We start from the raw sequence: 55,249 nt of genomic DNA, 5'->3' as shown, positions 1-55,249 counted from the left end.
CCCGAACACCGACGCAGGCGGTACGACGGAAGTCGGGCCGCTCGCGTTCGCCTCCGGCGGCAACGACCTGTGGGTCGGCGGCGACTTCACCCGCGTCAACGGGGGCATCCAGCAGGGGCTCGCGCGCTTCACCAACGCCGCCGGCGGCTCACGGCCGAACCTGCCTGCCGCGCCGAAGGTGTCCAGCACGGTCAGGAACAAGGCGACGGTCAGCTTCCCGACCGTGGTCGACGCGGACAACATCTCGCTGATCTACTCGCTCTTCCGCGGCACCACCAAGGTCGCGAGCTGGAAGCGCAACTCCTACTCGTGGACGAAGCCGGCCGTGACGACCTTCACCGACACGAAGGTGAAGAGCGGCAAGACGGTCAGCTACCACGTCCAGGTCAGCGACGGGCGCAACCTCAGGACCGGTCGGGCAGCTGCGGTGAAGGTTCGCTAGCCGGCTTCTCGAGGTCGCCGAGGTCGGCGTCCCAGTCATCCTCGTCGTCGACGGCGTTTTCGTCGTTGCGGCGGGCGATCCGGACGAACGCGATGATCAGCAGGATGGGCCCGAGGAACATCGCCATCTCGGGCACACCACCCAGGTGCAAGGCGATCATGAGGCCGTCACCAGCGCGATCCCGCCGGCGGTGAAGGCGACCATCGCCGCCAGCATCGGGTACTGCGCCCGCCGCAGCTGCCGCCGCCGGAACAGGTGGGTCGCGCGATCATGCGCGGACACCACCCCGAGCACGTGTCCGAGCACGATCGCGCCGATCTGGACCGCCGCGATCAGCCCGGTCCCCAGGAACGCATAGTCGATCCGCGTCGTCCCCACGCCCAGCAGGTCCCAGCCCCGGCCGAACGGATCCGTTGCCAGCAGCAAACCTTCCTGCCCCTGGAACATCGCGAACGAGAAGTAATGTGCCACCGCGTATCCGATCGCGATCGGCACCAGCGAGTGCACGAACGCTCCAGGCAAACCCGCATTGCCCCGGCCACCCGGCCTGATCCGAGCCGCCCCCGTCGCGCGCGCCGCCAGCAGGAAGAGCGTCGACACAACGGCGACAGCGGCCAGCAAGCCGAGCGTGTAGACGAGCAGATGTCCGCCATGCCCAAGCTCACCGGTTCGGTTGGTCCAAGCCGACCACCGGCTGATGCCGTCGAAGGCGGTCGAGCCGAGCAGCAGACACAGCAGCGCGACCATCCCCCGCTCCTGCGGGATCGTGGCGAGCCCCGCGAGCGGATTGCGCAGTACGAGCCGGCGCCGATCACCACGCCCCAACGGGCTGAGCTTGGCGAGCACCTCGGCGTACACCTCGAAGCTGTCGCCGATCGCGAACCAGCGCGGACCGTAAACGATGCCTGCGGCAACATTCACCACTGCGTAGCCGGTCACGAAGACGGCGACGACGAGCGGCTCCGAGCCGTCGGGGAAGACCAGCTCGAGCCACAGAAACCCGAACAACCCCGCGACCGCCGGCCAATAGGCAATCCCGCCCGGCATCGATCGGTACGCCGTCCGCGGCACCAGCCCGGCGATCGCGCGCAACGGATTGGCCAGCCGCCAGACCGGTCCGAAGAGCAGCGACACCGGGATGATCCCGACCCAGATCGAGACGTAGAGCCAAGTCGGTGCCGGATTGAGACTCGGTGAATCGCTCCCGAACCACGCCACCCCAACCAGCAGTGCCAGCGCAACCAACCCGATTGCCTTGAGCAACCACCGAAAGACCCGGTTGTCGACCACGCGGGTCAGCCCAGCGAGCGGCGTACCGGCGGTGAGTTCGAAGTGGGGTTTTGACCAGAAGGCGGCTAGGGCGAAGAAGGAGACGGCTACCGCGGCGGCGGCCGAGTAGATGGCGAGCCAGAGCGGTACCGGCAGGTCGCCCCGGCCACCGATGCCGTGCAGCGGGAGCAGCAGCGTCACGGCGCCCTCCGATCGACTCGCTATCTGACCGATCGAATGTAACACGATCGATGTCACATAGCGAGAGATCGCTCAGCGGGTGCTGTACTCCGACGCGTCGAAGTGCCTGGTCAGCTGCCGGAAGCGGAAGGTGAAGGACGGCCAGAGCGTGGTGTTGCGGCCGGCGGAGTCCAGGTACCAGCTCGTGCAGCCGCCGCGGGTCCAGATCGTGTTCCGCATCGACGACCGCACACCGTCGACGAACTCCCGCTGAACCTCCGGCCGGACCTCGACCTCCCGCAGCCCAGTGGCGTCCATCGTGCGCAGCGCATCCAGGATGTAGGCGATCTGCGATTCGATCATGAACACCATCGAGCTGTGCCCGAGCCCGGTGTTGGGCCCGATCAGCAGGAAGAAGTTGGGGAAGCCGGCGATCGCAGTACCGAGATGCGCCTCCATCCCGTCGCTCCACGCCTCGCGCAGCATCTTGCCGTCGCGGCCGTGCAGCATGTCCATCACCGGCAGGTCGGTGACCCGGAATCCGGTGCCGTAGATGATCGTGTCGACCTCGTGCTTCACGCCGTCGTCGGTGACGATCCCGGTCGGGGTGACCTCGGTGATCGCGTCGGTGACGACGTCGACGTTCGGCTGGGCGACGGCCGGGTAGTAGTCGTCGGAGATCAGCACCCGCTTGCAGCCGAGGGTGAAGTCCGGCGTCAGCTTCGCGCGCAACTCGGGGTCGCGGATCTGCTGAGCGAGGTGGCGTTCGGCGATCTTCTGGCCTTGCTTCATCATCGCGGGGAGCTTGGCGAAACCGAGCACGAGCGACTCGCGACTCCAGTAGATCCCGGCCCGGACGGCCTTCTGCACAAGGGGAAACGCGCGGTAGATGCGCTTCTCGGCGGCGGTGATCTTGCGGTCCGGCCGAGGCATCACCCACGGCGGCGTCCGCTGGAACAAATGCAACTCCTCGACGTCCGGCTGGATCGCCGGTACGAACTGGATCGCCGACGCGCCCGTGCCGATCACGGCCACCTTGCGGCCGCTCAGGTCGAGGTCGTGGTTCCACTGCGCGGAGTGGAAGACCTCGCCCTCGAACTGTTCGATCCCAGGCAGCTTGGGGACCGACGGCTCGGCCAGCGGGCCCATCCCGGACAGCAGTACGTCGGCGGTGAAGTCGCCCTGATTCGTGTGAATCAGCCAGTGGTCGCCCTGCCAGTGCGCCGACTCGACCGCATGGCCGAAGCGGATGTGCGGGCGGACCCGGAAGCCGTCGGTCACCTTCTGCAGGTACGCCTCGATCTCGGGCTGCGGCGAGAACGTGCTCGACCAGTCCGGGTTGGGCGCGAAGGAGAAGGAGTACAGGTGCGAGGGGACGTCGCAGCGGCAGCCCGGGTAGGTGTTGTCCCGCCAGGTCCCGCCGACATCGTCGGCCCGCTCCAGTACGACGAAGTCGTGGTAGCCGGCCTGTTTGAGCCCGACCGCCATCCCGATCCCGGCGAACCCGGTGCCGATCACCACGATCCGGTGCTGCTGAGCGGTCATGAGGAACCCTCCAGAAGGCCGACTGACTGAACTTACTCTCAGTAAGTTACTCCGGGTCAGTTAGAGTGTGCAAGTGACCTCGACCACGGACAGCCCAGTACCGGTGAAGCGGCGGCGGGATCGCGCCGCCCGGGAGCGGGAGATCCTCGACGCAGCCGAGCGGATCTTCGGCGAGCGTGGCTACCAGGGCACCTCGATGGACGACATCGCCGCCGCGGTCGGCGTCTCCAAACCGCTCGTCTACCAGTACTACGGCTCGAAGGACGGCCTGTTCCTCGCCTGCCTCTCCCGCCTGCGCGCCCAACTCCTGGACGCCGTCTCCGACGCCGTCCTCGCCGCCGCCGACCCCGAACAGGCCATGTACGCCGGCTTCGTCGCCTGGTTCAGGTTCCTCGACGAGCACCCGCGGGCCTGGTCGGTGATGGTCGACGAAGGCATGCTGGCCGCCGGCCCCGCCGCGCAGGCCGCCGACGAGGTCCGCGCCGAGTTCGTCGCCCTGATCGCGACGATGGTCCGCCTCAACCTGCCCGCGGATCACCAGCACGACGAGGAAGAGATTCAAATCGTCGCCCAATCGGTCTCCGGCGCCACCGAACGCCTCGCCATCTGGCGCACCCGCAACGGCGGCTCCCCCACCCCGGGGAAGCTGGCCACCACCCTCCAGCAACTCCTCTGGCGAGGGCTCGACTCCCTGCGGGGTTAGGGGCCCGCACCGCCACCCCATCAACCACCCCACCCCTCGCCCCGACCGCGCCTGGCCGACCGCGCCTTCCCCGGCATTGATGGGGTGGCGGTCCGCCTCCCCCACCCCCACGTGATCTGATTCGGTTTGTGCGTACATTTCGGGTGCCGCCGACGGCGATGGTGCTGGGTGGCGTGGTGTCCGTGCAGTTCGGTGGCGCGCTGGCGGCCAAGCTGATCCAGCAACTCGGGGCCGCGGGCACCGTTTCGCTGCGACTGGCCCTGGCAGTGCCGATCCTCCTGCTGATCGCCCGGCCGAGCCTCCGCAACCGCACCAAGCGGGACTTCCTCGCAGTTGTTGCCTTCGGCATCGTGCTCGGGCTGATGAACCTGTCGTTCTACCTGTCCCTGGAGCGATTGCCGCTGGGCGTCGCCGTCACCATCGAGTTCATCGGTCCGCTCGGCCTGGCCGCCGCGATGTCGCGCAAACGCCGGGACCTGTTCGCCGTCGCCGGCGCCGCGCTCGGCGTAGTACTGGTGAACGGGCATGAGCTGGGCAAGGTCGACTGGCTCGGCGTGGGATTCGCCGGGCTGGCCGGTGCGTTCTGGGCCGGCTACATCCTGCTCAGCGCGGAGACCGGCCGGCGCTTCGCCCAACTCGACGGCCTTGCCCTCTCCATGATCGTCAGCACCCTCATCACCGCACCCATCGGCCTGATCAGCGCGGGCAGCGAGCTGCTGCACTGGCACTCGCTCGCGATCGGCCTGGCGATCGCCGTCCTCTCGTCGGTACTCCCCTACTCACTCGAGACGCTGGCGCTGCGCCGGATGAAGCCGGTCGTCTTCGGCATCCTGATGAGCATCGAGCCGGCCGTCGGCGCCACCGCCGGTTTCCTGATCCTCGGCCAGCGCCTCGCGGTCATCCAGCTGGCCGGCATGGCTTGTGTCGTAGCGGCCTCGATCAGCATCACCCGCACCTCCCATTCCGAGGCGCCGGACATCTAAACATGGGATCTCAACCGCGAGAATGCGCATTCTGAACCGTCATGACGTCTTGACGGCGGTCAGACATCCGAGCAAACTAACCATGACTTCGGTCAGATCTCTTCTATATTCACCTTCGCAACAGCCGCCCCCGGAAGGTGCTTGAGAAGATGCCACCGCTCGATCGCCTCTGCCCGCGACCGAGCGGCTGTCGTCGATCTGTGTGAGCCATCCGGGTGCGGCGCGAGGGTCCATCCGAAAGGACACCGCCCCCATGAAGTCGTCAAGGATGAAGCTCCGAAGTCGGGTGGCCATCGCGGCCCTCGCGCTCGCGACCGGCACCGCCGGGTTGATAGCAACCTTCGCCCCGGCCCCGAAGGCCGACGCCGCCCCGACCGCTGTCACCGCGAGCAGCGCCACCGCCGCGCTACCCGCCGGCTTCAAGAGCATCGGCTACCTGCCGTCGTGGGCCGGCAGCGTCAGCGCCGTCCAGTTCAGCAAGCTGACCCACATCAACTACGCGTTCGTCCTGCCGAACTCCAACGGCACCCTGCAAGGAGTCCCGGACGGCGGCAAGCTGTCCTCGCTGGTGAGCTCCGCGCACGCCAACGGGGTCAAGGTCTCGCTGTCGATCGGTGGCTGGAACGACGGCAACGACTCCGCGTTCGAGTCGTTCGCGGCCAGCTCCGGCGGCCGGACCACCTTCACCAACGCCGTGATGGGCCTGATCAACCAGTACGGCCTGGACGGCGTCGACATCGACTGGGAGTACCCGGACCCGGGCGCCTCGGGCGACCACTACACCCTGCTGATGCAGCAGCTGAGCAACACGCTGCACGGCCAGGGCAAGCTGCTCACCGCCGCGGTGGTGTCCGAGGGTGGTACCGCCAACGGCGTCCAGCCGGCCGTCTTCGGCTACGTCGACTGGCTGAACATCATGGCCTACGACGGCGGCAGCCCGCACGCCAACTACGACTGGTCGATCGCCTCGGCGAACTTCTGGAAGAACCGTGGCCTGCCGAAGGCCAAGACCGTGCTCGGCGTGCCGTTCTACAGCCGCCCGGGCTACCTGACCTACTCGCAGATCGTCGCGATGAACCCCAACAACGCGAACGTCGACTGCATCCAGGCCAACGGCGCCCAGCAGTGCTACAACGGCATCCCCACGATCAAGCGCAAGACCACGTGGGCGGTGGCCAACGCCGGCGGCATCATGAACTGGGAGCTGTCCCAGGACACGACCGGCAGCACCTCGCTGGTCAGCGCGATCTTCGACGCGGCAGGTGGTACCGGTACTCCGCCGACCGGCGGCAAGACCGGCCCGATCAAGGGCATCGCCGGCAAGTGCGTCGACGTCGCCGGCGGGAACAGCGCGAACGGCACCGCGGTCCAGCTCTGGACCTGCAACAGCAGCACCGCGCAGACCTGGACGGTCGGCACCGACGGCACGATCCGTGCCCTGGGCAAGTGTCTGGACGTCGCCGCAGCCGGTACTGCGAACGGCTCGCTCGTCCAGCTCTACGACTGCAACGGCACCGGAGCCCAGGGGTGGCAGGCCCAGTCGAACGGCAACCTGCTCAACCCCAACTCCGGCAAGTGCCTCGACGCCACCGGCCAGAGCTCGGCCGACGGCACCCGGCTGCAGATCTGGACCTGCGCAGGCAGCGCCAACCAGCTCTGGACCCTCCCAGCCTGACCCAACTGACCGGCCAGCCGCCCCTCGGCTGACCGCCTCCTCTAACCAGCAGCTCCCCGCGCGCAGCGCGGGGAGCTGCTGCAGCTTGGGTGGACCCTGACCCCCAACCCTGAGTTGGCGCTGACGGATGTCATAGGTGGGTCGTGACGGCCGATCCAGGGCCGGGACGCCATGCACCGGCAGCATCCTGGGTATGACGACAACGACTGCGGTCACCCTGAGCGGTGTGACCAAGAGGTACGGCAACGTACAGGCTGTCGCCGGGGTGGACCTGACGATCCGCTCGGGCGAGGTGGTGGCGATGCTGGGCCCGAACGGCGCCGGCAAGTCGACCACGATCGAGATGCTGCTCGGCCTGGTCCGCCCGGACCAGGGCAGCGTCCAGGTCTACGGCACGTCACCGGCCGAGGCGATCGCCGCGAGCCGGATCGGCGTGATGCTGCAGAGCGGCGGCATCATCGAGGACGCGAAGGTCGGCGAGCTGCTGAACCTGGTCGCTGGGTTGCACAAGGACCCGATGCCGGTCGCCGCGGCGCTCGAAGCGGCCGGGATCGCGGACCTGTACGGCCGCAAGATGAAGGGCCTGTCCGGCGGGCAGAAGCAGCGGGTCCGGTTCGCGATGGCGATCATCCCGCAGCCCGACCTGATCGTGCTCGACGAGCCGACCACCGGGATGGATGTCGAGTCCCGGCGTGACTTCTGGGCCTCGATGCACGCCGAGACGGCCCGCGGCCGGACCGTACTGTTCGCCACCCACTACCTGGAAGAGGCCGACGCGTACGCCGACCGCGTGGTGCTGATGCGCAGCGGCCGGGTCGTCGCCGACGGTACCGCCGCGCAGATCAAGGCGAGTGTGTCCGGCCGGACGATCCGCGCGACCGTACCGGGTGCCGACCTCGCCATGCTGGCGTCGCTGCCCGGAGTACGGAATGTGGAGACTCGCGGCGACGTCGTGCTGCTGCAGTGCGGCGACTCCGACGACACGCTGCGCTATCTGCTGACCAACACACCGGCCCATGACATCGAGGTGACCTCGGCCGACCTCGAGGACGCCGTACTGGCACTCAGCGCTGAGCAGGAGACCCTGGCATGAACCTCGACTACCTGAAATTCGACATCCGGCGCACGCTGCGCAACCGGCGGGTGGTGATCTTCGCGATCCTGATGCCGGTGATCCTGTTCGCCATCTTCGGCCTGACCATCCCCAAGGACGCCAGCGAGAGCGGCATCTCGGCGATCGCCTACGTGATGGTGAGCATGGCGATCTTCGGTTCGATGTCGGCCGCGATGAGCAGCGGCGGCATCATCGCCGCCGAGCGCGACGGCGGGTGGAACCGTACCCTGCGGCTCACCCCGCTGAAGCCGCAGGCGTACGTGATCTCCAAGGTGATCCTGTCGCTGCTGCTGGCGATCCCGCCGCTGGTGGTCGTCTTCCTCTTCGGGATGACGGTCGGCGACGTGCACCTGAGCGTCTCCCAGTGGGTCTCCGTGGCGCTGGTCTCCTGGCTCGGCGCGCTGCCGTTCGCGGCGATCGGCCTGGTCATCGGGTACGTCGCCAAGCCGGACAGCGTGCAGCCGATCACCGGTCTGAGCACGATGCTGATCGCGGCCTTCGGCGGACTGTGGCTGCCGGTCGACTCGATGCCGTCGCTGATGAAGCACATCGCCCAGCTGACCCCGGCGTACTGGACCGGGCAGAGCTCCCGCAGCGCCCTGTCGCAGAACGGCCTGGACATGAACGCGGTGCTGGTGGTGCTGGCCTGGACCGTCGTTCTCGGTTTCATCGCACTGCGGCGGTACCGCGCCGACACCGCCCGCGCCTGAGCACCGACCGGTTAGCGTGAACTCGTGAGCACTTCCCAGCAGCCGTCGCCGGTGGACCGGTTCGAGGCCATCGGCGACGGGCTCGACAGCGTCCGCCGCCGGCCCGGCTTCGGCTGGCTGATGGCGGGCGTCTGGCTGTTCTTCCTGAACAAGCCGTTCGAGAACATCGTGAAGCACGACAACATGGCCGAGCGGGTCCTCGGGCTGGCGGCGATCGTCTTGTTCGTCGTCGCCTACATGGGCTTCTTCTGGTACGCCCGGGCCCGGAACATGGCCCGGGTGAAGGCGCCGATCGGGCTCCAGATCGGCTTCGTCGTGGTGCTGCTCGGGCTCGGCGCCCTGATGCTGCCGGCGGCCGGCGAGAGCGCGCTGACCACGCTGGTTTTCGTCGAGGCGATGGGCATGATGATCCTGCCGCTCCGGTTCGGCGTCGCGCTCGGGGTCGGCCTGCTGGCACTCGCCGAGCTGGTGCTGCGAACAGTTCCGGGGTGGAAGGACGATGGCAGCTACAGCCTGGCGATCGTGCTCGGCGGGCTCGCGGTCTTCGCGATGCGCCGGGCGATGCTGCGCAGCGTCGAGCTGGCGGTGGCGCGCAAGGAGTTCGCGGAGCTCGCAGTACAGGAGGAGCGCGGCCGGTTCGCCCGGGATCTGCACGACATCCTCGGGCACTCGCTGACGGTGATCACGGTGAAGGCGGAGCTGGCCGGGCGGCTGATCGAGGGGCATCCGGACCGCGCTGCCGCTGAGGTCGCCGATGTCGAGAGGCTGGCCCGCGCGGCGCTGGCCGACGTACGGGCCGCCGTCGCCGGGTACCGGGAGTTGAGCCTGGCCGGAGAGCTCGTGTCCGCGCGGTCGGCGTTGCAGGCCGCCGAGATCAAGGCCGAGCTGCCGACCGTGATGGACGAGGTGCCGGAGGCGAATCGCGAGTTGTTCGCGTGGGTGGTGCGGGAGGGCGTGACGAACGTGGTCCGGCACTCCGGGGCGAAGAAGTGCACGATCAAGCTGGCCGCGCAGCAGGTCGAAGTACTGGATGACGGCAAGGGGCCGACGCCTGGCGGTGGTGCGTCCGGGCACGGGCTGGTCGGGCTGCGTGAACGGGCCGACGAGGCTGGGGCGAGCGTGCAGATCGGGACCGCGCCGGGTGGCGGCTTCCGGTTGGCTGTCAGAGTTGCCTCGTGACGATACGGCTGCTGATCGCTGACGACCAGGCGCTGGTCCGGGGCGCGCTCGCCGCGCTACTGGATCTCGAACCAGATCTCGAGGTGGTCTCCGAGGTCGGCCGCGGCGACGAGGTGGTCGAGGCGGTCCGGTCGACCAAGCCCGACGTGGCACTGCTCGACGTCGAGATGCCCGGGCTCGACGGGATCGAGGCGGCGGCCGCGTTGCGTCGCGCAGTACCGGAGGTTCGGGTACTGATGGTGACGACGTTCGGCCGGCCGGGGTACCTGCGTCGCGCGATGGAGGCCGGTGCGGCCGGCTTCGTCGTCAAGGACACCCCCGCGGCCCAGCTCGCCGACGCCGTACGCCGGGTCCACCAAGGCCTGCGCGTCGTCGACCCATCCTTGGCCGCCGAGACCCTGGTCGCCGGCACCAGCCCATTGACCGCCCGCGAATCCGACGTACTCCGCGCCGCCCGCGAAGGCGGCACCGTCGCCGACATCGCCCGCGGACTCCATCTGTCCGAAGGCACCGTCCGCAACCACCTCTCCGCCGCGATCGGCAAAACCGGCGCCCGCACCCGCGCCGAGGCCGCCCGGATCGCCATCGACAACGGATGGCTCTGACAACACCTTTGATTTAAGGTGGCATCAGGGGGCTGATATGTCGATCGAGCAGTTCAGTGGCAAAGGGCGGTTGGCGGATACCGGGGAGGGCATCACCGGGGACGAGCTGCAACTGGCGGCCCGGAACCACGGCATGCCGTTGGAGGCGTTGCGGTACGACCTGACGCCGGCCGGGCTGCACTACGTGCTGGTGCACTACGACATTCCGGCGGCCAGCGCGGCCAACTGGCGGCTGACCGTCGATGGTTGCGTCGAGCAACCACTGTCGTTCGGGATGACCGAGTTGCGGGCGATGGGCCGGCAGACCGTCCGGGTGACGTTGGAGTGCGCGGGCAACGGCCGGGCCGGGTTGCATCCGCGGCCGATCAGCCAGCCCTGGTTGATGGAAGCGGTCGGCACGGCGGAGTGGACCGGCGTACCGCTGGCCGGGCTGATCCGGGCGGCCGGGATCCGCAAGGATGCGATCGACGTGGTGTTCACCGGCGCGGACCACGGGTTCGAGCGCGGCATCGAGCAGGACTACCAGCGCGGGCTGACCGTCACCGAGGCGCTCGACTCGGGCGCGATCGTCGCCTGGGAGATGAACGGTGCGCCGCTGCCACCGCAGCACGGGTATCCCCTACGGCTGATCATGCCCGGCTGGTACGGGATGGCGAGCGTGAAGTGGTTGCGCTCGATCGAGCTGATCGACCACGAGTTCACCGGGTACCAGAACGCGGTCGCGTACCGGATCCGGCAGGAGCCGAACGAGGTCGGCGTCGGGATCACCCGGATCGAGCCACGCGCGCTGCTGATCCCACCCGGCCACCCGGACTTCATGAGCCGGCACCGCTTCGTCCCCGCCGGACCGGTCGTCCTGCAGGGCCGCGCCTGGTCCGGCTGGGCACCGATCGAGCGGGTCGAGGTCAGCGTCGACGCCGGTGTCAGCTGGCAGGACGCGAAACTCGATGCCGACAGCAACGACCTGTCCTGGCGCGGCTTCTCCTTCGACTGGGACGCCGTCCCCGGCGAACACGTCCTCACCGTCCGCGCCCACGACGCCAGCGGCCGGGTCCAGCCGATCGAGGCGCCCTGGAACCGGGGCGGCTTCGCCAACAACTCGGCCCAGCGCATCACCGTCCTGGTCCTCTCCCAGCCTGCCGACTGACCCGTTCGAGCCTGCCCGCGTGTCGAGCCGGGGTTTCGGCGACTGCCCGTTTCATGATGGAGACAGGTTTTCGTTGGCTGTTTCTCGACTTCACGGGGATGCGAGCGATGAGCGACCTTGACACAGAGATCCACCTGCACGCACGGGTCTTCCGAGCCGGCTGCGACTGGTACGCCGACATCGGCGAGCACGGCGACCTCCAGCCGGACGAGCCCTACTGGCACGGCTTCTACGCCTCCCAGCGGGCTGCCCTGGACGCCGCCTGCCGCCAACTGTTGTTAAGGGCAACCATCTCCGCCTGATTCCGGCAGCACCTGACGCAGCAGCTCGGCCTCGTGCTCGACGTGATCACCACAGCAGCAGCATGCTGCTGAACCACAAGGCGACGAGGCTGATGACGATCCAGACCAGGTACCAGTACCAGTGCATGACCCAGTCCGCGTCGGCAGCGAGCACGTTCTCGGGGTCGTCCGGGTCGACGTACACGCCGATCTTGTCGCCGGCCGCCGGACGCGGATCGATTTCGTCGGCTCCGTAGATCTCGACGGTCCCACCGTCACCGGGGCGGGCGACCTTGATCGTGAGGTCGCCGCTCTTCGACCACTTGTCCTCCTCGACCGAGACCACCACCGCCTGTTGCAACGGCGCCGATCCGGCGAGGTGCTCGTCGGCGCGACCCGACCTCACGCCGAGCGGAACGATCGCCAGCGACCCCAGCACCAGCACCAGACCGAGAAGCCTCACCAGGAGAGTGCCGACCCGCAACCGTCTCCGCGCGGTGTGCCGCCCCTGGCCCTCGCGCGCTTGCGCGTCGCGCTCCTGCTGCCGGTACTCCCGCTGGAGCTTCCGTTCGCGTTCCGCGGCCCGCTCGCGCCGTGCGACCGTCCACCGGGTCGGCTGCTCGAGCCGCTTCCACCAAGCGAACCGCTCGACCATGAACCGTGCCGGGTAGCAGGCGCCGCCGGCGATCGCGAAGGCGACCAGAGGCCCGTCCCACATCCAGTTGGGCCTCGCCGCCCAGGCGATCAGCAGCAGCAGTCCGGCGGTACCGCCGAAGAACAGCAGTAGTAGTGCGAGCTGTCTTCCGTAGAGGTCGTCGGTACCGTCGTCGTCGCTCATCTCGTCCAGTAGACGACACGAGTCGGCCTGGGGTTCCTCAGGTGAGCTTCTTGGTGACGACCCAGGCGTGTTTGCCGATCTGGCGGGTGCGGGTGAAGCCTTCGCGTTCGAACATGGCGAGGGTGCCGTTGTGGAGGAACGAGCCGGAGGTCTTGCGGTCGGTGGTGTCTTCCGGATAGCTCTCGACCGTACCGCCGCCTGCCTGCTCGATCTGCTGCAGAGCACCGGCCAGGGCTGCCGCCGCGATGCCCTGCCGCCGGCGCTTGTTGGCGACGAAGAAGCAGGTGATGCGCCAGTCCGGCAGCACGGTCAGTTCCTTCTCGTACACCTTGCGATGCTTGATCTGGGTCAGCTCGGCCGTCGGCCCGTACTGGCACCACCCCACGCAGTCGTCGCCGTCGAAGACCAGCGCCGCATGCGTCTGCCCGGTCTTCACCCGCTCTTCCTTCTCCGCGCGGTTCTGCTCGGCGTTCTTGCCCTTGAGCCCGTCGGGATGGAAGCCCATGCACCAGCACCCACCCCAGACTCCCCGGTGGTCCTCGACCAGCCGGGCGAAGTCGGGCCAGGTGCTCGGGTCGAGCGGCCTGCTGGTCAACTCAGCCATGATCCGGAACTATAGAACGATCCATTTCCATCGATCAATAGGTCACTCAGGCTTGTTGTGGCTGGTGCCACCCACCCGGTACGGCGTACTGACGCCCTCGTAGGCCAGATGCGTCATCAACCCCTCCGACGCGTGCGGCAGGTTGTGACAGTGGTCCATCCAGACGCCCGGGTTGTCGGCGACGAAGGCGATCTCGTACGTCTCCTTGTCCCCCACCTCCAAAGTGTCGATCCACCACGGCGACCCGCTCGCCGCGACCCCGTTCCTGGACAGCACGACCGCGTGGTGACCGTGCAGGTGCATCGGATGCGCCTGCCCGCTGGAGTTGCTGATCGTCATCACCACCACATCCCCCTCGGCGACCATGAACATCGGTACGTCGGGGAACTTGTGCCCGTTGATCGTCCACCACAGGCCGGGCACCCCATCGAGAAAGCCTGGCGTGCGCCCGATCTTGTACTCGAACCGCCGATCCGCCTTCGCCGGATCGAGGCCGAGCGGCGCCGGCGTACCGTAGGTCAGCAGGTCAACGGTTGCGTCAGGCAACGATCCTGGATCGTCGCCGGCTCCCAGGAGCAACGACACCGTGCCGGCCTCGAGCTTCAGCGCTCCGGCTGCGGGCACCATGGTTTCGAGGTCGACTCTCGCACCTGCGGCCAGAGGAAATGCTGCGGTTGTCGGCGCTGGGCCGTGCACGTCTCGGCCGTCGACAGCGACCACCTTGTACTCCGCGCCGGCGAGCCCGGTCCGTACGAGCGTGTTGTCCGTGTTGATGACCCGGACTCTGATCTTCTTGCCTGCAGCAACGACTAGCCGCTGCTGGCCGGTTCGGCCGTTGATCGTGCGTTTGCCGTCATAGGTGTGGATCGCGGCGATCACGTCGTCCGGCGCGCCGCCGATGACGATCGTGCCGAACAGGCCGTCGCGGACCTCCTCGCTCGACACCTGGTGCGAGTGATACCAGTACGTCCCTTGGTGGTCCGCTCTGAAGCGATAGACGTGCTTGCCACCGACCGGCACCGCATCCTGAGTGACGCCGGCGACGCCGTCCTCCGCGTTCGGTACGTCGATCCCGTGCCAGTGCAGGGTCGCGCCGTCCGGTACCGACTCGTTGACCAGCGTGACCTCGACGAGATCGCCTTGCCTGGCTTGGATCAGCGGGCCGGGCGACGAGCCGTTGAGGGTGAATCCGTCGACCGCTTCACCACTCGTGAGGGAGAACTTCTGCTTCCGCGCGACCAGCGTGACGGCCTCGTCCGGCTTGCCATCACGTGGGCCGGTCAGGTCGGTGACGCTCATCCCGCCGTGATGCATGTGGCCGGCCATCGACGGGCCGCCGCCGTAGTCGGCGTACCCCATGTCCATCGCCGAGTAGTTGTTCGGGACGAGGCTGGTCGCCCAGAGGTACGCCAGCGGTACGAGTACCGCCAGCGTCACCCCCAGGGCGATCAGCCGTCCCCTCCACTTACGCACTGGCCGGCTGGCTTGGGGTCGCTGCCCTGCTGGAGGCCATCCCTGCGACGGCGGCGATCGCGAGTCCGTTGATGCCGTGCAGGATGCCGAGCGCCGGCAGCCCGAACGACACGACGGCGAGCACGAACTGCAGTACCACCAACCCGAGCACGATCCCCGCCAGGGCACGGCCACGCGGTACGTCGGTCAGGAAGGACACGATCAGGAAGACGAGCGCGAGCACGGCGATCGCAGTACCGGCGATGCTGTGATAGCTCTGCCCGAAGTTGCTGTAGTCGGCCCCGATCGTCGTCCCGTCCTCGGCATCGCTGGCGATCGTGAACCCGGCCAGCGCGATCGACGCCACCTGCAGCACCACGGAGATCGCGATCAACGACGCCAGTACCCGGTACGCCGCCCTCATGCCCGCCGCTCCTGCCGACGCTTCTTGGCGATCACCACACCGACCACCAGCAACACCAACGGCAAGAACGGCGGATGCCCACCCAGCACTGTGCAGGCAATCGACGCCAGCACCCCAACAACACCCAGCACAATCAACAACGGCAACGGGATCCGCCCCAGCGGCCCCCGCCCAGCCCACGGCGGCCCGTACTGCGCTCCGCCACGCCCACTCCAGACCCCCTGCCCCCGCGGCTCAGCACCCTGCTGCGGGCCGGCAGTCGACTCCCCCGGTAGGTCCGCAAAGAGCGCCGCCAAATCGGCCTGCGTCTTCGCCTGCAACGCCTCGCCGACCCGCTCCTGGTGCTCATCAGCACTCAGCCGCCCGGCTTCGTAGTGCGCACCCAGCCGCGAGACAGCCTCCTCCCGCTCCTGATCGCCGATCCGAATCGGCTTCTCCTCGTTCATGACACTCCTCGGTGTATTCGCAGTGATCCGACTGCACCGATCGTGTCGCCCTAGCCCCGTTCTCCGCGTCCCCTCCACGGCGACACCTCGACTACTCCCGGCGGCGTACGCGGCCGAAAATCAGATGTACCGAAAGGCGCCGTCGGTTAGGCTCGGCCGAGTCGCCCCGAACTCCTCGGGCGCGTCGCCGGCAGGCCGTTCCGGCTCTCCAGTGTTGCGACCTCCCCAGTCTGCGCGGGGTCGCGGATTGGATGACCCATGTCCGCGATCCAGGCCAAAGCTCTGACCAAGACGTACCGCTACACCGAGCAACGCCCAGGGCTGGGCGGCGCCGTGCTAGGCCTGTTCCGCCCGGACCGCCACGAGCGAGTCGCGGTCGACGCGCTCGACCTGACCGTGCCCCACGGCCAGGTGATCGGTCTGCTCGGCCCGAACGGCGCCGGCAAGACGACCACGATCAAGATGCTCTGCGGCCTGCTGCGACCGACCGCCGGCGAGCTCGAAGTACTCGGTCGTCGCCCGTCGAAGCGCGGCTACGACTTCCTCTCCCGGATCTCCGTCGTCTTCGGTCAGAAGTCGATGCTGTGGTGGGACGTCTCGACGTACGACTCCCTGCTGATCCACAAGGAGATGTACGCCCTCGCCAAGCCAGTCTTCGACCAGACCGTCGAGGACCTGTCGCACCGCCTGCAGATCCAGGACATCCTCAACATCCCGGTCCGCAAGCTCTCCCTCGGCCAGCGGATGCGCTGCGAGCTGATGCTCGCCCTCCTGCACGGCCCGGAACTGCTCTTCGCGGACGAACCGACCGTCGGCCTCGACGTCGTCGCCAAGCTCACCGTCCGTACCTTCCTGGCCGAGCTCAACCGCGACCTGGGAACCACGATCGTCCTCACCAGCCACGACATGAACGACGTCGCCGCCCTGTGCGAGCGGATCGTCGTGATCAACCACGGCCGTCCCGTCTTCGACGGCGATCTCCCGGCATTGCGAGCCCGGTCGCACGACGGCGACGACCTGGACCAGGTGATGTCGAAGCTCTTCACGGCGGATGCATGAGGACCGTACGGATCCTCCGGGTACTGATCGCCCGCGAGCTCACGACGACGCTGACCTACCGCTGGTGGCTGCTCTTCCTCCAACTCGCCACCATCATCTCGCCGGCGATCTCGCTGCTCGTCTGGCGCGGCGCCATCGCTCAGGGGGCGACCCCGCCGATCACCGAGACGTTCCTCACGACGTACCTGGTGATGGTCGGCCTGGTCGTGATGCTGACCGCCAGCTGGACCTCGGGCTTCATGGCCGAGAGCATCCGGCTGGGCAAGCTGAGCAGCTGGCTGGTCCGGCCGTGCTCGACCCATCTGGCGAACCTCGCCAACAACCTCGGCGAGAAGCTGATCAAACTGCTGCTCGCGGTCCCGCTGGCCCTCGGGCTCGGCCTCATCTTCCGCGACCAGGTCAAGCTCCCGTCGTCGCCCGGCCGGTGGCTAGCCTTCGGAGTCGCGCTGACCCTGGCCGGTGGCATGGCCTACACCCTGGATGTGGTGATCGGCTCGCTGGCGTTCTGGTTCGAGGACGTCACGGCCGTGAACCGGTTGCGGTTCCTGGTCTCGGGCCTGCTGTCGGGCGCTCTCATCCCACTCGCTCTGTTTCCACCGGCCTTCGCCGGATTCCTGGCGGTCCAGCCGTTCCGGTTCATGGTGTCGTTCCCCCTCGAGGTGCTGCTGGGCGACCCGACGGCCGGCAGCTTCGGCTGGCAGGCCGGCTGGTCCGCTGCCTTCCTCGGCGCCGCGATCGTCACCTGGCGGCTCGGGCTGCGCAGCTATCAGGGCGCCGGCGCATGAGGCGGTACGGACGGCTGTGGATGAGTTGCCTGAGGCAAGCACTTCGGCGCGACCTGCAGTTCCGCAGCCAGACGATCATCAACGCGATCGCGTCCGCCGCCGAGTTGGTCCTCGGCCTGGTCCCGGTCCTCGTCCTCACCGGCATGTCGACCACAGCGACCGGCTGGAACAGCCCGTTGACGCTCGTCGTCGTCGGCCTGTACGGCGCCTGCACCGGCCTGATGGACTGCTTCGTCGCACCGAACCTGCGCCGGATCGACACCTACGTCCGGCAGGGTGAGCTCGACCTGATCCTGATCCGCCCGGTGAACGCCCAGCTCTTCGCATTATTGCGATGGATGGAGCCGGCCGAGTTCGGACGGGTCGTCACCGGGCTTGCCCTGGCCGCGGCCGGTGCCCATGCGGCCCACCTGTCGATCGATCCGGCGCTGCTGGCCAAAGCAGCAATCTGGATCGCGACCGGCTTCGTCGGCTACAGCCTGCTGTGGGCCAACCTCGCGTACCTCGCGTTCTGGACCGAGAGCGCGGCGCCCATCAACGATGTCGCGCAGCAAGCCCGTGAGGCCGGGAAGTACCCGCAGACGTACTTCCCGAAGTCCGTTCAGCTCGTCCTGGCGACGATCGTACCGGCCGGGCTGATCGCGGCAGTACCGGTCGGCGTTCTGACCGGTACTGCCGCAGCGCTCTCAACAGCCGCGCTACTGCTGACGGTCGGCGTCCTGCTCACCCTGTTGCATTGGCAGGTCGCCAGCCGTCGCTACAGCAGTGCGAGCTAGTCGATCGCCTGGACCTCAAGTAGTACTGCACTCTCAGGCCACTGCGCCGGAACCTGTACGCCGACGGCCGCTAGTGCTGCGCCGTTGAGTTGGACTGTGCTGCCGTTCTCCCACCAGGGAGCCGAGTGGCGGGGCTGGGGGCCTGGGGTGGCTAGCTTGCTGACTCGGTAGACGCGGTCCTTGTCGAGACCCGGCAGCCGGACGCGGCCGACGTCGGAGGTGATCGACTGGGCTACCTGTACTGCGGAGAAGACCGCGCGGGAGCCGTCCTGGGCTACTACTCCGTGGAGGAGGAAGTCGTCCGAGCCGCGGTCGGCGCGGACTACCCGGCCGGTGTGCAACAGCGGGCGGAGTGCCTTGTGCAGGGCGACCCAACCGGCCAGCTCTTCGCGCTCTTCCGGGGACGCCAGGCTGATGTCCCACTCGATGCCGAAGTGGCCGAACAGCGCCGTGGTCGCCCGGAAGGCGAGGCTCTGGGTGCGGCCGGTGGTGTGCGCCTTCGGCGGTCCGACGTGGCAGCCGATCAGCTCCGGTGGCAGCAGCAGTTGGGTGTAGCGCTGGATCTTCTGGCGCTCCAGCGCGTCGTTGCTGTCGCTGCCCCAGACCCGGTCGGTGCGCTCGAGGATGGCCAGGTCGACCCGCGCACCACCGGACGAGCAGGACTCGATCTCGACCTTGGGGTGACGGCGCTTTAGCTCGTCCAGCAGCCCGTACACGCCGAGCGTCTGCTCGTGGATGCCCGCCGTACCGGTCTGCTGGTTGCCGCTGTCGACGAAGTCGCGGTTGTGGTCCCACTTGATGTAGCTGATGTCGTACTCGGTCAGGATGCTGTCGATCCGCTCGAGCAAGTAGTTCCAGGCCTCCGGGATGCCGAGGTTCAGGCCTTGCTGGTGCCGCGCGGTCGGCGGCATCCGGTTGCCGGTGGCAAGGATCCAGTCGGGGTGCTCACGGGCCAGGTCGGAGTCGGGGTTGACCATCTCCGGCTCGAACCACAGACCGAACTGCAGGCCGAGGCCGGTGACGTGGTCGACGAGCGGGTGCAGGCCCTTCGGCCAGATGCCTTCGTCGACGTACCAGTCACCGAGACCCGCGTGGTCGTCGCGGCGGCCGCGGAACCAGCCGTCGTCGAGTACGAACCGCTCGGCGCCGACCTCGGCGGCCGCGTCGGCGAGCGCCTTCAGCTTGTCGAGATCCAGGTCGAAGTACACGGCCTCCCAGGTGTTCAGTACCACCGGGCGGTCGGTCTTCGGGTGGGTGTCGCGCGCACGGAGGTACTCGTGGAAGCGGGTCGACATCTGGTCGAGGCCGATGCCGTAGGAGCCGTAGATCCACGGAGTGCTGTAGGAACCCTGGGGCTGGAGGCGGCCTTCACCGGGGAGGAGCAGTTCGCCGCCGCCGATCACGGCGTACCCGCTCATGCCGCGTTCGGCGTACGAGCGATGGTTGCCGCTCCAGGCGGTGTGGACGGCCCAGAGCTCGCCGGCGCCGAAGTCGAAGCCGGGCGTGCCGGCGATCAGCAGCAGAGTGGCGTCGGCGCCGGTGCGGCCGCGGCGGTTGTCGCGGATGTGCGCGCCCTGGGTGAACGCGTGCCGCTGCGGGTGCCGCTCACCGATGTGCCGGCCGGTCATGTCGAACAGCTCGGTCGCCTCGGTCGGCACCGGCAGAGCGACCAGCAGCTGGTCGACCGTGTAGACGGAAGTACCGGTGTTGGTCAGCTCGGCCTTCGCCCGGACCAGACCGGAGTCGGTCAGCTCGATCACCAGGGCGAGGCTCAACCCGGCCTGCGGGTCGGTCGCGGAGACCTGGACCGCATTGCCGGACTGCGCGACCTCGGTGAGCTGGAAGGACGCGGAGAAGTCCTGCCCGTCCCGGTGCCCGTTGAGTCCCGGCAGGCCGAACCAGCCCGCGGAGTACTCCGGGATGATGGCGACCGGCTTGTTGTCGTCCAGACCGTTGCCGGCCTGGACCGCGCCCGCACCTGTCCTCAGATCGGTCAGCGCGGCCTCGTCCAGCGGGCCGAGGTCCGCACCCCAGTGCAGGACGGACGGAAGAGCCGGACCGGAGCAGTCCAGGACCAGGCTGACCCCCGCCGAGCGGAGCTGCAGCACCTTGGCGTTCGACACTGTTGATTCACTCTGCTTTCTGATTGTTTTCAGAACGAAACTATTTCTTCCATCAGATCAGATGTCAATAGCTTCACAGAGTTAAGTAATACCCTGTCAGATCCCTCTCAGCCAGACACGGGCCGGTCGTCAGGCCGACCACCGCCTCGGGGGCAGGAGGGCTCGCGTATGTCACGCGTCACCGATGCTTCTCCTCCGGACCGATCTGAGCCAAGCGTCAACCTTCGCGACCTTCGGTACCGCGGGCAGAACCGTTTTCCGCAAGGCGTTTTCGAGGTCGTGGTGCAGGTCGAGTCGCCAGCGCTCGACCTCGTCCCATGCGATCTCACCTCGCTTCACCGCCAGCAGCCGTTCGCGGTTGGGGCCTACGTCGACGACCAGCTCACCTTCCGTCAGGAGAGTGCGGGCCGCGAGCAACAACCGGAGGAGATGCATGACGTGCTTCCACTTGGGTGCGCCGTCGCGCCGGTAGTCCGCCTCGATCTTCTTGAACTGGCTCAGCACGTAGCCCGAGTACGTTTGATAGGCGAGCTGCGAGAGGAAGTCGCGCCGTAGGCCGACCAGCTCTTCACCGAGCGGCGTCTGCTTGACCACCAAGGGCGAGTGGAGCACCTCGAGCAGGTTCGGGTTGGCCCTCAGCGCAAGCTCGCAGAACCGCTCGACCTCCCACGAGAACCACTCCTCGGCCGGCCCGTCCACATGCATCGGCGGCTTACCCAGCGACCAGAACGCCTCGGTCGGCGCGACGTAGACCCCACGGGTGTCCGTGTCGGAGGCATCCGTGTCCAGCCCGAACGCCCGCGACCCGACGACGGCCGCATAGATCGTGTGCTCGAGCACCAGCCGATCCCCATCCGGCTGATCCACGGCAACGGCTTCACTCTGGTACGCCGTACGCAGACTGAGCTGGTCGCGTTTGGCCGTCGCCTCCCGCCCGTCGACCAGCGTGACGACGTACTGGCCGTCGCTCGTCACCCCGGTGACCCGTCCGGTCGCCCCACGTTGCGCACTGCCGCCGGCTTCGTCACGCCGCTCAACCCGCAACACCACCTGAGTCCCCACCGGCAACTGCGGCCCCTCGATCACCATGCGCTCATGCTCCCCCATGCCGTATTGACAAACGAGACTGTCAATACGAGAGTGGACGGCGTGAAGTTGCTGGAGGAGCCGGAGAAGGTGCGTGCCGCGCTGTCGCCGTTGCGCCGGAAGCTGCTGGATCTGTTGCAGGAACCCGCCTCCGGGACTCAGCTCGCCGCAGCACTGGAGTTGCCTCGGCAGCGGGTGAACTACCACTTGCGTGAGCTGGAGAAGGCCGGGCTGGTGGAGCTGGTCGAGGAGCGGCAGCGGCGGGGGTGTGTCGAGCGGATCCTGCAGGCGACCTCCGGCTCCTTCGTCGTCGATCCGGCTGTGATGGGGCGGGCCTTCAGCCGGATGGGTGATCAGTACGCGGCCGAGCATCTGGTGGAGGTTGCTGCCGGCACCGTTCGCGAGGTGGCCCGGATGCAGAACGCGGCCGATGCCGAGGGCAAGCGTCTGCTGACGTTCACGCTCGAGGCGGCGGTGCGGTTCGCGGAGCCGGGCGATGTGCATCGCTTCACCGATGCGCTGACCGCGGCGGTTCGGCAGGTGGTTGAGAGCTTCGACAGCCCTGACGGGCGGCCCTATCGGGTGATCGCCGGCGGGCACCCGGCGCCTCGCAGTACAGAAGGAGAGAAGGCATGAGCAAGGAAACTCCCGAGATCGTGGTGGTCGTGGCCGCGCCGGTCGACGCGGTCTGGGATGCCCTGCGGGACAAGGAGAAGGTCCGGCACTGGCATGGCTGGGAGGATCCGCAGCTGGATGCCGAGATCGACCTGATCTACTTCAGCGACGGCACCGTCGAGGACGGCCACACGCTGACCAGCCCGAACGGCGATCGATTCGTGGTGGAGCCTTGGGAGGGTGGCTCGAAGGTCACCCTGACGCGGGCGGCGTACGGGGCCAATCCGGACTGGGACGCGTACTACGACGACATCACCGAGGGGTGGATCACGTTCCTTCACCAGTTGCGGTTCGCGCTCGAACGGCATCCGGGGGCGGCGCGACGAACTTTGTTCTACTCGGGGACGGGTGTTCGTAGTGCGGGGCCGGCCGAGTTGCTCGGGCTCGACGGCGCTGTCGGTTCGGAGTACCGGGCCGAGGTTGTCGGCGAGTCTTTGAGCGGGTCGGTGTGGTTCAGATCCGAGCATCAGGTCGGGCTGACCGTGGACCAATGGGGCGATGGGTTGCTCGTGCTCAGCTACATCGCACCTGGCGAGGCGAAGCCGTCGGGGGCGGCGATGGCCGTACTCACCTTGTACGGCCTCGGCGACAACGAGCGCGAACAACTCGGCGAACGCTGTCGGTCCTGGTGGTCAACGCATTACCCAGCTCCGCCTCAGTCCGGCAGTAATTGACACGGTGGTGACAGGGCGCAAACGTGCCAGCACACTCGGTCTATTTTCCTTGATTACCCGGGAGTACATTCTCGCTGCACGGTGACCATCACGGGGTCCGAATGGTCGCCGCCCGCCCCGGCGAGGAGGCCCTTGTGCCCAGACGACTGTCCTTGACCATCACCGCACTCACCCTGACGGCCGGCAGCCTGGTCGTCACCAGTCCCGCGGCCCATGCGGACGGCCCCGGCTCCGGTACGCCGTACGTCGTGACCGTCGGCGACTCGTACATCTCCGGCGAAGCAGGACGCTGGGCCGGCAGCTCCAACGACTCCGAGGCACCCGCCGACGCACTCGGCGCCCACGCCTACCACGACAACGCGGCCGGTACCGCCGAGACGATCCCCCGCTGCCACCGCAGCAAGTCGGCCGAGGCCTACATCGGCGGTGGCGTCGGCGGGCTCAACCTCGCCTGCTCGGGCGCCACGACCGGTACGACGACCGGCGACAACTTCAAGCCCGGCCTCGACTTCTACGACGACGGCGCTGGGCACCTCGGTCAGGCAAAGCTGTTGCAGCAGTTCGCGGCCGGGCACAACGTCAAGCAGGTGGTCGTGTCGATCGGCGGCAACGACTTCAACTTCGCCTCGATCGTGCAGTCCTGCGTGACCGACTTCTTGCTGTCACCCTCCTGGAACCCCGACTACTGCCGCGACGACTCATCCGTCGTCGCCAACTTCACCTCGGCCAACGTGACCGCTGTCCGCGGCCGGATCGCAACGGCCTTCCAGAACGTCCGTACCGCGATGCGCAACGCCGGCTACGGCGACGCGGCCTGGACACTGCTCGTGCAGACGTACCCGTCTCCTATCCCTGCAGCTAGTGGCTTCCGCTACGGGCAATCCGGCTTCACCCGGCAGAGCGTCGGCGGCTGTGGCTTCTGGAACGCCGATGCGGACTGGGCCAACGCGACTGCCCTTCCCACCATCAACAACACGGTCCGCGCCGCGATCGGCCAGTCCGGCCTGACCAACACGCGCCTACTCGAACTCCAGTCGACCTTCAACGGCCGCCGCCTCTGCGAGAAGACAGTCGGCCTGTACGAAGAGGTAGGCCTCTCCTCCTGGACCCAACCCACCGCCGTCGACCGGACCGAATGGATCAACCAGATCCGCACCGTCACGACGGTCGGCTCCAACTACTTCATCCAGGAATCCATCCACCCCAACTACTGGGGCCAACTGGCCCTCCGCAACTGCGTCCGCCAGACCTACACCCTCAACCGAGGCGGCACCTGCACCATCACCAGCACCGGCCTGACAAACGGCGAACCCCGGATGACCTTGAACTAGGGGCGTGCACGCGGACAGGAAGTGGTCGCCTGATCGACCCAACTCCGTCGACCGGCGCGCGGCGACGACGCTGGCGTCGGCGACTACCTCCTGTCCACCTGCACAGGAGCCGACTCGCCTCGGCATCACGGGCGCTGGCGCAGTCAGGCTCGACAGCTGATTTCCATGCCGTCTTCTACTGGGAACGATGTGGTGACGTAGCCGTTGGTGGGGTTGCGGATGTAGGTGAGGTAGTCGGACATGCTGGGGAAAGAGCTGTCGTCGGCGACGACCAGGGCGCCGGGGGCTAGGCGGTCTTCCAGCAGGCGTAGTACGGGCAGGCAGAGGTCTTTCCAGCCGTCCAGGAGGAGCAGGCCGATCGGGCCGGGGATGTCGGCGAGGGTGGTCAGGGCGTCGCCGGGGAGGATCTTCACCTGGTCGGCGATGCCGGCTTCGGTCAGGTTTGATTGGGCGGCGGCGATCTTCGTTGCGCTGAGTTCGGTGGTGAGGACCTCGCCGAATCCGTTGTCGGCGACGGCGGCTGCCAGGTAGATGGTGGAGATGCCGTACGACGTACCGAACTCGACCACCGTCGACGGGCGGGCGGCTCGGACCAGCGAATAGAGCAGGCCGCCGCCGGCTGCGGAGATCGGCATGTAGATGTCGGCGAGGGCGTCGGCACGTTCCTGTGCGGTCGCCGACTCGTAGGAGAAACCGTCGCCGCTGGGCGAACGTACGTCGTCGTCGCGCTTCGCATCTTCGAAGAGGCGGTCGAGAACCTTCTGGACCGCGGGACTTTGCAGTGTGTTGGTCATGATCGTTAGACTAGACGCAACGTATGGTCTAGACAAGAGACCATGAAGGAGGAAGGGCTGTGCACCACGGGAACAGGCATGGGCGGAGCGAGGAAGCACGGCAGGCGGTGCTCGAGGCGGCCGACGATCTGCTGGTGGAGAAGGGGTTCGCGGGGCTGACCGTCGAGGGGATCGCGACCAGGGCCGGCGTCGCGAAGCAGACGATCTACCGCTGGTGGCCGTCCAAGACGGAGATACTGATCGAGGCGTTCGTAGACGACGCAGCGCAGTACCTGACCCCGCCGGACACAGGCGACCTGGCCACCGACCTCCGCCGCCACCTCGCCAGACTCGCCGACTTCCTCACCAAAACCGACGCCGGCGCCGTCTTCCGCGCCCTGGCCGGCCAAGCCCAGCACGACCCCACCGTCGCCGCCCGCCTCCGCGCCGACCACCTAGCCCACCAACGAGCCCGCGACCGCCGGCCCTTCCTCAACGCAATCACCCGCGGCGACCTCCCCACCACCACAGACGTCGACTCAGCCGTCGAACAACTCGTCAGCCCCATCTACTACCGAGTCCTCATCACCGGCGAACCAGTCCCCCGCAAATACACCAACCACCTAGTCACCCAGTACCTGAGCTGACGGGGACTGATCAGACGGGATCGGTGAACGAGATCGGCTTGCCCGTGGCGCGGGCGTAGGCGATCTCCCTGCTCGTGGACTCGCCGATGTACCCGCCGGGGTTGACGACCAGAACGCGGTCAGCCAGGTCGATCTTGCTCAGATGGAGGGCACCCAACGCGACCTTCTGCTCGTTGGTGATGAACCCGTTTGCATCCTGCTCCTCGGCCTGCGGGAAGACGCCTGGCGCTACGACGATGACGCCTGTCAAGGTCAAGTCGCGGTTCGCCGCGTGCATCTCGTCCACGAATCGGGCAGAGCCACAGATGCACACAATCTCAGGTCGACCAGGCACAGCTCAGTCCTTCGGATCCCAGGCGGAATCCATTCGCCGCCAGGTGCAAGTCGGTCACCACCAGACGACAGTACGCCGGACCGCTCGACGACTCGGGGCTGTGAGCAACAGCTTTCGCCGAGCGGGCGACGCAGGAGCGGACGGCGGAGGTGGCGTGGGGAGTTGAGTTGGCGTGACGAGGCCCCGGCAGCTCATTGGGGAGTTGCCGGGGCCTCGCCTTTCAGATCAGCTCAGGTTCAGGCCTGTGTCGTCTACTACGAACGAGGTCTGGAGGGAGCTGTCTTCGGTGCCGGTGAAGGTGATGGTGGACGTCGTGCCCGCGAGGGACGAGACGTCGAAGGACCGGAGGGTGTAGCCCGCGGCCTTGTTGAGGTTGGAGTACGTGGCCAGCGTGGTGGCGCCCGCCTTCACCGTCAGCTTGTCGTACTGGACCGTGGTGGTGGTCTCAGCCGTGTCAATGTGCAGCCAGAAGGACAGGGTGCCGTGGCAGCCGGCCGGGATGGTGACGGACTGGCTCAGCGTGTCGGTGTGAGTCGTTCCGTAGCCGTCGAGCCACGCCTTCTTGGCGCCACCGTGAGCCGGCTGGCTGGCGGAGCTGTCGATCACTCCGGCCGTGGCCGTCCAAGGTGCCGCAGTTGCGGATTCGAAGCCCGGGTTGCCCAGGACCTGGCCGGAGCATCCGCCGCCGCCACCGGTGATGGTGAAGGTGAACGAGGTGCTACCGGATCCACCGGCACTCGCGGTCGCCGTTGCGGTGACGTTGTAGGTGCCGGCCGCGGTCGGCGTACCGGAGATGGTGCCGGTCGACGAGCCGATCGTGATGCCACCCGGGAGGCCGGAGGCCGACCAGGTGTACGGCGCGGTGCCGCCGGTGGCCGTCAGCGTGAACGACGCGATCGCGGTACCGACGACGCCGGACTTGTTGCCCGGGTTGCCGACGGTGACGCCACCGCTGACGCTGCAGGTCGGGTCAGCGGCCTGCGCCGGAACGCTCACCGCGTCCCACGCCGCCTTGACGGTGTTGAACTCGGTGCAGCTGCCCGGGTACAGGTTCTTGGCAGCGGTCAGCGTCCAGGTGCGGTACTTCAGGTACGAGCTGCTGCTCGTCTTCATCAGCATCGCGTTGTACATGATCTTCATGGCCTTCTGGATGCCCAGACCGGTCACCGTGGAGCTGTTGCAGGTCGGCACGTTCGGGCTGCCGCCGCTGCCCTGGGACAGCATCGTGAACCAGTGGTTACCGGGACCGGCCGCAGCGTGTACCTCGGTACCGGGGATCGAACTCGAGTAGCAGTTCGGGTCGCCGAGCGCCGACGGGTCGTACATGTTGCGGATCGGGCCGCTGCCGACCAGGTTGACCTCTTCGCCGACCAGGAAGTCCGGCGGGTCGTACGAGGCCGACTGGTTGCTGTAGAACTCGGTGGCCGCGCCGAACGTGTCGGCGACGAACTCCTGCGTTCCCGAACCCGAGATACCACCCGGGGTGTGGTCGTCGATGCCGTGGCCCATCTCGTGCGCCAGGACGTCGATCGAACCGATCCAGCCACCGGCGGTGTTCTTGCCGATCTGGACCTGGGAACCGTCGTAGTACGCGTTCTGGTCGTTCAGGCCGACGCGGATCGGCCAGGCTCCACCAGAGCCATCCATGCCGTTGCGGCCGAGCCAGTCGGTGAGCATCTTCTTCTCGGTCTGCGCGGCGAAGAGCGCGTCGACACAACCGGTCTCCCGGTTGGTGGCGACACCGTTGCCCCAGACGTCGTCCGGACCGGAGAAGGTGGTGTTGTTGGCCGCATCCTGGCAGGACAGGTTCGTCGTGCCCGGGTCCTTCATCGAGTACGTGCTACCGGTCAGCGTGGTCGCCAGGGTCAGCGGGGCAGGCCCGCTGTAGACGCCCGTACCGGTGCCGGCCATCACGTGCTCCTTGGTACCGAGCACCTTGCCGGAGGCCGCGTCGACGTACACGGACAGGCTGGACGGCTCGTGGCCGTTGCTGCCGGTGACGCGGGATTCCCAGGCCAGCTTCGGCGTACCGCTGAGGGCGTACACGGCAAGCGTCGGCGTGGTGCTGGAGGTGACGACCTTCAACTGCTTGGTCGCGGTCGCCTTGGCGGTCGCGGCGCTGATACCGGCCTTCGTCGCTAGGTCGGGGATCGCTGTGGTCTGGGCGACCGAGGTTGCCTTGACTGCGCCGTCGGCGTCGGTGACGACGACGAAGTCACCGCCGACGACGGGAAGACCCTTGAAGGTCCGCTCGTAGGGGACGTACTGCAGCCCGGACGGTTCGGAGATCACGGGTTTTGCGATGAAGCTGTCCGACTTGCCGGCATGCAACGCGGCAGGACGGGCCGCCACCAGCGACGTCGCGGTCTTGGCCGCGAACGTCTTCGACTGGGCCTGTGTCGGCCGTGGTGGCGGTGCCGCGCTCGGCGCGGCGCTGGAGGCCGAGGTCCCCAGCGCGGCAGCGGTGGCTACCGAGAGGCTGAGGATCGCCAGAACGGTGGCGGGTTTACGGGAACGCTGAAACAAGACCATCGGTGTGGTCCCTTCGCGAAAATGGTGCTGGGCGGATCGCGCAACGCCGGGCTGGCAGGCAGCTGCACCAATCTCCGCCTGGAACGCACCGGCTCCCCACCTGGCGTACTGCGGTCCTCACCTTCGTTTACCACCCGGTAGAGCGCGCGGACGGACACTATGCCCGTGCATATTCCCCGGCAAGGCGCGGAAATGCCGCTGGCACCAACACGCCAAGTGACCACGTTGTCACGGTCCGGACATCGCTTTCCTGGCCCGCTGGACAGGACATAGTCCGCCGGAAAGCGCCAGTTTCAGGGCGGTTTTCCGTTAAACCATGGACCCCGCCGTGGCCGTCCGCGCACACTCGGTACAGAGGTGCGGTGCGCTGGGGAGGCGCGGGTGGGCAACGATGCGTTTCTGTCCCTCGGCGAGCAGCGCTGGGTGCTGTCCGCCGGGCGGCCGATCATGACCATCGGGCGCGATCCGGTGGCCGACATCCATCTCGACGCCAACGAGCTCGCCTCCCGGTCGCACGCCCGCCTGCGGCTGACGGGCGCGGGCTGGTCGATCAGCGACGACGGTTCGCGCAACGGCACCAGGGTCAACGGCCTGCCCGTCACGGCCTCGGTACCGCTGCAGGACAACGACCGGATCCAGATCGGCGACGCCGTGCTCACCTTCCACGGACCGGCCGCCGCTCCCGAAGTACCGGCTTCGAAACCATCCGGTACGACCGGCAGCCGCGTGCGACTGGTGAAGATCATCGTCATCGCGGGCGTCGTCGAAGGCGTCGGCCTCGCCGCCAACGGAATCTCCGCGTTCGTCGCGGACCACGTCGGCGGAATCACCCGCTGGCTGGCGGCGCCGACGGTAGCCCTCATCGCGGCGATGGTCACCGCGCTGATCGAGGCAGCATCCAAAGAACCGGCCGGCTCCGGTACTACGTCAGCCCCCGCCCGTCGCCGCGGCACCCCGGCCGCGGTTGCGATCCTCGTCGTACTGGCCGTGGTCGGCGTCGGCGGATTCGCCGCTGCAGCCGGGGTCCAGTACGCCGCCGGCTACATCACCGGCAAGGAGTCCGGCGAGGACCGCCTGGTCCAAATGGTCACCAAGAGCGGCAGCGGCCTGACCGCGACGGTCGAACACGTCACCTACACCTCACACTTCACCCGCGTCGAGGTCACCGTCCGGAACACCACGCAAGCCTCGCTGAGCCTTCCCCTGTTCGGTTTCTGCACCTTCACCGGCTCCGACGGCACCACCCTCGAGGTCGACGCGTTCCGCAGCCAGTGGACCGATATCGTCCCACCCGGCGGCTTCCAACGCGGCACCATCACCTTCAAGGGCCACCTCCCCGACAACCTCACCACCGCGTCCCTCAGCTTCAGCCAGGTCTTCGGCCCGGGCGGCAGGGCCCTCACCATCCCGGGCATCAAACTCAAACCCGCCTAGGGCTCTCAGCCGTACGGGCTCAGCGGTACGCGGCGACTCGGGGGTGGTCGCGCCAGGCCGGCATGTTGGCCATGTAGGCGAGGGTGTCGGCCTCGATCTTCTCGCGCGGGTCGTCGGGGTTGCGGCGTTCCTGCCAGGAGACCATCGAGGCGAAGCGGGTGTCGAAGTCCTGGAGGTTGCCATCGGCATCGACACAGTGTTCGCAGTAGCGGCCGCTCTCGATCGGCATGCTGCAGCTCTCGCAGCTGGTGGTCGTGGTCATCAGTGGGCTCCGTTCGGTCGTACCAGGGTGGACAGGGTGGTGAGCAGGCCGGCCCGATCGTCGGGAGCCAGGGCGGCGAACGCTTCGGCCAGGGCCGGCACGCTGAGGACGTCGCGGTCAGCGCGGAGTACGGCGAAGCCATCGGCCGACAGCCAGACCAGCGTGCGGCGCCGGTCCTCCGGATCGCGCTCCCGCTCCAGCACACCCTTGGACTCGAGCTGCGTCACGATGTCGCTGACCACCGACTGCGCCCGATCCAGGTGCAGCGCGATGTCGCCGACCGTCAACGGCCCGGTCTGCGAAAGATGCTGCAACACGGCCCGGCTGGCCCCCGACATCTCGCTCCGCTTCCCGTCCCGCCGATGAAACCGCAGGTACGTCTCCCGAAACAGATCAGCGAACGCCTGAGCGTCATCATCAGCACTACTCACACAGAGAATGTCCATCGCCAGCGATCCATCGTCAATCCCGATGGAATCCGCCCGGACATACGAGAAGGCCGGTCCCGAGGGACCGGCCTTCTCAACTCATAGGGGTGGAGGTGGCGGGAATCGAACCCGCGTCCTTCAGCGTCGCTCCAAGACTTCTCCGGGCGCAGTCTGTAAGTCGCTTTTCTCAGCTCCAGCACTCCCACAGACAGGGTTGCTGACGAGCTCAGTCGCTGTAAATGTCCCGCACTAACCCCGCGACCGGGTTAGTGAAGCAAGCTTCCTAGCTGAGGCCAGGAACCGGGTCGGAAGCAACCCCGGGCTGACCGCTTCTTTTAGCTCAGGCTGTCAGGCAGCGAGAGCGAAGCTCTGGCGATTTGCATCGGCAGTTATTTTTTTCCAGAGATCGTTAACGAGATAACCCTGGATCCTCGGCCCGCTTCGCTTGGAACGTACGTCCAAAGTCGAAACCGTTCACCCCCTGTTGAGTTGTCAAACATCTGCGGCCTGACCGCAGACCACCCACACTACCAAGTACAACCAGTCGCCCGCACTTGGGATTCCCTCAGCGGATCATCCGGAGGGTGAACGGGTAGCGGAACTCGGAGCCGAGCAGAGCGGCGATGCCGCCGATGCCGGTGAGGACGAACCAGACCAGGCCGACGAGCGGGAACAGGAAGCCGGTGAAACCGCCGGTCACCCCGGTCACGATGCCGAGCAGGGCGAAGAGGCCGAAGGCGCTGAGCTGGAAGTTCAGCGCTTCCACCGCGTGCTTGCGGATGACCGGGTTCTGCTTGCCCGCGCCGGCCGCGACCAGCGCCGGGCCGACGAAGAAGGTGGGGAACCCGAGCCAGTGCGTGACGAGTCCCATCCCGCGCCCCTCGGACTGCCGGGCCGGAAGCGGTGGCCGGGTGAAGGCCGCCGGAGCGAAGGTCGGGACGGGCCGGGAGACGAGGCCGTCGAAGGTGCCGTTCAGCTCGGCCCGGGTCCGCGACTTGAGCGCCAGCTCCAGCCTGGTGTCGAACTCGAACCGGTCCAGGCGCCCGTCGGCGTACATCTCTTGAAGAATCTCGACGGCGCGGTCCCGTTGGGCCGGCGTCACCAGCAGGTCTGAAGTGGACATACCTTCAGCCTGCCCGGCGAACGTCGCCCACCCCATCGGGTGACGCCCCGACCCGCCCCTGGGCAGACCCCTACGCACTACCAGCCGCAGGGACGCCTACCCCCGGCGGCGGTCGCTCAGGGCTCGTTGCGCCTCGCGGTCGGCCTGGCGCTCGGCCAGGGCGTGCCGCTTGTCGTAGTCCTTCTTGCCGCGCCCGGTGGCCAGCTCGACCTTCGCGTAGCCGTCCTTGAAGTACAGCGACAACGGAATCAGCGAGACGCCCTGCTGCTCGACCGCCTTGATCAGCTTCTGCATCTCGTCCTTGTGCAGCAGCAGCTTGCGGGTCCGCCGGGGCTCGTGGTTGGTCCACGTGCCGTGCGTGTACTCCGGGATGTGCATGTTCTGCAGCCAGAGCTCGCCACCGCGTACCGACGCGAAGGCGTCGACGAGGGAGGCCCGACCCAGCCGCAGGGACTTCACCTCGGTCCCGGTCAGCACGAGTCCGGCCTCCACCACGTCGTCGATGTGGTAGTCGTGTCGCGCCTTACGATTCTGCGCGATCGGCTTGTGACCGGTCTGTTTCACCATCCGGCCAGTATCTCAGACCACTCACAACCACTTCATCGGATTAACCACGTTGCCGTCCTGGTAGACCATGAAGTGCAGGTGGCAGCCGGTCGAGTAGCCCGTCGTACCGACGTACCCGATCACCTGGCCCTTCTTCACCCGTTGGCCGACGTGGACGTTGTACTTCGACAAGTGGTTGTAGACAGTCGTGATGGACGACCCGTCGATCACGCCGTGTGACAGGAACAACCGGTTGCCGTAGCCGCCGTTGTAGTACTTGTCCGTGACCCGCCCACTGGCCGCCGCATGGATCGGCGTACCGCAGCCTGCGCCGAAGTCGGTGCCGTCGTGCAGCTTCCAGATGTGCAGGATCGGGTGGAACCGCATCCCGTACGGCGACGTGATGTAGGTGTTGATCGGGTAGCTCAGACCCGACGAGTTGTCCGGCGGATCGTCCGGGATGCTCCTCGGCGGCCGGTGCTCCTTGCGCGCCTTCTCCCGCTCGGCCTTCTGCCGGGCGGCCTTGCGCCGGGCCGCGGCCTCCCGCTCCGCCTTCGCCCGAGCGACCAGGATGCGCTGCACCCGGTTCCGCTCGGCCACCAGCGAGTTGTACTGCGCGAGGTCGGCGTTCTTGTCCCGTTGCGCCGCCTGGTACGTCGTCAGCTTGGCCTGGGCCAGTCGTGCGGCCTCGGCCTTGTCGGCGGCGACCTGCAGCGTGAGCGCGGTGACGTCCTTCACCGTCCGGGCCGCCTCGGCGCGCTGAGCCGACACGACCTTCTCGGCCGCGACGAGCTTGGCCCGCTTGTTCGCGAGCTGCGCCTGGGCGTCGTTCAGCCGGGTGATCGTGTTGCTCTGGATGCCGAACACGTTGCGCTGCACCTGGATGCCGTTGGCGACATCGGCCGGCGAGGCGCCCTGCAGCACGATCGACAGCCCGACCAGGCTGTTCTGCTGCTGGAACGCCGACTGCGCCGCGCGGCCGGCCAGCTGGCGCTGCTTGTAGATCGCCAGCTCACCGTCGTCCACGTCGGCGATCGCCGTCTGCAGCGCCGCCTCGGCGTCCTTGAGCTTGCCCGCGGCAACCTGATCGGCGGCCTTCGCGGCGGCGAGCTTGCCCTGCGCGACGGCGTACCGGATCTGGACGGCCTTGTACTGCGTCTCGGCCTGGTTGTACGCGGCAACGGACTGCGCGACCTGGTCGGTGGACTCCTTCAGATCGGCACGGGACGCGTCGATCTGCGAGTCGAGCTGCTTCTTCTTGGCGGCGGGGTCCGGTGGGTCCGCACTCGCGGACGGGACCACCGCCAGTGCTCCGGCGGACATGGACAGGACAACGCAGCAAGCGGCGATGACCGTCTGCCGATGCGGCGAACCGCGCAGGCGTTGCCTGGCGGAGCGCTGAACCGGTACGGCGGTGGCGCCGATGCTGTCGTCTCGCTTGATGCTCCCCCGCTTGCGCGGGTTCGCACCGGGGAAGTGCGGGACCACAGTCGACCCCTTGCTATGGGTGATGGTGACGTGCTACTGCACGATAAGTCACCCAGGTCAGACTTTGAGGTATTTCCGCGTTGTCAGGAATGTCGGGATGATCGCCAGCACCAGGCCGACCACGACCATGATCAGAGTGGCCCGGAAGGTTTCGGCCGCTCCGACCCACTGCCAGACCCGGAACGTCTCCTCGGCCTGTCTCTTCACGAACAGGAAGACGCCGAGCCACAAGGTGCCGCAGGCAAGGACCGCGCCGAGCAGGGCGGCCAGGATCGCCTCCAGCAGGAACGGCAGCTGGATGTAGAAGTTCGAGGCGCCCACCAGGCGCATGATCCCGATCTCCCGTCTCCGGGCGTACGCCGCCAGCCGGATCGTGTTGGAGATCTGCATCAGCGCGGCCACCAGCAGCAAGCCGGCCGCCGCCAGGGTGGCCCATTTCAGCTGGTTCAGCGCCTTGAAGAGTGGATCCAGATACTGTCTCAGGTCCTGCACCGTGTCGACGCCGGGCAACCCGGCCACCGCGCTGACCAGGTTCTGGTACCGCTGTGGATCCTTCAGTTTGACCCGGAAGGACTCCTGCATCTGGTCCTCGGTCACCGTCGAGACGATCGGCGAGTCCTTGTAGAGCTTCTTGAACTGATCGAAGGCTTCCTTCTTCGACTCACCGAAGACGCCTTCGGGCGCGGTGTCCGGGTTCGACTCGATCACCTGCTTGATCCGGTTCTTCTGCTCCGTGGTCACCTCGGCGCCCGAGCAGCCGCGGCCGCCGGAGTCCTTGGTGCAGAGGAAGACCGAGATCTGGATCTTGTCGTACCAGTTCCCCTTCATCAGGTCGACCTGCTCGCGGGCGAGCAGCGCGCTGCCGAACAGCGACAGCGAGACCCAGATGGTGACCACGACGGCGATCGTCATCGAGAGGTTCCGGCGCAGGCCGATGCCGAGGTCGGAGAGGATGTAGTTCAAGCGCATCAGTCAGTCAGTCCCTGTAATCAGCCCTGATCGGCCCGGTCCGGGCAGGTCAGGCAGCGGTCAGTGCTGGTAGCCGTAGACGCCACGCGACTCGTCGCGGACGACATGGCCGTTCTCCAGCTCGATCACGCGCTTGCGCATCTGGTCGACGATCGAGACGTCGTGGGTGGCCATCACCACGGTCGTCCCGGTCCGGTTGATCCGGTCCAGCAACTTCATGATGCCGACCGACGTACCGGGGTCCAGGTTTCCGGTCGGCTCGTCGGCGATCAGGATCATCGGCCGGTTGACGAACGCCCGGGCGATCGCGACCCGCTGCTGCTCGCCGCCGGACAGCTCGTCCGGCATCCGGTCCTCCTTGCCGTCCAGGCCGACCAGCTCGAGCACCTCGGGCACCGTCTTGCGGATGTGCGAGCGGGGCTTGCCGATCACCTGCAGGGCGAAGGCGACGTTCTCCGCGACGGTCTTGTTCGGCAGCAGCCGGAAGTCCTGGAAGACGGTGCCGATCTGCCGGCGCATCTGCGGGATCCGCCAGCTGGCCAGCCGGTTCAGGTCCTTGCCCGCCACCATGATGTGACCCTTGGTGGTCCGGTGCTCGCGCAGGACGAGGCGCAGGAACGTCGACTTGCCGGAACCGGAGGTACCGACCAGGAAGACGAACTCGCCTTTTTCGATCTCGACGTCGACGTTCAGCAGGGCAGCCTTGGACTGGCCCTCGTACGTCTTGGAAACATTCTCGAAGCGGATCACGTGAGATTCCGGCCGTGGTCGGGAACAGGGAGTGCCGCACAGTTAACCACCAGTGCGTCACCGGAGCGGCCGTCGATCAGTGTAGGTGCTCCACCGGTGTGCTCCGACTAGGCGTGCCGCACCGTCCGCTAAGCGGTGTTCAAGCTCCGGTACGCCGCGGCTGCGCCGCCTCGCGGATCAGGCAGGAGCCGGGGCGCCGGGACCTGTCTCGGGGCGGGCGCTCGCGACCCGGGCCACGCCGGCATCGGGCTTGCGGCCGGCCTTGCGGGCGGCCTCCACGTGCAGGCGGGCCAACTCGACGGCCTGGCGGGAGACCTTGACGGTCTTCTTCTCACCCATCGGCACTGTCTCCCTCGATCACGTCCGCGCCCTCTTCGGCAATATCAGCGTACGCGGCCGAGCCGATCCGGTCGATCGCCACGGCGGCCGTCAGCGCGGCCACCAGGTCGTAGTCCTCGGGTTGTAACAGTTCCGATCTCATCAGTGAGCGCAGCGTCACCACCCCGGCGTCGGTGCCGGCCTCGTCGCCGTCGAGGATCTGCTCGACCGCCCAGCGGACCATCCGCATCGTCTCCTCGCGGTGCCGCCAGGTGTCCAGCTCACGGTCGGCCTTGCGGCTCAGGTAGCCGCCCAGGGCGACCCCGCCGAGCGCGATGAACGGGCTCAGCACGGTCGCGATCACGCCGATCACGCCGATCCAGGTCGGGATCACGAACACACCCCAGAACTCATCGCGTTCCTCCCAAATCCATGGTGATGGCCGGTCGATGATGCTACGAAGGACAGCACATCATCAGCCACCGACAATGCCGCCCCGCCACTGCCCGGCCCCCGCCGTCAACGAAGGAGCGAGTGTCACCGTGAAGGACGAACCGGACTGCTACGACGTGTTCGTACAGGGGACCGTGTTCCTCGACATCGTGCTGACCGGTCTGGAGTCCGCCCCGACCACCGGAACCGAGATCTTCGCCGAGGGGATGGGGTCGTGCCCCGGCGGCGTCGCCAACTTCGCCATCGCCGCCAGCCGGCTCGGCCTGCGCAGCGGCCTGGCCGCCGTCTTCGGCGACGACGTGTACGCCGACTTCTGCTGGCGCACACTCGCTGACCAGGAGGGCGTCGACCTCTCGCACTCCCGCCGGATCGGCCACTGGCATTCACCCGTCACGGTGTCGATGTCGATCGACCGGGACCGCGCGATGGTCACCCATGCGCACGACGCGCCCGGCGACCCGAGCAAGCTGGTCGGCCTGGGCCTGCGGACGCGGTCCGCGATCGTGCCGGTCGCAGAGGAACTGCCGAGCTGGACCGCCGAGGCCCGCGAGTCGGGTGCGCTGCTGTTCGGCGACGTCGGTTGGGATCCGACCGAGTCCTGGTCCCCCGCGGTCCTCGACGTACTGGAGGGCTTCCACGCCTTCACGCCGAATGCGGGCGAGGCGATGGCCTACACCCGCACCGACACCCCGAAGGCCGCTCTCCACAAGCTGGCCGAGAGAGTCCCCCTCGCCGTCGTCACGAACGGCTCCGACGGCGTACTGGCCATCGACTCCCTGACTGGCGAGGAGGAACACATCCCGGCCCTCCCGGTCCGCTCCTACGACCCCACCGGCGCAGGCGACGTCTTCCTCGCCTCGCTAGTCCTAGGCACCCTCCGAGGCTGGCCCCTGGCCCACCGCCTGGCCTTCGGCAACCTCTGCGCCGGCCTATCCGTCCAACACTTCGGCGGCTCCCTGGCCGCCCCCGGCTGGGGCGACATCATCGACTGGGTCAGAGACCACAGCCGCACCCACCCCGGCGACGTAGACCCCGAAATCCTCCGCCACTACACCTTCATAGGCGACGTCCTCCCCGCCGGCCCAGTCCCCATAGTCCGCCGAGCCAGCGCCACCATCGCCCGCCTCTCGGACGCATAAAGCTAAGTGCAGTCAGTCCAGCGACCCACGCGGCGCAACCCAGAGATGCGGCTGCCCCGTGGTCGCCGCGATGTGCTCGAAGTCGGCGTCGTAGTGCAGGATCACCGCGTTGTGCTCCGCTGCCACAGCTGCGGTGAGGATGTTGACCGCCAAGGCAGCACGATGCAGGCCCCGCGCGGCCATCCGAGCCTGGGTTCCCCGAGCACGTTCGGCGATCGACTCATTGATCGGCAGCGTCACGTACAACGACCTCCTACGATCGGCGATCGCCTGGACATCCGCCAGATTTCGACCTGAGAACCCAACGTGGAGGTCGATCGTCACGCATGTGGCAGCGGCCTGATCGACGATCAACCCCGCGATCAAGGACTGCACTGCCGGATCCTCGCCATGAGCCTGGGCCGTCGTATCGATCAGATAGAGCCGTCCGTTGGTGACGACGTTCAACGAAGAGCTCCTCGCATGATCTCGGCGTCGGCGATGTCTGGTCCGACGCCGAGTGCGTACGGATCGTCGAGCAGCGCCTCGATCCGTTCGCGCCGCCGAGCGACGAACTGCAGCGCAGCGTTCACTGTGTCCTTCTTCGTCACGGTCCCCAGCTCCTTCGCCGCGAGTGACAGCGCCTCGTCGTCCAGATCGATCATCGTCTTCATATATACGAGGGTATGTCCTCGTATATATACCCGGATATACCTCGTGACCAAATCGGCATCTGTCAGCCGCTTCGCCTTCGTCGAACCGCGGTAAGAGTCGCGACCACCACAAGCAGCGCGGCTCCGGCTAGGAAGCCGTGGGATGGGGTGGTGTGGTCGAGGGTTAGGCCGGCTAGGGAGGAGCCGGCGGAGCTGCCTACGTTGTTGGCGGTGTTGATCCAGGTGCTCGCTTCGGTGCGTTGGTGGGCGGGGGTGAGGTCGTCGGAGGCTAAGTAGGAGACGACGTAGAGCGGGGCTACTGCCAGGCCGGTGCAGGCCATGACTGCGCCTAGCGCCAGCAGGTTGGTGGTGAAGGAGGCTGCTAGGAGGCCAGCGGCTAGTAGTGCGATCAGGGCGGCTAGGTGGGTGGACGGGGATCTGGTGTGGTTGCGGCGGGCCCAGAGGAGGCCGCCTATGACGCTGCCTACTCCGATGCCTGCCTCTAGGTAGCCGGCGGCTCCTGGGTGGCCTTGGGATTGGGCTACTGCGGCTAGGCAGATGTAGGCGACGCTGATGCCGGCTGCCGTGGCCATGATGATCAGGAGGATGCGGCGGAGGGCTCCGATGGTCAGTGGGCCCAGGAGGTGCTGCTTCGGTGGGGTCGGGCTGGTGTGCCGAGCGAAGGGGTTGGTGACCATCAGGACGGTGCCGACCAGCAGCAGGACCGCGGTACAGGTCAGGGAGAGGCGTGGGGACCAGAGGCTGATCAGTACGCCGGTGAGCAGCGGACCGAAGAGGTAAAGGGTCTCCTCGCAGATCGCGTCGAGGGCGTAGGCGCGTTCCTTGAGTTCCGAGCCCTCGGTGATCAGTCGCCAGGTCGCGCGCATCGACGGGCCGAGTGGGGGTGCGAAGAGGCCGGTGACTCCGACGAGCAGCACCAGGACCGCGGCGTTCGTAGTACGGGCTGAGGCCACCACGCCCAGGCCGACGGCGCAGAGCAGGGCCAGGACCGGCAGGACGCGGCGTTGGCTGAAGCGGTCGACGAGGCGGGCCTTGAGTGGCATCGACAGGGATGCCAGGCCGAACGCGGCCACGGCGGCGCCGGCGGTCGCGAACGAGTCGGTTGATTGTTGAACGGTGAACAGGGCAGACAGCGGGAGCAGACCGTACGCCAGCCGGCCGAACAGCGCGGGCACGAAAGTGCGCAGCGCATGCGGCAGCAGCAGAACATCGCGGTAGCTCCCGGCACGGGTTGTGCCAGGCATGAGAAGGCGCTCCTAGAGAGCCCCGGCTCCGTCAGCGGAGCGGGGTGCGAAATGGGCTCGGCGACTGCGAGCGTTCTCTAGGCACGGGGATCGAACACGGCACGAAGCTTAGCGGAGAAACCTGCCGAGGAAGTTGCTTTTTCACGAGCGGAAATGGCGCGACGTCACCCCCCGACGGTCGTAGGGTCGAAGGGCTGCGTGGCTCGGGGCCGCGCCGGGACTGCGGAGGTACGTCGAGATGCCAAGCGCGGGTGGATTCAACCGTCGGAAGTTCCTTGCGGTAGGTGGCGGGCTGGCCGCGATGGCGGTCGCAGGCTGCGGCTCCAACACCGGGCGCGCGTCGGGCAGCGGATCCTCGAGCGGCAAGCCGGCGCTGGCGCAGTGGTACCACCAGTACGGCGAAGCGGGCACCCAGCAGGCCGTCGAGAAGTACGCCAAGGACTACCCCGACGCCACCGTGACCGTGCAGTGGTCGCCCGGCGACTACGACAAGAAGACCGCGTCGGCGCTGCTCACCGACGGTGGTCCGGACGTCTTCGAGTACGTCAACGGCCCGAGCATCGACATGATCAAGGGCGGCCAGGTCGTCGACCTCACCGACCTGCTCGGTGACACCAAGTCCGACTTCACTCCGTCACTGATCGCCCGGATGACGTACCAGGGCAAGCTGTATGCGATCCCGCAGGTGACCGACATGCAGCTGCTCGTCTACCGCAAGAGCCTGCTCTCCAAAGCCGGCATCCAGCCGCCGACGACCGTCGACGAGCTGATCGCCGCGGCCAAGAAGCTCACCACCGACAAGGTGAAGGGGCTGTTCGTCGGCAACGACGGCGGCGTCGGCATCCTCGGCGGACCGGCCCTCTGGTCGGCGGGCCTCGACTACCTCAAGGACGACAACACCTTCGGCTTCGACGACCCGGCCGCGGTCGAGTCGCTGCGCAAGCTCCGCGAACTCTTCACCAGCAAGGCATTGTTGCTCGGGGCACCGACCGACTGGTCCGATCCGTCGGCCTTCACCCAGGGCCTGACCGCGATGCAGTTCACCGGACTGTGGACCTTCCCGCAGATCCAGAAGGCGCTGCCGGACGACTTCGGCGTGCTGCCCTGGCCCAAGCTGAACAGCACGACCGGCGCACCCAGTGTTCCGGTCGGCGCGTACGGCTCGGTGGTCAGCGCCAAGTCGAAGAACGTCGACGCCGCGAAGAAGTTCGTCAAGTGGCTGTGGGTTGACCAGACCGACAAGCAGCTCGACTTCGCCCAGTCGTACGGCTTCCACATCCCGGCCCGCAAGAGCCTGGCCGAGAAGGCCGACAAGCTGAAGTCGGGCCCGGCCGCCGACGCGGTGAAGTTCGTCAACGAGAACGGGCACGCCCAGACCCCGCTGCTCTGGACTCCAAAATCCGGTACTGCGTACTCCGACGCCCTCAACCGCATCATCAAGAACGGATCCGACCCGGCCACCGAGATCAAGGCCGTCAAGGCGATCGTCGAAGCGGAACTCGAGCGCGTAGCGGGCTGATGACTGCGTTGATACCTTCCCCACCCCACCGCCCCGGTCGCATCACCACCAGACTGCGCGGCAGATACGACCGCAATCTCTGGTTCGCCATCTTCGTCGGCCCCTTCGTCCTGGGCCTGGTCGTCTTCGTCTACGTCCCGATCCTGTGGTCGATCTGGCTGAGTTTCTTCGACGCCCACAACACCGTCACCCCGACCGACTTCGTTGGCCTGGGCAACTACCTGGACATGCTGAAGGACGCCGCCTTCCGCTCCAGCCTGCTCACCTTCATCGTCTTCGCGCTCTTCATCGTGCCGACCACCTTCGTCGCGTCCCTCGGCCTGGCCCTGCTGGTCAACCGCGCCCGCTTCGCCAAGACCTTCTTCCGCTCCGTCTTCTTCCTGCCGACTGCCTGCTCGTACGTCGTCGCCTCGCTGATCTGGAAGCTCTCGATCTTCTCCGGCGTCCGCTTCGGCCTGATGAACACCGTGCTTGGCTGGTTCGGCATCGACCCGATCGCCTGGCTCTCCCTCACGCAACCACCGTGGTACTGGCTGGTCATCGTCACCGCACGGATGTGGCTGCAGGCAGGCTTCTACATGATCCTCTTCCTGGCCGGGCTGCAGCGCATCTCGCCGTCGCTCTACGAAGCGGCCGCGATCGACGGCGCGACCGGCTGGAAGGTGCTGCGCTTCCTCACCCTCCCCCAACTCCGCGCGACCTCGACCGCAGTACTGCTACTCCTTCTCATCAACGCGTTCCAGGCCTTCGACGAGTTCTACAACCTGCTCTCCAGCTCAGGGCAATACCCGCCGTACGCCCGCCCGCCCCTCGTCTACCTGTACTACGCAGCGCTCGGCCAGGGCCAGGACTTCGGCCACGGCAGCGCCGGAGCCGTCATCCTCACGCTGCAGATCGCCTTGGTCGCACTCGGTCAAGGCCGCTTCCTGGGGCTTGGCCGGAGGGAGGACTGAGATGGCGGTGATCCAGCGATCGCGCGCGGACAAGACGGGCAGCGTTCTCCGGTACGCCGTCCTGGCGATCGGCGCACTCCTCTTCCTGCTCCCCTTCTATCTCCTGGTCCGCAACGGATTGTCGACCGAGCAGGACATCACCTCCCCGGACTGGAAGCTGTTCCCGTCGACTCTGCACTGGAGCAACGTCGCGGATCTGTTCAACGATCCGGCCGTGCCGATGTTCAGATCGCTGGTCAACTCGCTCGTGATCGCGGTCATTCAAACGATCGGCGTCCTGGTCATCTCCGGCCTGGCCGGCTACGGCCTGGCCCGGATCCCGTTCCGCTACGCCAACGCGGTCTTCTACTTCATCGTGGCCACCCTGCTCATCCCGGCGGCGGTGACGTTCGTCCCGAGCTTCGTGCTCGTCTCGTCGCTCGGCTGGGTGAGCACGCTGCGCGGCCTGATCATCCCGGGGCTGTTCCAGGCGTTCGCGACGTTCCTGTTCCGCCAGTACTTCCTCAACTTCCCGCGCGAGCTCGAAGAGGCCGCGGCGCTCGACGGTACGGCGTACTGGGGCACCTTCTGGCGGATCGTCGTACCGAACTCGAAGGGCTTCATCGCCGCCATCGCCACGATCACCTTCATCGGCTCGTGGAACGCCTTCCTCTGGCCGCTGGTGATCGCGCCGGACCAGTCCGCGTGGACCGTGCAGGTCGCACTGTCCACCTTCCTCACCGCCCAGACCATCAATCTCCCCCAGCTGTTCGTCGCGGCCGGTGTCGCGATCCTGCCGCTGGTGGTGATGTTCGTGTTCCTCCAGCGCTGGATCGTCGAAGGCGTCGAGCGCTCCGGAATCAGCGAGTAACCCCCTGCACAAGAGAGGCATCATGACCCTGATCGACCAGCTCCGTGACTCCATCACCGGCCCTGTCCTGGGCCCGGCCGACGACGACTTCGCCGCGGAGGTCGCGGCGTGGGTCCTCAGCACCCAGCACACCCCCGAGATCGCCGTCGGCCTCACCTCGGAGGAGGACGCCGCGGCCCTCGTCCGCCTCGCAGCAGCAGCCGGTACGCCGGTACGCGTGCTCGCCACCGGCCACGGCTCGGCCGTCCCCGTCACGGACGGCATCCTCGCCACCACCTCGCGACTGACCGGCGTGACCATCGACGCCGAGAACCGGATCGCCCACATCAACGCGGGCAGTCGCTGGGCCGACGTGATCGAGGCCGCGGGCGAGCACGGCCTGACCCCGATCACCGGCGCCTCCGCCAACGTCGGGTGCATCGGCTATACGCTCGGCGGCGGACTCGGGCCGCTCTCCCGGACGTACGGATTCTCCTCCGACTGGGCTCGCGGCTTCCGGGTCGCCGTCGCATCGGGAGAGGTCGTCACCGCCAGCGCGACCGAGAACCCGGACCTGTTCTGGGCGCTCCGTGGTGGCAAGGGCGGCTTCGGCATCGTCACCTCGATGGACTTCGAACTGGTCGAGCTGTCGACCATCTACGGCGGCTCGGTGTTCTTCGACGCGCCGCAGATCGCGACCGCGGTCCCGGCCTGGATCGAGTGGACCAAGACGCTGCCCGAGACGGCGAACTCGTCGTTCGTGATCCTGCGGCTGCCGCCGCTGGAGTTCATCCCGGAGCCGTTGCGCGGCAAGACCGTGATCAGCGTCCGGTTCGCCTTCGTCGGCGACGCGGCCGAGGGCGAGCGGCTGTTCCAGCCGATCCGCGATGTCGGCCCCACCATCATCGACGCGGTCGCCGAGATGCCGACGACGGCGATCGCGACCATCCACAACGACCCGACCGACCCGAGCCCGTCGTGGGACCGCGGCCTGCTGCTGAACGAGCTCGACGCGGACTTCGCCAAGACGTTCCTCGACGTGGCCGGGCCGGACCAGCGAGTTCCGTTTATCGCCATCGAGATCCGTCACCTCGGCGGGGCGACTCAGCGCGACGTGCCGGAGGGCAGTGCGGTCGGCGGCCGCGGCGGCGCGTACACGTTCTTCATGGCCGGCGCGCCGGATCCCAGCCTGTTCGCCACGGTTCTCCCCCCGGCGGCCGACGCGATCATCTCCGCGATCGGTCCGTGGAAGGCCGACGAGACGACCATCAACTACGCGGGCGGTCTGACCGTGCCGGGCTCGTACGAGGCGTCCTGGCCCGCCGAAACCTTCGCTCGGCTGGCCGAAGTACGGGCCACTTACGACCCGAACACGCTGTTCCCCTACGGCCCCGCGTAGGACCTTCAGGTGAGCGGCGAATGAATGCAGCGCTTGACTCTGGCAGACACCGTTGCCAAGTCGTAACCTCTGCTGTGGAGGGTCTCCCTGGGGGCAGGAGCGAGACCCGAACCAAATGGGGGCATTTACCATGCGTCATCGCTTCGCCGTGCTCTGCGCCGCGGTCGCGCTGGCTGCCGGATCGCTCGTCGCGATCCTCCAGCCGGCCACCGCGGCGACCAACACCATCGTCAGCCTGACCTTCGACGACGGGCAGGCCTCCCAGATCTCGACGTTGCCGATGCTGCAGTCCCGCGGGATGCGCGGGACCTACTACATCAACTCGGGCTGGGTCGGCGACTCCGACTACTACATGACCTGGCCGGAGATCCACTCACTGGCCGATGCCGGCAACGAGATCGGCAGCCACACCGTGCACCACACGGTGCTGACGAACGTCAGCACCGCGACCGCGACGCGCGAGGTGTGCGACGACCGGACGAACATCGTTGCCCAGGGCTTCCCCGCGCCGGTGTCGTTCGCCTACCCCGAGGCGGAGTACAACAACGCCGCCAAGCAGGTCGTCCAGAGCTGCGGCATGTCCAGCGCCCGCGGCGTCGGCGGGGTCAGCGAGGACGGCTGCGACGACTGCCCGTACGCCGAATCGGTGCCACCGGTGGATCCGATGGCTCTGCAGACACCGCAGGCAGCCGACCAGAACACCACCGTCGCGCAACTCCAGTCGTATGTGACGGCCGCGGAGTCGCATGGCGGCGGCTGGGTGGTGCTCACCTTCCACGGCGTCTGCTCCAACGGCTGCGCCGACGAGCTCTCGTTCGACCCGGCCAGGTTCACCACGTTCCTCGACTGGCTGAAGGCGCGGGAGGGCAACGGGACCGTGGTCCGAACGGTCGGTGACGTGATGGGAGCCTCCAGCGGACCGCCGCCGGCGGGGCCGCCGATCACGAGCATCGCCTGTGGTGGGACGACCTGTTCGACCGGCTGGTACCGGAGTACGCCGGTGGATGTTGCGCTGAGCACCTTCGATCCGGACAACTCGGCCGTTGCCTCGACCCGGTACACGACGGATGGGAGTGACCCGACTTCCAGTGCCACCGCTGCCGATTACACCGGGCCGTTCACGGTCGATGCCAGCACGACGGTGCAGTACTACTCGACGGATGTGGACGGCAACGCCGAGCCGGTGAAGTCGCAGTCGGTCCGGATCGACGCGGTGGCGCCGACGGTCGAGCTGACGAGTCCGGTCGCTGACTCGTCGTACCGGCGCGGGACCTCGATCCCGCTGTCCGCCACCGCTGCCGACACGGATGGGTCAGGGATCGCGAGGGTCGTCTTCCGGGACGGCTCGTCGACGCTGCGGACCGACACGTCGGCGCCGTACAGCTGGAACTGGAGTACGTCGAACAACACCCGGACCGGCGCTCACACGCTGACCGCGGTGGCGACCGACGCCGCCGGCAACACCCTCACCTCGGCATCGGTGACCATCAACATCACAAGGCGCTGATGATCTGCTTGCCGTAGGCCGACCCCACCACCCCGCAGTAAACCCGCGGCTAAAAGCTCGGAATGATCTGCTTGCCGTAGGCAGCCAGTGTTTCTTCCTTCGCGTCGTGCTGGAGATAGACGGCGAACTGATCGACGCCGAGTGACTTGAGCTCCTCGAGCCGGGCGAGATGATTCTCGACCGGCCCGAGGATGCAGAACCGGTCGACGACTTCGTCGGGCACGAAATCGGTGTGGGTGTTGCCCGCCCGGCCGTGCTCGGCGTAGTCGTAGCCCAAGCGGTCGGCGATGTAGTCGGTCAGCGCCTTCGGCACGCCGTCGGCGCCGTAGCGCTCGACGATGTCCGCGACGTGGTTGCCGACCATGCCACCGAACCAGCGGGTCTGGTCGCGCTGGTGCTGCAGATCGTCTCCGACGTACGCCGGAGCCGCCACGCAGAAGGTGATCTTGTCCGGATCACGGCCGGCCTGCTCGGCGGAGCGGCGTACCGCCGAGATCATCCATTGAGCGATATCGGGGTCCGCGAGCTGGAGGATGTAGCCGTCGCCGACCTCGCCGGTCACCTGCAGCGCCTTCGGACCGTACGCCGCGACCCAGACCTCGAGCTTGCCGTCCTCGACCCAGTTGAACTTGAGCTGCTGCCCGCGGTACTCGACCGTCCGGCCTTCCGCAAGCTCACGCACCACCTCGACGCACTGCTTCATCTCCGCGATCGTGCCCGGTTTGGCCCCGAGGGTGCGCAGGGCCGAGTCGCCGCGGCCGATCCCGCAGACGGTGCGGTTGCCGAACATCTCGTTCAGGGTGGCGAACTGCGAGGCGATCACGGTCCAGTCGCGGGTGCCCGGGTTCGTCACCATCGGGCCGACGATCACCCGCTCGGTCGAGGCCAGGATCTGGCTGTAGATGACGAACGGCTCCTGCCAGAGCAGGTGCGAGTCGAAGGTCCAGACGTAGTCGAACCCGGCCGCCTCGGCCTTGACCGCCAGGTCCACCACCGCGGACGCGGGCGGATCGCACTGGAACACCACTCCGAAGTCCACGGTCTCCCCTTGTTCTTAGAGCAGGTAGGACGAGAGGCCGCGCTTCAGGTAACGGCCACGGCCCTTGCGGCCATGGTAGTTGCCGTCAGCCACGATCACCTCGCCGCGGGAGATGACTGTGCCCACCCGGCCCGCGATCTCTACCCCTTCGTACGCCGAGTAGTCCATGTTCATGTGGTGGGTCTCGACGCCGATCCGGGTGGTGCCGTTCGGGTCGTAGATGACCAGGTCGGCGTCCGAGCCGGGCGCGACGATGCCCTTCTGCGGGTACAGGCCGAACATCCGGGCCGGCGTCGTGGCGATCGTCTCGACCCAGCGCTCGAGGCTCAGCTGACCGTCGACGACACCTTGGTAGACGAGGTCGACGCGGTGCTCGACGCCGCCGATGCCGTTCGGGATCTTGGAGAAGTCCCCTCGGCCGAGTTCTTTTTGGTCCTTGAAGCAGAACGGGCAGTGGTCGGTCGAGACGACGGCCAGGTCGTTGGTCTTGAGGCCCTTCCACAGGTCCCTGGCGTGGTGCTCGTGCTTGCTCCGGAGCGGCGTCGAGCAGACCCACTTGGCGCCCTCGAACCCGGGTGCGCCCAATTGGTCTTCCAGGGTCAGGTACAGGTACTGCGGACAGGTCTCCGCGAAGACGTTGCGGCCGTCGTTGCGCGCTGCGGCGACGGCTTCCAGGGCACCGCTCGCCGACAGGTGCACGATGTAGAGCGGGCAGTCCTGCGCGACCTCCGCCAGGGTGATCGCGCGGCTCGTCGCCTCGGTCTCCAGCGCGGCCGGCCGGGTGATCCCGTGGTAGATCGGGTCGGTCTCACCGCGAGCGAGGGCCTGCTGGACGAGGACGTCGATCGCGATCCCGTTCTCCGCGTGCATCATGATCATCGCGCCGTTCTCGCGCGCCGTCTGCATCGCCCGCAGGATCTGCCCGTCGTCGGAGTAGAAGACGCCCGGGTAGGCCATGAACAGCTTGAAGCTGGTGATCCCCTCGCCGACCAGCGAGTCCATCGCCTTCAGCGACTCGTCGTCGACGCCACCGAGGATCATGTGGAACGCGTAGTCGATGTGACAGTTGCCGTCGGCCTTCGCATGCCAGGCGGCGAGTCCGTCCTGCACGACCTCGCCGGTACGCTGGACGGCGAAGTCGATGATCGTCGTCGTACCACCCCAGGCCGCCGCCCGGGTTCCCGTGTCGAAGGTGTCGCTGGCCGCCGTACCGCCGAACGGCAGCTCCATGTGCGTGTGCGCGTCGATCCCGCCCGGGATCACATACTTGCCGCTGGCATCGATCACCTCGTCGGCCGTGACCTCTTGGCGGTACTCCGGGTCGAAGAGCGCGACGATCTTCTCCCCGTCGACCAGCACGTCAGCCTTCTGGGCACCCGTCGGCCCGATGACGGTCCCACCCTTGACCAGCAACGACATTCGCGTGTCCCCTTCGGCTACGGCTTGGTCAGATCCCCATAAGCATCCGGCCGGCGATCCCGATAGAACTGCCACCGGTCCCGCACCGTGTCGAGCAGACTCAGATCCAGGTCCCGGACGATCAGCTCGGGGTCATGATCGTGCCCGACCTCCCCCACGAACTTACCCTCCGGATCCACGAAGTACGACGACCCGTAGAAGTCGTTGTCCCCGAACTCCGACTCGATCCCCACCCGGTTGATAGCCCCGATGAAGTACTCATTGGCCACTGCTGACGCCGGCTGCTCCAGCTTCCACAGGTACGACGACAACCCACGGCTGGTAGCCGACGGATTGAACACGATCTTCGCCCCCGCCAACCCCAACGCCCGCCACCCTTCAGGGAAGTGCCGGTCATAACAGATGTACACGCCGATCCGGCCGACCGCGGTATCGAACACCGGATACCCCAGGTTCCCCGGCCGGAAGTAGAACTTCTCCCAGAACCCGTTCACCTGCGGAATATGGTTCTTCCGGTACTTCCCCAGGTACTTGCCATCAGCATCGATCACCGCGGCGGTGTTGTACAACACCCCCGCCTGCTCCAGCTCGTACATGGGCAGCACCATCACCATGCCCAACTCCTTGGCCAGCGCCTGGAACCGCTCGGTGGTAGGCCCCGGCACACTCTCGGCGTACTCATAGAACTTGGGATCCTGCAGCTGACAGAAGTAAGGCCCGTAGAAAAGTTCCTGAAAGCAAATAACCTTGGCCCCAGCCGCCGCAGCCTGCCGCGCATACTCCTCATGCGCCTTAGTCATCGACTCCTGGTCCCCGGTCCAGTTCGTCTGAACCAACGCCGCCCTGACCACGTCCGCCATCTGACCTCCCTAGCCGAGCCCCCATGCTCCATCCGCCGACCGCCCCCAGTCAACGACCCTCGGCAAACAGCATCAGAACCCTGACGACCGACCCCACACCCCTCGTACCCCCGACGCCGAACCCGCACTAGGACTGCCGCTCCCACACCTGCTCCGAATCGAGGCGGCCGTCTTCCCGGAACACCTTCAGCGCGAACAGCGCCTGCGCCTCGCTGACCACCTGCTCGGCCTTGAACATCCCCGGCTGCCCACCCGCCACCACCTCAACGCTCCCTCCCCGCCACCCGGCACGCTCGACCACGGTCAGGCGCCAGGGATGGAGTCTGGGATCAGGAACGGCGCCAGGCGGGTGAGCATCGAGTCGAAGGGGTCGCGGGCGCCGCACGGGATCGGCGTGATCATTCACATGCCCGCGCCCGCTGCTCCCGGATCTCGGTCACTGTTGGGGCGTAGTGCCTTCGGTTCATCAGGCGTAGGTCTTCCAGGTGCGGGAGAGCGGTCAGCGCGGTGAGGTCGCCGTCCAGGAACTTGGTGGTGCCGTAGAGGTGGAGGCTGCGGAGGTTGGTCAGGTGGCTGAGTGGGGCGGCCGTGGCGATCTCGCCGCAGTCGCCGAGGTTGAGGTACTCGACGGCGCGCAGGTTGATGAGGTCGTCGAGGGTGGTGAGGTGGCGACACGACTCCAGCTGGAGTTCTCGCAGGGAGCACGCGGTACGGAGGGCGGAGAAGTCTGTCAGGAAGGAGGCGAGATGGATGCCCAGCGTCGTCAAGGACGAGAAGTTCTCGAGGCCCTGCAGCGAGGTCAGCCTGGGGCGATCCTTCATGACCAGCCTGGTGAGGCGCGGGGAGGTCGCCAGCGGCAACAGGTTCGGCTCTGCGTAGCGGCCTAGGTACAGGTCTTCCAGCCGAGTGCCGTGGCTGATCGTGGCGCGGACCTGCGGCCAGTCGGCCGAGAGACTGGTCAGGGACGGCAGCCGACTCAGGTCGATGGGGAGCTTGTGGTCCGTGACCAACTGCAGTGATTCGAGCGGCAGAGTGTGGATCGGCTCGAAGGATGGCAGCGAACGGCAGATCACCACCAGGCGGCGTACCGGCAGGTCACGCAGGAACTCCAGATCCGGTGCCTCGAAGCCGAGCCCGTCATTGAGAACCAGGTTCTCCACGTGCTCGGCCCGGAAAGCCGTCGCGGCCTCAGCGGACCAAGCGCCCCTCACCACCATCTCCAGCCCGTCTCGGCGAGGGCTGATCACGAAGGCGGCGCTCACTCAGGGAGCTCGGCTCGACGCGAGGGGTCGATGAAAAGCCGTGCGACGTGGATGTCGACGGTGGGCATCGGGGTGGAGCTTCGGTCAGAGGACGAGGATTGCGGCGATGATCGCGATCAGGACGACGACGCCGCCGACGATCGCCAGGGTGCGGCCGTTGACCTTGGGGGCGGTCGTGGGCTCGGCCTGGGCCTCGTTGACGAACGCGCGGAACATCTGCGTGCTTGCGCCCGGGTCCTGCTCGTTCTCCGTGACGTTGTGGTCAGCCATGGGCCAGACCCTACCCGGCCGCCCGGAGCACGAGCACCTCACCACCTGGTATCTGATCGACATCTAACCCAAAAGATGTACCATTTGGTACATGCGCTTCGATCATTCCGTCACCGTCCAGGCCCCGGCCGACCGCGTCTGGGCGATCTTCAGCGACGTCGCCAACTGGCCCGAGTGGACCCCGACGATCAGCAGTGTCGAGCGGCTCGACGAGGGCCGGATCCACCTCGGCGCCCGGACCCGGATCCGCCAGCCCAAGCTCCCGGTCGCCGTCTGGGAGGTGACCGAGCTGGTCGAGGGCGAGTACTTCGAATGGGTCTCCAAAGCCCCCGGCATCAAGACCACCGGCGGCCATCGGGTCGCGGACACCCCCGACGGCACCGTCGTGACCGCGACGATCATCCAGGAAGGCCCGCTCGGCTGGGTGTTCGGCAAGCTGCTCGCCAAGCTGACCAGGGAGTACATCGCCGTCGAAGGCGCGAGCCTGAAGAAGGTCAGCGAGCAGGCGTGAGCCGCGAAACCCTACTGACCGACGCGATCCAGTACTTCGCGAAGAACGGCATCGGCGACGCCAGCCTGCGCTCGATCGCGACCAACATCGGTACCAGCCACCGGATGCTGATCTACCACTTCGGCTCCCGCGAGGGGCTGCTGGCCGAGGTGGTCCGCACGGTCGAGGCACAGCAGCGCGAGTTGCTCGCCACCCTCGACAACGAAGTACCGATCGAAGAGCTGTCCGAGCGGTTCTGGCGCCAGATCACCGAAGCCGCCCTGATCTACGGCCCGCTGTTCTTCGAGCTGTCCGCCCACGCCATGCAGGACCTCCCCCACACCGAGGCCCTCAAGGCAGACCTGATCAACGTCTGGCTGCCACCCCTGATCGACCTCTGTATTCGAGCCGGCCTCCCAGCAGACCAAGCACCGGCGTATGCCCGCCTAGGCCTCGCCGCCTCCCGCGGACTCCTCTTCGACCTACTGCTGACCGGCGATCAAACAGGAGTCGACGAAGCATCCGCCCTGCTCAACAAGCTCTTCTACGCAGGCTCTGTCGGCTGATCGATCCACCCAGCCACCACCGGCAGCCGCGACGCACGGTGTACGGCGACAAACCCGAACGGCCGATCCAGCGACACCTCCAGCCGCTGCGACCGGGAAGTCTGCATCGACGCCCGCATCAACCCGATCGCCGTCACCGCGGCGGCCTCGAACCCAGTCGCGAAGAACCGCGCCAGAACAGTCTGCCGAGCCTGCCCGACCACCAACTGCTCCGGGCTGATCGCACTGAAATGCCCAGTACCCCGAGGCGGCGAGGTCACCGCGGACAGCCCGAAGAGCTCCCGCGAGGCCAACAGATCATGCTCGACCTGCACATTGAACGCAGGCAACGACACCCGCACCTCAGGCGCCGGCGCAGTCGTCGTCCCGACACTCACCCCCGGCGCTGCCCCACCCCGAGCAAGCAACTCCGCACCACCCACACCGCCGTCCACAGCAAGCGACGCCGCCAGCAATCCGGCCAGCACGTCCCCAGACGAAGCCTCAGCCGCGCCGATCCCGAGCAACACATCCACATCGGCATCGCCGACGACGGTCACCACCGTCACCCCGTCGTACAGGCGAACCGACGACAGATCGCGATCACTCCGCTCCAGCCAATGCCACGACCCACCCGCCCACGGCCCGTCGTGCTGCCGCTTGACCTGCTCCTTGAACGCCCGCACCCAGGTCGTCCGCAGCGACAACGCCGACGCCAGTACGACGGCCAGGTCAGGCGTCACGTCGAGCGGCATCTCCCGGATCAACCCATCCGTATGCTCCGCCGCCCAAGCATCAAGCTTCGCCTTGTCAGCCCCCGCATCACCCGTCAGCGTCCCACTCAAAGCAGCCGGTACTACGGAGTCGAACGACTCACTCAACTTCAACTGCTCATGAACCCAAACTCCCAGCGCCGCATGCAAATCAGCCGCGCTGTCGACGGCAGCCATCAACTCGACCGCCTCGCGAGCACCGCTAGCAGCATCGACTCCAGCCGCCTCCGCGAGCTCAGCACGCCCAGGCTCATCCGCCGCCGTCGCCAGCATGGCAAGCAGCGGCCACAGCCCGAGCCCGGACACGACCGTATTGCCCGGCTGCAACGACCGGACCCAGCGCGAAGTGAGTCGATTGACGGCCCGTACGACGTCAGCATCCATAGCACCCACCCTGCCACGTCGCCCCTGAACACGCTCGCCGATCTCTTGCTCCGACAAGGGCGTAGAGGGTGTTGCGACTATTCGGCGGAATGACGCTGATTTTCATTTCACGGCCGCGTCGTGTGCTCGTCCGGGTGCGTTCCGCTGTGTCAGGATGCCGCCCATGACGACGCCTGAGGCCACCGAGGAGCGGGATTCCGCCGTCCCGACGGCAGATCCCGCCGCGCCGCTCGGCCCGCCACCCGAGCCGACGGCGCCGGACGAGAAGGAGCCGGCCGGATCGTCGATCGCCTTCACCCTGACGCTGGTCGTGCTCGTCGGGCTCGCGCTCTTCGGCCGGAAGATCTTCGCCGGGCTGTTCACCGACGACGGCGTACGGACCTGGGCGACCATGTTCGTCGGAGTCACCGTCCAGGCGATGCCGTTCCTCGTCCTCGGCGTACTCCTCTCCGCCGCCCTCACCGCGTTCGTCCCCGCATCGTTCTTCGCCAAAGCGCTGCCGAAGCACCCGGCCCTCGCCGTACCGGTCGCCAGCATGTCCGGCGTCGTCCTGCCCGGCTGCGAGTGCGCCTCAGTCCCGGTATCGGCCGCCCTCATGAATCGCGGCGTCACGCCAGCTGCAGCGATCGCCTTCCTCTTGTCCGCGCCGGCGATCAACCCCGTAGTACTGGCGTCCACCGCCGTTGCATTCCCCGGCCAGCCGAAGGTCGTCATCGCGCGGGCGGTCACCTCGCTCGGCGTCTCGATGATCCTCGGATGGCTGTGGCTGCTGACCGGCAAGGGCAGTAGCTGGCTGAAGATGCCGAAGAACCGGCACGCCGAGGGCACCAGCAAGCTCGAGGTGTTCCGCTCGTCGATGCTGCACGACTTCCTGCACGCGGGCGGGTTCCTGGTCGTCGGTGCGGCTGCCGCGGCCACGCTGAACGTCGTCGTACCGCGGCAATGGCTCGATCATGTCGCCAGCAACCTGCTCGTCTCCGTCGTCGTACTCGGCCTGCTCGCCGTGCTGCTCGCGATCTGCTCCGAGGCCGACGCGTTCGTCGCCGCCAGCCTGACCCAGTTCTCGCTCACGGCGCGGCTGGCGTTCATGGTGGTCGGGCCGATCGTCGACGTGAAGCTGATCGCGCTGCAGACCGGGACGTTCGGGCCGAAGTTCGCCGTCAGATTCGCGCCGGCCACCTTCGTGGTCGCGATCGTGTCCAGTCTTCTCGTCGGGTGGTGGCTGCTGTGAGGCGCAATGTCGCGGGTCTGGTCGTCGTGTTCGTCGGTGCGGCGGTGGTGCAGCTCGCCACCTCGAACACCTATCTGCGGTACGTGAAGCCCGGGATGCGCTGGATGCTGCTGGCAGCCGGCGCGATCCTGATCATCCTCGCCGTCGCGGACGTCCTCGCCGACACCCGCAAGAAGCCTGGCGATGATCACCACGTTGATGACGGGCACGGCCACGGGCACCTGCTGCCACGTGCGGCGTGGCTGCTCGTAGTACCGATCTTCGCGCTGCTCGTCGTCGATCCGCCCGCGCTCGGCGCCGACGCGGCCCAGCGCCAGTCGCCGGTGGCGGCCAGACCGATCGCGCCGAAAGGCAACTCCTTCCTCGCGCAGAGCGCGGACAGCACAGCCCCGGTACCGTTGGCGGTGCGGGACTACGCCGTCTGGGCCGTCTGGGAGAAGGAGAGCATGAAGGGACGTAATTTCCAGCTCACCGGATTCGTCACGCCAGGCAAGAACGGCGCCTGGTACGTGTCGCGCATCGGGCTGACCTGCTGCGTCGCGGACGGTACTGCGTTCATGGTCGAGGCCCGCGGCCAGGCATCGCCGCCCAAGAACCAGTGGGTCACCGTGACCGGCCAGTGGGCCGAGCCGACCAAGCGCACGGACGGCGACGTCGCCGCGCTGACCATCACCGGAGTACAGAACGTCACTCCGCCGGCCAACCAGTACGAGTGACAGCCGATACTCCGCTCTCGACCGCCGATCTGCTCGACGGCCTGGCCAAGGAGCAGCACTACAAGTACGTCTTCTTCTGGGGCGACACCCCGAACCGCGACGGCAGCATCGGCGCGACCTGCCTCAGCCAGTGGTACCACGCCCCCTTCACCGTCGACGGCGTCCGCTACCCCACCGCCGAACACTGGATGATGGCTGCCAAGGCCCGCCTCTTCGACGACGAGGATTCGGTACGCCGGATCCTCGCCGCCGGCCACCCCCAGCAGGCGAAGTCCATCGGCCGCGAGGTCGAGGGCTTCGACACCGAGATCTGGCAACACCACCGGATGAAACTCGTTGTCGAAGGCAACATCCACAAGTTCCGCCAGAACCAGCCCCTCCTCGACTACCTGCTCGGCACCGGCTCCCGGGTCCTGGTCGAGGCCAGCCCCGTCGACCGCATCTGGGGCATCGGCCTCGCCGCCGACGACGACCGCGCCGGCCACCCGGCCCAATGGCGAGGCCTCAACCTACTGGGCTTCGCACTAATGCGCGCTCGGGCGGAGCTGTCTCAGCCTTAGCCGTCCGTTTGCGGACAACTGTGCAGGCCATGCCGCCGATGACCAGGGCCGCCGCGATCGCCTGCTGCAGCCCGACCTGCTCGCCCCGCAACACCCGAGCCGCGGCCATCCCGACGACCGGAACCAGGAGGGAGAAGGGCGCGACGGTGGTGGCATCGTACTGGCGGAGGAGGTAGCCCCAGATGCCGAAGCCGAAGAGGGTCGAGGCGAAGGAGAGGTAGGCGAGCGCGCCTACGCCGGTGAGGTCGATGGTGCGCAGGGCATCAAGATCGTTGCCTGGACCCTCGGTCAGCA

General features: G+C 67.3%; 62 protein-coding genes and 1 other RNA gene (2 of these 63 cut by a window edge). 29 read left to right on the top strand and 34 right to left on the bottom strand.

All coding sequences use genetic code 11. The annotated features are described in order from the left end of the window. Positions 1-442 carry the final stretch of a fibronectin type III domain-containing protein gene (locus AB0M15_RS39240; protein ID WP_363831380.1) on the top strand. Its footprint begins 1,088 nt before the window's first position, so 442 of the gene's 1,530 nt are visible here — the last part of the coding sequence; its start codon lies off the left edge, out of view; its stop codon occupies positions 440-442. Here AB0M15_RS39240 and AB0M15_RS39235 read toward each other — a convergent pair. The 3 genes from AB0M15_RS39235 to AB0M15_RS39225 all read right to left on the bottom strand — a co-directional run bounded on the left by AB0M15_RS39235 (position 405) and on the right by AB0M15_RS39225 (position 3,436). Continuing rightward, positions 405-602: a hypothetical protein gene (locus AB0M15_RS39235; protein ID WP_363831377.1), complete on the bottom strand. Its 198-nt coding sequence runs from the start codon at positions 600-602 to the stop codon at positions 405-407. The two genes, AB0M15_RS39240 and AB0M15_RS39235, sit on opposite strands and share 38 nt — an antisense overlap. Beyond that, positions 599-1,912, bottom strand: coding sequence for a hypothetical protein (locus AB0M15_RS39230; RefSeq protein WP_363831374.1), 1,314 nt, complete (start codon positions 1,910-1,912; stop codon positions 599-601). Before AB0M15_RS39230 ends, AB0M15_RS39235 begins: the two co-directional genes overlap by 4 nt. A gap of 72 nt (positions 1,913-1,984) precedes the next feature. After that, the gene (locus AB0M15_RS39225; RefSeq protein WP_363831371.1) at positions 1,985-3,436 is read right to left on the bottom strand and encodes an NAD(P)/FAD-dependent oxidoreductase; all 1,452 of its coding nucleotides are present in this window, start codon (positions 3,434-3,436) and stop codon (positions 1,985-1,987) included. Positions 3,437-3,509: 73 nt separating this feature from the next. On the opposite strand from AB0M15_RS39225, the gene AB0M15_RS39220 reads away from it, so the two are divergent. The 9 genes from AB0M15_RS39220 to AB0M15_RS39180 all read left to right on the top strand — a co-directional run bounded on the left by AB0M15_RS39220 (position 3,510) and on the right by AB0M15_RS39180 (position 11,854). Beyond that, entirely contained in the window at positions 3,510-4,139 is a 630-nt protein-coding gene (locus tag AB0M15_RS39220; protein WP_363831368.1) for a TetR/AcrR family transcriptional regulator, read from the top strand. Between the two features lie 128 nt (positions 4,140-4,267). Then, positions 4,268-5,122, top strand: a complete 855-nt coding sequence (locus tag AB0M15_RS39215; RefSeq protein WP_363831365.1) for an EamA family transporter — start codon at positions 4,268-4,270, stop codon at positions 5,120-5,122. Positions 5,123-5,390: 268 nt separating this feature from the next. After that, on the top strand, positions 5,391-6,797 hold the full coding sequence (locus AB0M15_RS39210) for a glycosyl hydrolase family 18 protein (RefSeq protein ID WP_363831362.1): 1,407 nt from the start codon (positions 5,391-5,393) through the stop codon (positions 6,795-6,797). A 193-nt stretch (positions 6,798-6,990) separates the two neighbouring features. Next, a complete protein-coding gene (locus tag AB0M15_RS39205; RefSeq protein ID WP_363831359.1) occupies positions 6,991-7,890 on the top strand; it encodes an ABC transporter ATP-binding protein in 900 nt (299 codons plus the stop codon). Further along, positions 7,887-8,621, top strand: coding sequence for an ABC transporter permease (locus AB0M15_RS39200; RefSeq protein WP_343980251.1), 735 nt, complete (start codon positions 7,887-7,889; stop codon positions 8,619-8,621). Before AB0M15_RS39205 ends, AB0M15_RS39200 begins: the two co-directional genes overlap by 4 nt. Positions 8,622-8,645: 24 nt before the next feature. Beyond that, the gene (locus AB0M15_RS39195; RefSeq protein ID WP_363831354.1) at positions 8,646-9,800 is read left to right on the top strand and encodes a sensor histidine kinase; all 1,155 of its coding nucleotides are present in this window, start codon (positions 8,646-8,648) and stop codon (positions 9,798-9,800) included. Then, a complete protein-coding gene (locus AB0M15_RS39190; protein WP_363831351.1) occupies positions 9,797-10,405 on the top strand; it encodes a response regulator transcription factor in 609 nt (202 codons plus the stop codon). The genes AB0M15_RS39195 and AB0M15_RS39190 overlap by 4 nt, the downstream gene beginning before the upstream one ends. A 37-nt stretch (positions 10,406-10,442) precedes the next feature. After that, on the top strand, positions 10,443-11,552 hold the full coding sequence (locus tag AB0M15_RS39185) for a sulfite oxidase (RefSeq protein ID WP_363831348.1): 1,110 nt from the start codon (positions 10,443-10,445) through the stop codon (positions 11,550-11,552). Between the two features lie 107 nt (positions 11,553-11,659). After that, positions 11,660-11,854 carry a hypothetical protein gene (locus AB0M15_RS39180; protein ID WP_363831345.1) on the top strand — a complete coding sequence of 65 codons (195 nt, stop codon included), beginning with the start codon at positions 11,660-11,662 and terminating at the stop codon, positions 11,852-11,854. A gap of 46 nt (positions 11,855-11,900) precedes the next feature. Here AB0M15_RS39180 and AB0M15_RS39175 read toward each other — a convergent pair whose 3' ends face one another. The 5 genes from AB0M15_RS39175 to AB0M15_RS39155 are packed head-to-tail and all read right to left on the bottom strand — an operon-like array spanning position 11,901 to position 15,597. After that, positions 11,901-12,671, bottom strand: a complete 771-nt coding sequence (locus AB0M15_RS39175) for a hypothetical protein (protein WP_363831342.1) — start codon at positions 12,669-12,671, stop codon at positions 11,901-11,903. Positions 12,672-12,708: 37 nt separating this feature from the next. Continuing rightward, positions 12,709-13,275 carry a GNAT family N-acetyltransferase gene (locus AB0M15_RS39170; RefSeq protein WP_363831339.1) on the bottom strand — a complete coding sequence of 189 codons (567 nt, stop codon included), beginning with the start codon at positions 13,273-13,275 and terminating at the stop codon, positions 12,709-12,711. Between the two features lie 42 nt (positions 13,276-13,317). After that, positions 13,318-14,748: a multicopper oxidase family protein gene (locus AB0M15_RS39165; RefSeq protein WP_363831335.1), complete on the bottom strand. Its 1,431-nt coding sequence runs from the start codon at positions 14,746-14,748 to the stop codon at positions 13,318-13,320. Beyond that, on the bottom strand, positions 14,741-15,151 hold the full coding sequence (locus AB0M15_RS39160) for a hypothetical protein (RefSeq protein WP_363831332.1): 411 nt from the start codon (positions 15,149-15,151) through the stop codon (positions 14,741-14,743). Before AB0M15_RS39160 ends, AB0M15_RS39165 begins: the two co-directional genes overlap by 8 nt. After that, on the bottom strand, positions 15,148-15,597 hold the full coding sequence (locus AB0M15_RS39155; RefSeq protein WP_363831329.1) for a DUF1707 domain-containing protein: 450 nt from the start codon (positions 15,595-15,597) through the stop codon (positions 15,148-15,150). Before AB0M15_RS39155 ends, AB0M15_RS39160 begins: the two co-directional genes overlap by 4 nt. Positions 15,598-15,855: 258 nt before the next feature. Here AB0M15_RS39155 and AB0M15_RS39150 point away from each other — a divergent pair, with 258 nt between their 5' ends. Genes AB0M15_RS39150 through AB0M15_RS39140 form a run of 3 tightly spaced genes read left to right on the top strand, consistent with a single transcriptional unit; the run spans position 15,856 to position 18,217 of the window. Next, positions 15,856-16,656 carry an ATP-binding cassette domain-containing protein gene (locus AB0M15_RS39150; RefSeq protein WP_363831326.1) on the top strand — a complete coding sequence of 267 codons (801 nt, stop codon included), beginning with the start codon at positions 15,856-15,858 and terminating at the stop codon, positions 16,654-16,656. Continuing rightward, the gene (locus AB0M15_RS39145) at positions 16,653-17,441 is read left to right on the top strand and encodes an ABC-2 family transporter protein (protein ID WP_363831323.1); all 789 of its coding nucleotides are present in this window, start codon (positions 16,653-16,655) and stop codon (positions 17,439-17,441) included. The genes AB0M15_RS39150 and AB0M15_RS39145 overlap by 4 nt, the downstream gene beginning before the upstream one ends. After that, entirely contained in the window at positions 17,438-18,217 is a 780-nt protein-coding gene (locus tag AB0M15_RS39140; RefSeq protein ID WP_363831320.1) for an ABC-2 family transporter protein, read from the top strand. Before AB0M15_RS39145 ends, AB0M15_RS39140 begins: the two co-directional genes overlap by 4 nt. Here the strand turns inward: AB0M15_RS39140 and AB0M15_RS39135 are convergent. Next, the gene (locus AB0M15_RS39135; RefSeq protein WP_363831317.1) at positions 18,214-20,340 is read right to left on the bottom strand and encodes an alpha-galactosidase; all 2,127 of its coding nucleotides are present in this window, start codon (positions 20,338-20,340) and stop codon (positions 18,214-18,216) included. The genes AB0M15_RS39140 and AB0M15_RS39135 overlap by 4 nt on opposite strands. 171 nt (positions 20,341-20,511) lie before the next feature. Then, positions 20,512-21,429, bottom strand: coding sequence for a nucleotidyltransferase domain-containing protein (locus AB0M15_RS39130; protein ID WP_363831314.1), 918 nt, complete (start codon positions 21,427-21,429; stop codon positions 20,512-20,514). A 60-nt stretch (positions 21,430-21,489) separates the two neighbouring features. On the opposite strand from AB0M15_RS39130, the gene AB0M15_RS39125 reads away from it, so the two are divergent. The 3 genes from AB0M15_RS39125 to AB0M15_RS39115 all read left to right on the top strand — a co-directional run bounded on the left by AB0M15_RS39125 (position 21,490) and on the right by AB0M15_RS39115 (position 24,106). Then, positions 21,490-22,062, top strand: a complete 573-nt coding sequence (locus AB0M15_RS39125) for a winged helix-turn-helix domain-containing protein (protein WP_363831309.1) — start codon at positions 21,490-21,492, stop codon at positions 22,060-22,062. Further along, positions 22,059-22,775 (top strand): hypothetical protein, encoded by a 717-nt coding sequence (locus tag AB0M15_RS39120; RefSeq protein WP_363831305.1) that lies wholly within the window; start codon positions 22,059-22,061, stop codon positions 22,773-22,775. Before AB0M15_RS39125 ends, AB0M15_RS39120 begins: the two co-directional genes overlap by 4 nt. Before the next feature lie 134 nt (positions 22,776-22,909). Beyond that, the gene (locus AB0M15_RS39115) at positions 22,910-24,106 is read left to right on the top strand and encodes a hypothetical protein (RefSeq protein WP_363831302.1); all 1,197 of its coding nucleotides are present in this window, start codon (positions 22,910-22,912) and stop codon (positions 24,104-24,106) included. Between the two features lie 143 nt (positions 24,107-24,249). On the opposite strand, the gene AB0M15_RS39110 is transcribed toward AB0M15_RS39115, so the two are convergent. Then, entirely contained in the window at positions 24,250-24,900 is a 651-nt protein-coding gene (locus AB0M15_RS39110) for a class I SAM-dependent methyltransferase (RefSeq protein WP_363831298.1), read from the bottom strand. Positions 24,901-24,959: 59 nt separating this feature from the next. Between AB0M15_RS39110 and AB0M15_RS39105 the strand changes: the two genes are divergently transcribed. Beyond that, complete coding sequence (locus AB0M15_RS39105; protein ID WP_363831294.1) at positions 24,960-25,526, top strand: TetR/AcrR family transcriptional regulator; 567 nt, start codon at positions 24,960-24,962, stop codon at positions 25,524-25,526. A gap of 10 nt (positions 25,527-25,536) precedes the next feature. Here the strand turns inward: AB0M15_RS39105 and AB0M15_RS39100 are convergent, their stop codons facing one another. Next, positions 25,537-25,860 (bottom strand): hypothetical protein, encoded by a 324-nt coding sequence (locus tag AB0M15_RS39100; RefSeq protein WP_363831291.1) that lies wholly within the window; start codon positions 25,858-25,860, stop codon positions 25,537-25,539. 225 nt (positions 25,861-26,085) lie between these two features. Further along, positions 26,086-28,392, bottom strand: coding sequence for a M4 family metallopeptidase (locus tag AB0M15_RS39095; RefSeq protein ID WP_363831288.1), 2,307 nt, complete (start codon positions 28,390-28,392; stop codon positions 26,086-26,088). Positions 28,393-28,773: 381 nt separating this feature from the next. Here AB0M15_RS39095 and AB0M15_RS39090 point away from each other — a divergent pair, with 381 nt between their 5' ends. After that, positions 28,774-29,826, top strand: coding sequence for an FHA domain-containing protein (locus AB0M15_RS39090; RefSeq protein ID WP_363831285.1), 1,053 nt, complete (start codon positions 28,774-28,776; stop codon positions 29,824-29,826). A gap of 19 nt (positions 29,827-29,845) precedes the next feature. Here AB0M15_RS39090 and AB0M15_RS39085 read toward each other — a convergent pair whose 3' ends face one another. From AB0M15_RS39085 to AB0M15_RS39040, 10 genes are all read right to left on the bottom strand, one after another. Next, positions 29,846-30,088 (bottom strand): hypothetical protein, encoded by a 243-nt coding sequence (locus AB0M15_RS39085; RefSeq protein WP_363831282.1) that lies wholly within the window; start codon positions 30,086-30,088, stop codon positions 29,846-29,848. Continuing rightward, positions 30,088-30,519, bottom strand: coding sequence for a MarR family winged helix-turn-helix transcriptional regulator (locus AB0M15_RS39080; RefSeq protein WP_363831278.1), 432 nt, complete (start codon positions 30,517-30,519; stop codon positions 30,088-30,090). Before AB0M15_RS39080 ends, AB0M15_RS39085 begins: the two co-directional genes overlap by 1 nt. 102 nt (positions 30,520-30,621) lie before the next feature. Continuing rightward, positions 30,622-30,998: a transfer-messenger RNA gene (ssrA, locus tag AB0M15_RS39075) on the bottom strand. A gap of 83 nt (positions 30,999-31,081) precedes the next feature. Beyond that, positions 31,082-31,639 (bottom strand): DUF1707 and DUF4870 domain-containing protein, encoded by a 558-nt coding sequence (locus AB0M15_RS39070; protein ID WP_363831274.1) that lies wholly within the window; start codon positions 31,637-31,639, stop codon positions 31,082-31,084. A gap of 96 nt (positions 31,640-31,735) precedes the next feature. Beyond that, positions 31,736-32,206, bottom strand: a complete 471-nt coding sequence (gene smpB / locus AB0M15_RS39065) for an SsrA-binding protein SmpB (RefSeq protein ID WP_343980186.1) — start codon at positions 32,204-32,206, stop codon at positions 31,736-31,738. Positions 32,207-32,227: 21 nt separating this feature from the next. Further along, positions 32,228-33,673, bottom strand: a complete 1,446-nt coding sequence (locus tag AB0M15_RS39060; RefSeq protein WP_363831269.1) for a peptidoglycan DD-metalloendopeptidase family protein — start codon at positions 33,671-33,673, stop codon at positions 32,228-32,230. 57 nt (positions 33,674-33,730) lie between these two features. Further along, complete coding sequence (gene ftsX / locus AB0M15_RS39055; protein ID WP_343980180.1) at positions 33,731-34,642, bottom strand: permease-like cell division protein FtsX; 912 nt, start codon at positions 34,640-34,642, stop codon at positions 33,731-33,733. 60 nt (positions 34,643-34,702) lie between these two features. Further along, complete coding sequence (gene ftsE / locus AB0M15_RS39050) at positions 34,703-35,392, bottom strand: cell division ATP-binding protein FtsE (RefSeq protein ID WP_328320325.1); 690 nt, start codon at positions 35,390-35,392, stop codon at positions 34,703-34,705. A 177-nt stretch (positions 35,393-35,569) separates the two neighbouring features. Next, entirely contained in the window at positions 35,570-35,731 is a 162-nt protein-coding gene (locus AB0M15_RS39045; protein ID WP_363831263.1) for a hypothetical protein, read from the bottom strand. Further along, positions 35,724-36,104, bottom strand: a complete 381-nt coding sequence (locus tag AB0M15_RS39040) for a hypothetical protein (RefSeq protein ID WP_328320321.1) — start codon at positions 36,102-36,104, stop codon at positions 35,724-35,726. The genes AB0M15_RS39045 and AB0M15_RS39040 overlap by 8 nt, the downstream gene beginning before the upstream one ends. Positions 36,105-36,252: 148 nt before the next feature. On the opposite strand from AB0M15_RS39040, the gene AB0M15_RS39035 reads away from it, so the two are divergent. Beyond that, on the top strand, positions 36,253-37,302 hold the full coding sequence (locus tag AB0M15_RS39035; RefSeq protein WP_363831259.1) for a PfkB family carbohydrate kinase: 1,050 nt from the start codon (positions 36,253-36,255) through the stop codon (positions 37,300-37,302). A gap of 12 nt (positions 37,303-37,314) precedes the next feature. Here the strand turns inward: AB0M15_RS39035 and AB0M15_RS39030 are convergent, their stop codons facing one another. The 3 genes from AB0M15_RS39030 to AB0M15_RS39020 all read right to left on the bottom strand — a co-directional run bounded on the left by AB0M15_RS39030 (position 37,315) and on the right by AB0M15_RS39020 (position 39,199). Beyond that, on the bottom strand, positions 37,315-37,749 hold the full coding sequence (locus AB0M15_RS39030) for a VapC toxin family PIN domain ribonuclease (protein WP_363831256.1): 435 nt from the start codon (positions 37,747-37,749) through the stop codon (positions 37,315-37,317). Then, complete coding sequence (locus AB0M15_RS39025) at positions 37,746-37,955, bottom strand: type II toxin-antitoxin system VapB family antitoxin (RefSeq protein ID WP_363831253.1); 210 nt, start codon at positions 37,953-37,955, stop codon at positions 37,746-37,748. Before AB0M15_RS39025 ends, AB0M15_RS39030 begins: the two co-directional genes overlap by 4 nt. Positions 37,956-38,017: 62 nt before the next feature. Continuing rightward, positions 38,018-39,199, bottom strand: coding sequence for an MFS transporter (locus tag AB0M15_RS39020; protein WP_363831250.1), 1,182 nt, complete (start codon positions 39,197-39,199; stop codon positions 38,018-38,020). Positions 39,200-39,437: 238 nt separating this feature from the next. On the opposite strand from AB0M15_RS39020, the gene AB0M15_RS39015 reads away from it, so the two are divergent. The 5 genes from AB0M15_RS39015 to AB0M15_RS38995 all read left to right on the top strand — a co-directional run bounded on the left by AB0M15_RS39015 (position 39,438) and on the right by AB0M15_RS38995 (position 45,406). Next, a complete protein-coding gene (locus AB0M15_RS39015) occupies positions 39,438-40,718 on the top strand; it encodes a sugar ABC transporter substrate-binding protein (RefSeq protein WP_363831247.1) in 1,281 nt (426 codons plus the stop codon). Beyond that, positions 40,718-41,671, top strand: coding sequence for a sugar ABC transporter permease (locus AB0M15_RS39010; protein ID WP_363831245.1), 954 nt, complete (start codon positions 40,718-40,720; stop codon positions 41,669-41,671). Before AB0M15_RS39015 ends, AB0M15_RS39010 begins: the two co-directional genes overlap by 1 nt. Before the next feature lies 1 nt (position 41,672). After that, positions 41,673-42,521 carry a carbohydrate ABC transporter permease gene (locus tag AB0M15_RS39005; RefSeq protein ID WP_363831242.1) on the top strand — a complete coding sequence of 283 codons (849 nt, stop codon included), beginning with the start codon at positions 41,673-41,675 and terminating at the stop codon, positions 42,519-42,521. 22 nt (positions 42,522-42,543) lie between these two features. Further along, positions 42,544-43,899, top strand: a complete 1,356-nt coding sequence (locus AB0M15_RS39000) for an FAD-binding oxidoreductase (RefSeq protein WP_363831239.1) — start codon at positions 42,544-42,546, stop codon at positions 43,897-43,899. Positions 43,900-44,029: 130 nt separating this feature from the next. Continuing rightward, on the top strand, positions 44,030-45,406 hold the full coding sequence (locus tag AB0M15_RS38995; protein WP_363831235.1) for a polysaccharide deacetylase family protein: 1,377 nt from the start codon (positions 44,030-44,032) through the stop codon (positions 45,404-45,406). 49 nt (positions 45,407-45,455) lie between these two features. Here the strand turns inward: AB0M15_RS38995 and AB0M15_RS38990 are convergent, their stop codons facing one another. The 6 genes from AB0M15_RS38990 to AB0M15_RS38965 form a co-directional block, all read right to left on the bottom strand. Further along, on the bottom strand, positions 45,456-46,445 hold the full coding sequence (locus AB0M15_RS38990) for a TIGR03842 family LLM class F420-dependent oxidoreductase (RefSeq protein WP_363831232.1): 990 nt from the start codon (positions 46,443-46,445) through the stop codon (positions 45,456-45,458). Between the two features lie 15 nt (positions 46,446-46,460). Beyond that, entirely contained in the window at positions 46,461-47,864 is a 1,404-nt protein-coding gene (hydA, locus tag AB0M15_RS38985) for a dihydropyrimidinase (protein ID WP_363831227.1), read from the bottom strand. A gap of 17 nt (positions 47,865-47,881) precedes the next feature. Then, a complete protein-coding gene (locus tag AB0M15_RS38980) occupies positions 47,882-48,724 on the bottom strand; it encodes a nitrilase-related carbon-nitrogen hydrolase (protein ID WP_363831223.1) in 843 nt (280 codons plus the stop codon). Between the two features lie 127 nt (positions 48,725-48,851). After that, complete coding sequence (locus AB0M15_RS38975) at positions 48,852-48,986, bottom strand: hypothetical protein (RefSeq protein ID WP_363831220.1); 135 nt, start codon at positions 48,984-48,986, stop codon at positions 48,852-48,854. Positions 48,987-49,122: 136 nt separating this feature from the next. After that, positions 49,123-49,986 carry a hypothetical protein gene (locus AB0M15_RS38970; RefSeq protein WP_363831217.1) on the bottom strand — a complete coding sequence of 288 codons (864 nt, stop codon included), beginning with the start codon at positions 49,984-49,986 and terminating at the stop codon, positions 49,123-49,125. Between the two features lie 84 nt (positions 49,987-50,070). Then, positions 50,071-50,256 (bottom strand): hypothetical protein, encoded by a 186-nt coding sequence (locus AB0M15_RS38965; RefSeq protein ID WP_363831214.1) that lies wholly within the window; start codon positions 50,254-50,256, stop codon positions 50,071-50,073. Between the two features lie 91 nt (positions 50,257-50,347). Between AB0M15_RS38965 and AB0M15_RS38960 the strand changes: the two genes are divergently transcribed. Both AB0M15_RS38960 and AB0M15_RS38955 read left to right on the top strand, forming a co-directional pair. Continuing rightward, positions 50,348-50,767 (top strand): SRPBCC family protein, encoded by a 420-nt coding sequence (locus tag AB0M15_RS38960; protein ID WP_363831210.1) that lies wholly within the window; start codon positions 50,348-50,350, stop codon positions 50,765-50,767. Further along, the gene (locus tag AB0M15_RS38955) at positions 50,764-51,312 is read left to right on the top strand and encodes a TetR family transcriptional regulator (RefSeq protein WP_363831207.1); all 549 of its coding nucleotides are present in this window, start codon (positions 50,764-50,766) and stop codon (positions 51,310-51,312) included. Before AB0M15_RS38960 ends, AB0M15_RS38955 begins: the two co-directional genes overlap by 4 nt. Here the strand turns inward: AB0M15_RS38955 and AB0M15_RS38950 are convergent. Next, on the bottom strand, positions 51,291-52,448 hold the full coding sequence (locus tag AB0M15_RS38950) for a serpin family protein (RefSeq protein WP_363831204.1): 1,158 nt from the start codon (positions 52,446-52,448) through the stop codon (positions 51,291-51,293). The two genes, AB0M15_RS38955 and AB0M15_RS38950, sit on opposite strands and share 22 nt — an antisense overlap. A gap of 163 nt (positions 52,449-52,611) precedes the next feature. On the opposite strand from AB0M15_RS38950, the gene AB0M15_RS38945 reads away from it, so the two are divergent. The 3 genes from AB0M15_RS38945 to AB0M15_RS38935 are packed head-to-tail and all read left to right on the top strand — an operon-like array spanning position 52,612 to position 54,955. Beyond that, on the top strand, positions 52,612-53,679 hold the full coding sequence (locus tag AB0M15_RS38945; RefSeq protein ID WP_363831201.1) for a permease: 1,068 nt from the start codon (positions 52,612-52,614) through the stop codon (positions 53,677-53,679). Further along, positions 53,676-54,395, top strand: a complete 720-nt coding sequence (locus AB0M15_RS38940) for a TIGR03943 family protein (protein ID WP_363831198.1) — start codon at positions 53,676-53,678, stop codon at positions 54,393-54,395. The genes AB0M15_RS38945 and AB0M15_RS38940 overlap by 4 nt, the downstream gene beginning before the upstream one ends. Continuing rightward, positions 54,392-54,955, top strand: coding sequence for an NADAR family protein (locus AB0M15_RS38935; RefSeq protein ID WP_363831194.1), 564 nt, complete (start codon positions 54,392-54,394; stop codon positions 54,953-54,955). The genes AB0M15_RS38940 and AB0M15_RS38935 overlap by 4 nt, the downstream gene beginning before the upstream one ends. On the opposite strand, the gene AB0M15_RS38930 is transcribed toward AB0M15_RS38935, so the two are convergent. Then, on the bottom strand, positions 54,900-55,249 hold the 3' portion of the coding sequence (locus tag AB0M15_RS38930; protein WP_363831191.1) for an EamA family transporter. 562 nt of this gene lie beyond the right edge of the window; 350 of the gene's 912 nt are visible here — the last part of the coding sequence; the start codon falls outside the window, past its right edge; the stop codon is at positions 54,900-54,902. The genes AB0M15_RS38935 and AB0M15_RS38930 overlap by 56 nt on opposite strands.

This window comes from Kribbella sp. NPDC051718 (assembly GCF_040681515.1).
GTDB lineage: Bacteria > Actinomycetota > Actinomycetes > Propionibacteriales > Kribbellaceae > Kribbella.
The sequence above is the reverse complement of the archived record's forward strand: the minus strand, read 5'-3'. Positions and strand labels throughout refer to the sequence as shown.

Coding starts and splice junctions, on each gene's coding strand:
- AB0M15_RS39235 (WP_363831377.1), bottom strand. CDS start 602: ATGATCGCCTTGCACCTGGGTGGTGTGCCCGAGATGGCGATGTTCCTC.
- AB0M15_RS39225 (WP_363831371.1), bottom strand. CDS start 3,436: ATGACCGCTCAGCAGCACCGGATCGTGGTGATCGGCACCGGGTTCGCC.
- AB0M15_RS39210 (WP_363831362.1), top strand. CDS start 5,391: ATGAAGCTCCGAAGTCGGGTGGCCATCGCGGCCCTCGCGCTCGCGACC.
- AB0M15_RS39205 (WP_363831359.1), top strand. CDS start 6,991: ATGACGACAACGACTGCGGTCACCCTGAGCGGTGTGACCAAGAGGTAC.
- AB0M15_RS39200 (WP_343980251.1), top strand. CDS start 7,887: ATGAACCTCGACTACCTGAAATTCGACATCCGGCGCACGCTGCGCAAC.
- AB0M15_RS39185 (WP_363831348.1), top strand. CDS start 10,443: ATGTCGATCGAGCAGTTCAGTGGCAAAGGGCGGTTGGCGGATACCGGG.
- AB0M15_RS39180 (WP_363831345.1), top strand. CDS start 11,660: ATGAGCGACCTTGACACAGAGATCCACCTGCACGCACGGGTCTTCCGA.
- AB0M15_RS39175 (WP_363831342.1), bottom strand. CDS start 12,671: ATGAGCGACGACGACGGTACCGACGACCTCTACGGAAGACAGCTCGCA.
- AB0M15_RS39170 (WP_363831339.1), bottom strand. CDS start 13,275: ATGGCTGAGTTGACCAGCAGGCCGCTCGACCCGAGCACCTGGCCCGAC.
- AB0M15_RS39160 (WP_363831332.1), bottom strand. CDS start 15,151: ATGAGGGCGGCGTACCGGGTACTGGCGTCGTTGATCGCGATCTCCGTG.
- AB0M15_RS39155 (WP_363831329.1), bottom strand. CDS start 15,597: ATGAACGAGGAGAAGCCGATTCGGATCGGCGATCAGGAGCGGGAGGAG.
- AB0M15_RS39150 (WP_363831326.1), top strand. CDS start 15,856: ATGTCCGCGATCCAGGCCAAAGCTCTGACCAAGACGTACCGCTACACC.
- AB0M15_RS39145 (WP_363831323.1), top strand. CDS start 16,653: ATGAGGACCGTACGGATCCTCCGGGTACTGATCGCCCGCGAGCTCACG.
- AB0M15_RS39140 (WP_363831320.1), top strand. CDS start 17,438: ATGAGGCGGTACGGACGGCTGTGGATGAGTTGCCTGAGGCAAGCACTT.
- AB0M15_RS39130 (WP_363831314.1), bottom strand. CDS start 21,429: ATGGTGATCGAGGGGCCGCAGTTGCCGGTGGGGACTCAGGTGGTGTTG.
- AB0M15_RS39120 (WP_363831305.1), top strand. CDS start 22,059: ATGAGCAAGGAAACTCCCGAGATCGTGGTGGTCGTGGCCGCGCCGGTC.
- AB0M15_RS39110 (WP_363831298.1), bottom strand. CDS start 24,900: ATGACCAACACACTGCAAAGTCCCGCGGTCCAGAAGGTTCTCGACCGC.
- AB0M15_RS39095 (WP_363831288.1), bottom strand. CDS start 28,392: ATGGTCTTGTTTCAGCGTTCCCGTAAACCCGCCACCGTTCTGGCGATC.
- AB0M15_RS39085 (WP_363831282.1), bottom strand. CDS start 30,088: ATGACCACGACCACCAGCTGCGAGAGCTGCAGCATGCCGATCGAGAGC.
- AB0M15_RS39070 (WP_363831274.1), bottom strand. CDS start 31,639: ATGTCCACTTCAGACCTGCTGGTGACGCCGGCCCAACGGGACCGCGCC.
- smpB (WP_343980186.1), bottom strand. CDS start 32,206: ATGGTGAAACAGACCGGTCACAAGCCGATCGCGCAGAATCGTAAGGCG.
- ftsX (WP_343980180.1), bottom strand. CDS start 34,642: ATGCGCTTGAACTACATCCTCTCCGACCTCGGCATCGGCCTGCGCCGG.
- AB0M15_RS39045 (WP_363831263.1), bottom strand. CDS start 35,731: ATGGGTGAGAAGAAGACCGTCAAGGTCTCCCGCCAGGCCGTCGAGTTG.
- AB0M15_RS39025 (WP_363831253.1), bottom strand. CDS start 37,955: ATGAAGACGATGATCGATCTGGACGACGAGGCGCTGTCACTCGCGGCG.
- AB0M15_RS39020 (WP_363831250.1), bottom strand. CDS start 39,199: ATGCCTGGCACAACCCGTGCCGGGAGCTACCGCGATGTTCTGCTGCTG.
- AB0M15_RS39015 (WP_363831247.1), top strand. CDS start 39,438: ATGCCAAGCGCGGGTGGATTCAACCGTCGGAAGTTCCTTGCGGTAGGT.
- AB0M15_RS39010 (WP_363831245.1), top strand. CDS start 40,718: ATGACTGCGTTGATACCTTCCCCACCCCACCGCCCCGGTCGCATCACC.
- AB0M15_RS39005 (WP_363831242.1), top strand. CDS start 41,673: ATGGCGGTGATCCAGCGATCGCGCGCGGACAAGACGGGCAGCGTTCTC.
- AB0M15_RS39000 (WP_363831239.1), top strand. CDS start 42,544: ATGACCCTGATCGACCAGCTCCGTGACTCCATCACCGGCCCTGTCCTG.
- AB0M15_RS38995 (WP_363831235.1), top strand. CDS start 44,030: ATGCGTCATCGCTTCGCCGTGCTCTGCGCCGCGGTCGCGCTGGCTGCC.
- hydA (WP_363831227.1), bottom strand. CDS start 47,864: ATGTCGTTGCTGGTCAAGGGTGGGACCGTCATCGGGCCGACGGGTGCC.
- AB0M15_RS38980 (WP_363831223.1), bottom strand. CDS start 48,724: ATGGCGGACGTGGTCAGGGCGGCGTTGGTTCAGACGAACTGGACCGGG.
- AB0M15_RS38965 (WP_363831214.1), bottom strand. CDS start 50,256: ATGGCTGACCACAACGTCACGGAGAACGAGCAGGACCCGGGCGCAAGC.
- AB0M15_RS38960 (WP_363831210.1), top strand. CDS start 50,348: ATGCGCTTCGATCATTCCGTCACCGTCCAGGCCCCGGCCGACCGCGTC.
- AB0M15_RS38950 (WP_363831204.1), bottom strand. CDS start 52,448: ATGGATGCTGACGTCGTACGGGCCGTCAATCGACTCACTTCGCGCTGG.
- AB0M15_RS38945 (WP_363831201.1), top strand. CDS start 52,612: ATGACGACGCCTGAGGCCACCGAGGAGCGGGATTCCGCCGTCCCGACG.